This window comes from Stenotrophomonas cyclobalanopsidis (assembly GCF_008710035.1).
Taxonomy (GTDB): Bacteria; Pseudomonadota; Gammaproteobacteria; order Xanthomonadales; family Xanthomonadaceae; genus Stenotrophomonas; species Stenotrophomonas cyclobalanopsidis.
Genome location: NZ_VYKI01000011.1, coordinates 91,574 through 141,923 on the forward strand (window position 1 = coordinate 91,574; position 50,350 = coordinate 141,923).

Here is a 50,350-nt window from a genome sequence, read left to right on the forward strand (position 1 = left end):
GTGGCCACGCACAGGCGCACCGGTGCGTCGGCCAGCCGGCCCGGCAGGGTGTCTTCCACGCAGGCCGGCGCGGCCTGCGCCGTCCCCGCAGCGAGCAGCATGGCCGGCAGCAGCCACGCGGGGCTGATCCTCCGGCCAGGGCGGCTCATGCCTGCGGCGTCGGTTCTTCCGGGCGCGCCGCTTCGGGGCTGACGCGCTCGATGGTGTGGCGCAGTTCGCGGCCGAGGATGAACTTGGCGTCCTTGGCCCAGCTGTCCAGGCGGTCGTCGAACAGCAGCTTGCTGTTCTCGTCCGGCCACACCAGGCGCAGCTCGCGCAGCTTCTGGATGAAGCCACGGAACAGCGACTTGTCGAAGAATTCCGGCGCGGCCGGCGCGTACAGCAGGCTGAGGCGCTGCGCGGCCTGCTGGCACAGGCTTTCCAGCTCGGCGGTACCGAGCGTGCCTGGGCCGTTCTTCACCAGCACCGAAATGGCGATGTAGTAACGCTCGAACGCCTGCTGCAGCGAATGACCGATGGCACGCAGGCGGAACACCTCGTCGGTCTGCCCGGTGTTGCGGGTCAGCATGCCGCCGTCATCGTCGGCGACCTGCTGCAGCAGGCCTTCGCGGATGAACACGTCGATGGTCTGCTCGATGCGATGGGCGAACTCGTCCTCGCTCCACGGCAGGAACAGCTCGGCCTGCAGGAACGGGTACACGGTGCGGCCCAGGCGGACCAGGCCGGTGCGGCTCATGCGGCGGTTGTTCTGGAAGCAGCAGGCCACCCACGACGAGGCGGTGAACAGGTGCACCACGTTGTTGCGGAAGTAGCTGAGCAGCACCGCGGTATCGCCACTGACGCTGAGCACATCGCCCAGCGGATGCTTGATGCGGGTGAGGACGTTGATTTCCTCGGCGTGGGCGATGATCCGCTCCGGCGAGTGCGGGGTCACCGTCACCCGGCCCGAGTACGGCATCTCTTCCAGCAGGGTCTTGCACAGCTCGATCTGCGCGATCAGGTCGGCCTCGCCCATCGCGTGCTTGGGCGTGGACAGCAGCGCCAGCGCCAGCAGGTTGATCGGGTTGACGTCGGCGGCACCGTTGATGCGCACCTGGATGCGGTCGGCCAAGGTATCGACGGTGGTCGACAGCCACGACGGCTTCTCGTCCTCCGGCACCGCCTCGCCCTTCCACTCCGGCGCCTTCTCGGCCAGCACGTCGTTCAGGGCGATCGGTTCACCGAAGTTCACCACCACCTGGCCGTAGTTCTGCTTGAGCACCTTGGGGATGCCCCACAACAGCGACCAGATCGATTCCTTCTCCTTCGGCCGCCCGGACAGTTCGTCCAGGTAGCTGCCGCCTTCCATCAGCTTCTCATAGCCGATGTAGATGGGCTGGAACAGCACCGGCTTGCGCGGCTGGCGCAGGAACGCGCGCAGGGTCATCGAGATCATGCCGCCCTTGGGCTGCAGCAGGCGCCCGGTGCGCGAACGGCCACCCTCGACGAAGTACTCGATGGAATAGCCACCGGCGACCAGCTGCGCGACGTATTCGCTGAGCACGGCCGAATACAGCGCGTTGCCACGGATCGAGCGGCGGATGAAGAACGCACCGCCCTTGCGCAGCAGGGTACCGACCACCGGCAGGTTCAGGTTGATGCCGGCCACGATGTGCGGCGGCACGATGCCACGGTCGTACAGCAGGTAGGACAGCAGCAGGTAATCCATGTGGCTGCGGTGGCTGGGCACGTAGACCACTTCGTGGCCCGGCGCGGCAGCCTTGAACTTGTCCAGGTGGTGCACCAGCACGCCGGCGTAGATGCGGTTCCACACATGGCTGAGCATGAAGCTGGCCGAACGCACCACCGGGCTGGAATAGTCCGCGGCGATTTCCCAGGCGTAGGCGTGCGCCTTCTTCCAGGCATCGGCCGGCTTGGAGTTGTCGCGCTTGGCCTGGGCGGCGATCGCTTCGCGCACCGGCTCGGCGGCCAGCACCTGGTCCACCAGCAGGCGGCGGGTGGACAGGTCGGGGCCGATGACCGATTCACGGATGCGGCGGAAATGGGTACGCAGCACGCGCTGCAGCTTGCGCACGGTGCGCTCGGGCTCCAGGCCCTCGTCCACGGTGCTGCGCAGCGAGATCGGCGGGGCGAAGCGCACGATGGTGCTGCGGCCGTTCAGCAGCAGGCCCAGCAGGCGGCGGAAGCGGCCGACCAGCGCCCAGTTTTCCGAGAACAGCACGGCGAACCAGCCGCTCTGCTTGTCCGGCGCGCGGCCGACGAAGATCGACACCGGCACCAGGTGCACGTCCAGATCGTCGCGCACGCGGTGCGCCTGCAGGACCTTGGCCAGCGAATCGGAATGGGTCTTGGCGCCGCGCTGCTCGGGAATGAGCGAATTGCTGGAGCTGCGCCGCGACAGGGCCAGGTAGGCGCGCTTGCGGCCCGTCGGGTCACCGGCCAGCGGTACCAGCGGCGACGGCAGGCCGGCCTGGCGGCAGGCCTTGTCCAGGATCAGCGCGTTGGACAGGCCGTAGTCTTCCAGCACATACACGACCGGGCGGCCGTCGTTGTACTGGCCCGGGTCCTCCGGCTCGATCTTCAGCGCCAGCCACGGCTCGACCAGACGGCCCAGCAGGCGCGCCCAGAAGGGGCGGCGACCAGCGGGACGGGCGTGCGCGGGCGGCGGCACCGGATTGGGGCCGGTGCCGGTCGAGGGAGACGCCGCGGCCGGATCGGCGGGCGTCTGCTGGGGTTCTTCGCCGGGGAACGGCAGCGGGTTCTGTTTCGACATCGGCGCCATTATGGCTTAGGCGGCGTGGTTGCCGCTTCCCCGCCGGTGGCGGGGGCCTCTGCGGGCTCCGGCGCGGCGGCCGCGCGGGCCGCATCGGCCTTGCGCAGCAGGACATCGGTATCGGCCAGGGTGCGGGTCAGGTACCAATGCCCTTCGCGCCGGCTCAGCGGCAACTGCAGCTGCAGGGTGCGCCCGGCCAGTTCGTATTCCATGCGGACCAGGGCATTGTCGCCTTCCACCGAAAGCAGCTCCCCGCGCAGGCTGCGCAGGGCGTCGTCCACGCCCAGCCCGTAGCTGGCCAGGACGGCCTTGACGGTGTGCAGGAACGGCGCCAGCTGCTGCAGGCTGCCTTCCATGCCGGCTGCACGCAGGCCGTCCTCGTTGTCGAAGCCGACCTTGGCGGCGGCCTCGACCAGCGCGGCGATGCTGCTGCGGGCGCGCGCCCGGTCGCTGATCGGCGCGCCCTGCGCCCAGCCGGCAAGGGTTTGCACCAGGGCGATGTAATGCGTCTGCTGGCTGGGGGTGTAGCCCTTCTGGTGGCGCAGGTACTGCACGCCGAAGTTGCCCATCGACTGCGCCGCCTGGCGCACCGCGCTGGCCTGGCCGGCCAGCTGGCGGTCGAAGCTGCGCTGCAGCTGGGCGGCGGCCTGCGGCTCGCGCAGGGCAGCCAGCATCGGCAGCATCTGGTCACCCAGCGGCAGTTCGCCCAGCGGCCACTGGCTGCGGCCGTCGGTCCAGGCCTGCTGCAGCCGCTGGTACTGGCCCGGCGGCACCGACAGGCGCGCGTAGCCGACCAGGTCATCCTCGACCAGGCGCTGGGCCATGGCCTGCACCGCCGCCACCGGCTCAGCCGCCGGCTTGGCCGGGTCGCTGCCGGATTGACGGCACGCGGCCATCGCCAGAAGCACCATGGCTGCCAGCCCCCATCCACGCGCAGACCTTCGTCGCACTGCCACGCTCATGCAATCGGACTCCCCGTACCGGCCCGCATCTTGCGGCCTGCAAGGTGACAGCGGCAAGCCGTGCGGTCACGGTTTGCGTTCTGCGGCGATAAAAAAAGAGCCCGGATCACACGGATCGCAGGCTCTTCAAACCGGCGCGAGGCCGGTGGACAGTTGTGGCACATCTCCGGCCCAGGGACCGGATGGCGGCGATGCTACGCCGCCTCTGAAGTTAAGGCAATACGTCATGTAACATGATTTAACTATTTGATTTTATTGAATCAATCCTTCTGCCAGACCGCTTCAATGAAATCTACGGCATGTTTTTCGGCGATTCGGGCATAAACGCCGGGGTAGCCGGCCCGTGCGCAGCCCTCACCCCAGCTGACGATGCCGAACTGGGTCCAGCCGTCGCGCAGCTTGAGCATCAGCGGGCCGCCGGAATCGCCCTGGCAGCTGTCGACGCCCTCACGCCCGGCGCAGATGACCTTGCCGCGCGCGAGTTCACCGGCGTAGGCCTGCTGGCACTCGGCAAACGGCACGAACGGCACCTGCACCGTCTGCAACTGGGTCGGCAGCTCGCTGGCGCCCTCCTCGGTGGTGCCCCAGCCGATCACGGTGAGGTCGCGGCCCGGCTTGAGGTAGCTGGCGTCCGGGCGCAGGCGCAAGGTCACCGGCTGCGCGTCGGCCAGCGGGGCGTCCAGCTGGATCAGCGCCAGATCGTGTTCCAGCGAATTGCCGCTGTTGAAGGCCGGATGCGCGTGGATGGCCTTGACGTTGGAGGCGCGTGGCGAGGCATCGGTGGACAGCGCGGTGAGGTTGCCGACGATGGCCAGGCCGGCGGGCGAATCGCCCTGCACGCAGTGCGCGGCGGTCAGCACCCACGACGGCGAGATGAGGGTGCCACCGCAGAAGTGGCGGTCGTGATCGGAGTCGCCCGTCGACAGCCCCTGCAGGCTGACCATGAACGGGTACTGCCCCGGCTGGGCGTCCTCGCCGCCGATGATGCGCGGCGTTTCGCGCGGTTGCGGTGCGGCGAAGGCGGGTGCTGCGAACGCCAGCAACAGGCCGGCAAGAACTGCAGAGGTGCTGCGATACATATCCGTGTACTCCCTCTTAGATGATTGGAACCGGCGCAGCCGTGAGCGGCGCCGGTGCATCGATTGGGAGGCAGGGACATCCGGATCCAGTGCGACCGCGCGCACGGTTCTTCGCTGCGGGGTCGACTGCGACAGCGCTGGAGCCACAAATGCGAACGCCATCCCGCATGGGGCGGGATGGCGTTCGGTATTGCGGTGTGACCGGCAGCGCCGGCAGGCTCAGCGTGCAGCCAGAGCCGACGCGATTTCCTGCTGGATCGCCCGCGCGGCCGCCTGCGGATCGGCAGCCAGGCGGATCGGACGGCCGACCACGATGGCATCGGCGCCATCGGCGAAGGCCTGGGCCACGCCGACGGTACGCTTCTGGTCATCGCCGACCGGGCCGCCCGGACGGATGCCCGGGCAAACGATGGAGAACCCGGCGCCGGTGGCGGCACGGATCGGGCCGGCTTCCTGCCCGGAGGCGATCACGCCATCAATGCCAGCCGCCTGGGCGGCCAGTGCGCGCTCGACCACCACGTCCACCGGCTCACGGTCGATGCCCATCTGCGCCAAATCCGGGCGCCCCATCGAGGTCAGCACGGTCACCGCCAGCAGGCGCATGTCGCTGCTGTTGGCGGCCGCACAGGCCTCCATCATCGCCGGGTGCCAGCCATGGATGGTGGCGTAGCTCACCGGCCACTGCGACAGGCGCTTGATCACCGCCGCGGCGGTGGCCGGGATGTCGAAGAACTTCAGGTCGACGAACACGCGCTTGTCGCGGCGGGCCAGCTCGTCCAGCACCTGGAAATACTCGCCGGAGGCGAGCAGTTCCATGCCGATCTTGTAGAACGCCACGCTGTCGCCCAGGCGATCGACCCACTCCAGCGCCTGCACGCGGTCAGGCACGTCCAGGGCGAAGATCAGCCGTTCGTCATCGCGCAGCGGCAGCGGTGCGCGGCTCACGGTGCATAATCCAGCGCAGCGCGCTTGGCGTCGTGGCGGGCCTGGCGCGACTGGGTGTAGTCGTTGTTGAACTGGGCCGGCTCGAAACCGCCGTAGGTCGGGTTCGGCAGCATCCACCAGCGCTCGCCGAACCAGTCGTGGTACTGCTGCAGCAGCGCATCGCGGCCTTCGTTGGTGTTGGCGGTCACTTCCACGAAGTCACCCATCTGGTCACCGAACTGCATCAGCACGCGGTACTTCTGCCCGGCCAGGCGGCGGCGGCAGTTCTTCTCGCTGCCGGCCTGCTCGCAGCCTTCCACCACGGTACCCAAGCCGAGGAACACGCTGTCATCAGCCACCGGCAGGCCCTGTTCGCGCAGGTTGGCGAGGGTCGCGTCCTTCAAATGCACGGCGCGGTTGGAGATGTACAGCAGGGTCACGCCCTTGGCGTTGGCGGCCTTGGCGAAATCAACCACGCCGGGGATGGCCTTGGCCTTCTTTTCGGCCACCCACTGGTCCCAGCTCAGCTCGTCGTATTCCTTGCCGTCGCGCACCAGGCGCGCCTGGTAGGGCGAGTTGTCCAGCACGGTCTCATCCACGTCCAGCACCACGGCCGGCTTCAGGCCCTTGGCCGCATTGCCACGTTCTTCGGGCACCAGCGCGTCCCAGTGGGCTTCCTTCAGCGCGGCGTCCAAGTGGTCGGCGGCGGCGCGGTAGGTCTGTTCGGTGATTGCCCTGTACTCCTGCGCGCGCTGCATCCACAGCACGGCATTGAGGTTGTCGTTGGCCGTGGTATCGAGCGCATCGCCGGCCTTGGCGGTAGCGACCGGGGCCTCGGGGGCGGAAGTCTCGGCGGCAGGCGCATCGACGCGCTTGCAGGCGGACAGGCCGATCGCCGCAGTGGCGAGCAGGGTCAGGGACAGGGAAACGGGACGACGCATCAGGATTCACCGGCAATCAGATATACCCGGCCATTTTACCGGCAAAGATGACCGTGGCACGGCTATGCTTCGGGGTTGACCCGTTGCCTTGCGGAGGCCGCCATGACCGATCCCGTCCAGACCCCCGACGTCCCCCTGCTCGATGCCGTCCAGGCCCGCCTGCTGGGCTGCCTGGTGGAGAAGGAGGCGACCACCCCGGACACCTACCCGCTGACGGTCAATGCCGCGCAGTCGGCGGCCAACCAGAAGACCGCCCGCGAGCCGGTGATGAACGTCGATGCCGGCAGCGTGCAGCACGCCCTGCGCCAGCTGGAGACGCTGGGCCTGGCCCGCCAGCACTTCTCCTCGCGCGCCGACCGCTATGAGCACCGCCTGCAGGGCGCGCTGGACCTGACCCGGCAGCAGACCGTGCTGCTGGCGATGCTGCTGCTGCGCGGCCCGCAGACCCTGGGCGAGCTGGTCACCCGCAGCGAGCGCCTGTACCGCTTCACCGATATGGACGAAGCCCGCCACGCCATAGATCGCCTGCAGCAGCGCGCCCTGCTGGTGGTGCTGCCGCGCGCCAGCGGCCAGCGCGAGGACCGCTACATGCACCTGCTGTGCGGTGAAGTGGACGGTGCGGCGCTGGCCGCGAAGTACGCCAGCAGCGGCGGTGGCAGCAGCGAGGCGGCCGACCCCGGCCTGGCCGAGCGCGTGGCCCAGCTGGAAGCGGCGGTGGCCGAACTGCAGGCCCAGCTGGCCGAACTGCGCGGCTGACGGGCATCCGCCGGGCATGGCCCGGCGCTACCGGATACCGTGCGCAGGGTAGCGCCGGGCCATGCCCGGCGAGCGCAGCGGCGTTGAACCGTACCATGGGGTCGGAGCCCGCCTTGCGGGATCCGACGCCGCCCAGCACGTCAGACCGCGGTCGCCCCCGGCGTAGCGTACAACCGGCTCGCGCTGTCCACGTTCGGCAACTGGATCACGCCGCGTTCGTGCATGCCCAGCCCCAGCAGGATGCGCCCGGAGGCCACGTTGTCCAGATCGGTGATGCCGTACAGATCCTCGATGCCCAGCTCCGCACGTGCATGCGCGAACACCGCCCGTGCCGCCTCGCTGGCGTAGCCCTGCCCCGCGAATTCCGACAGCACCGCATAGCCGATGTCCGGCCCCGGCAGGCCATCACGCCGCACCAGGCCGGCGTTGCCCAGCCACGCGCCATCGGCCAGCCGCTCGATCGCGTACATGCCGAAGCCGTTCAACGCATAACTGTGCAGCACCCGCAGCGCGATGTACTCGCGCGCCTGTTCCTCGCTGCGCACGTTGCGGTCACCGATGAAACGCATGAAGCCCGGATCGTTGAGCAGTGCCAGCATCGGCGCAGCATCCCGGTCGGGTTCTAGGCGGCGCAGCCGCAGGCGTTCGCTTTCGATGGGTTGCATGCGCGGATCTCCGCTGGGATAGGCCGATTGTAGAGCCGAGACCATGCTCGGCTGATCCGTCGATGCGCAAGCCGAGCATGGGCTCGGCTCTACAGCTGCGCTCCGCTCAATCAAACAGCGCTTCAATGGCGGCCAAGCCCGCGCTAGCGCGCTCCTTCTTCCGCGCCGCATCCGCCACCGGGTCCGCACCATCGCGCTGGATCTCCTCGGCCGGAATCTCCTCGAAGAACCGGCTCGGCTTCAACCGCACATGCTCGCCGAACTTGCGGGTCAGCTTGCTGTAGCTCATCCACAGCTGGATCTTCGCGCGGGTGATGCCCACGTACAGCAGGCGCCGCTCTTCCTGCAGGTTGCCTTCGTCCAGGCTGACCTGGTGCGGCAGCACGCCGTCCTCGCAGCCGACGATGAACACATAGGGGAATTCCAGGCCCTTGGACGCGTGCATGGTCATCATGCGTACCTGGTTGCCGCCCTCGTCCTTGTCGCTGCGCGAGAGCAGCGCCAGCTGGCCGGCCAGGTCGGCCGCGGTGGCACCGCGCGGGCCGCCCTCGAACCACTGCGCCAGTTCCTCGATGTTGTTCGCCCGGCGCTGGTAGCTGGCCTCTTCCTTGGCCTGCTGGCGCAGCTCGCTGAGCAGGCCCGACTCCTTGGCGACCTTGCGGATCATGTCGCCGGAGCTGATCTGCCGGGTCTGCGCGCGCAGGTCACGCAGGATGTCGGTGAAGCGCGCCAGGCTGTTGGCCGCCCGCGGCGGCAGCTGCTGCAGCGCGCCGATCGACTCGGCGGCATGCGCCATCGGGATGTCCTTTTCCTGCGCCAGCTCGGCCAGCTTGGCCAGCGTGCCGGCGCCCACATCGCGCTTGGGCGACTGCACCGCGCGCATGAACGCGGTGTCATCGTCCGGGTTCACCAGCAGCCGCAGCCAGGCCAGCGTGTCCTTCACTTCCTGGCGTTCCAGGAACATGGTGCCGCCGGTCAGGTGGTAGGGAATGCGCAGCAGCTGCATCGCCTTTTCCAGCGGCCGCGACTGGAAGTTGCCGCGGAACAGGATGCAGAAATCGCTCCACGGCACGTTGCGCGACTGCGCCACGAAGGCGATCTCGGCGGCGACCTTCTCTGCTTCGTGCTCGCTGTTGCGGCATTCCCACACGCGGATGCGCTCGCCGTCGGCCTGGTCGCTCCACAGCTTCTTCAGGTGTTCGTGCGGGTTGTTGGCGATGAGCGCATTGGCCGCGCGCAGCACGCGGTTGGAGCAGCGGTAGTTCTGCTCCAGCTTGATGATTTCCAGCGCGGGATAATCGCGCCCCATCTGCTGCAGGTTTTCCGGGTTGGCGCCACGCCAGGCGTAGATCGACTGGTCATCGTCGCCCACGCAGGTAAAGTTGCCCTTGTCGCCGGCCAGTTGCTTGAGCAGCCGGTACTGCGCGTCGTTGGTGTCCTGGCATTCGTCCACCAGCAGGTAGCCGATGCGTTCGCGCCAGGCCACGGCGATGTCCGGGTTCTCTTCCAGCACCTGCACCGGCAGGCGGATCAGGTCGTCGAAGTCCACTGCATTGAACGCGGTCAGGCGCAGCTGGTAGCGCTCGTAGACGCTGGCCGCCTCCTTCTCGCGGTTGCTGCGCGCGGCGGCCATCGCCTGCTCGGGCGACAGGCCGGCGTTCTTCGCGCGCGACACCAGGTTCTTCATGTCCTCGATGTCATCGGGCTTGGCGCCGGACATCAGGTCCTTGATCTGCGCAGCGGCATCATCGGCATCGAAGATCGAGAAGCCGCGCTTCAGGCCAACGGCGGCGTGTTCGATCTGCAGGAACTTCAGGCCGAGGGCGTGGAAGGTGCAGATGGTCACCTCGTCGGCATCCTGCTCGCGCAAGCGCTTGGCCACGCGCTCGCGCATTTCCTTGGCCGACTTGTTGGTGAAGGTGATCGCCGCGATGCGGCGCGCGGGATAGCGCCCGCAGCCGATCAGGTGGGCGATCTTTTCGACGATCACACGCGTCTTGCCACTGCCCGCACCGGCGAGCACCAGCAGGGGGCCCTCGATGTGCAGGACGGCGGCGGCTTGGGGAGGATTGAGACCGTGCATTGGAGGGGGATTGTAGCGGGCCCGGGTGACGGCCACAGCCGCCGGTCGGTGGGGATGCTGAACGGCTTCGGCGTGCCGGGGCAGCGGCGTACAATCGGCCGATGGCCAAGCTCTATTTCTACTATTCGGCGATGAACGCCGGCAAGACCACCACCCTGCTGCAGAGCGCGCACAACTACCGCGAGCGCGGCATGCGGGTGGCGATCCTGACCCCGCGCCTGGACGACCGTGCCGGTGCCGGCGTGGTCGCTTCGCGCATCGGCCTGCGCGCCGAGGGCATGGCCTTCGACCGCGACAGCGACCTGCAGCGCTGGGTGGCGCAGGACCTGGCCGACAATGGCCCGATGGGCTGCGTGCTGGTGGACGAGGCGCAGTTCCTGACCCGCGCACAGGTCTGGCAGCTGAGCGAGGTGGTCGACCAGCTGCGCATTCCGGTGCTGTGCTACGGCCTGCGCACCGATTTCCGCGGCGAGCTGTTCGAGGGCAGCCAGTACCTGCTGGCCTGGGCCGATGAGATGCAGGAGATCAAGACGATCTGCCACAGCGGCAAGAAGGCGACGATGACGGTGCGCGTCGATGAGCACGGCCACGCGGTGCAGGACGGCCCGCAGGTGGAGATCGGCGGCAACGAACGCTACGTGTCGGTGAGCCGTGCCGAGTTCAAGAAGATCACCCGTGGTGAAGGGCGGATCGACCCGGCGCAGGCGCCCCTGCCTCTGTAAACGGTGGTTCTTTTGCAGGGCTTGCAGCCCTGCACCTGCTCAATGCAACGGCAACAGCCAGAGCCAGAGCCAGAGCGGGCATTCCGTGGGATGGCGGGGCACTGTGGGTGTGCGGGGACGGCGCAAGTACATCCATGTAGCCTTGGTCGCCGCATCCATGCGGCTCACACCCCGCACACCCACAGTGCCCCGCCTTCGACAGGTTCACGCGGCTGTTGGTAGGTGTCGACCTTGATCGACACATCTGTCAGATATCGAACGAATTCATCCACGTATGGCGTGGATCTACTGTGTCGAACCCACCAGAGCAGAACGCCGTTCCGACAGATCACGGGAAACTGTCGAAGGCGGGGTGGGTCCGGTTGAGGGGGCGTGAGCCGCATGGATGCGGCGACCGAGCTTACATGGACGTACTTGCAGCGTCCCCCTCAACCGGACCCACCCCGCCATCCCGCGGAATGCCCGCTTTTGACGTTGCCGTTGCCGTTGCCGTTGCCGTTGATTCGGCGGGCGCAGGGCTGCAAGCCCTGCAATAATCCCCCCCCTCAGTAAAGCGTGCGCTCTGGCGCGCCGGCCGGCGGCGGGGTGTACTGGTACAGCCAGGTCTCGGTGAGCGGCTTGCCACCACTGCGCAGGTACAGGCGGATGTCGATCTGCTCGGTACTGCCCTCCGGCGGTACCAGGTCGAACATCGCGCGGTAGCCCTTGATCTCGCGCAGCGGCCGCGCCGACACGATCTCCACCCGGCCGCAGCTGGCTTCCACCACCGCCTCCACCTCGCCCTTGTCGATCAGGCTGGCCAGCTCACCGCCTTCGAAGTCCACCGCGAAGCGCCAGCTGAAGTACTCGCGCTTCTTGCCCACCACGCCGCCCAGGCCGGTGTGGGTGGCCACGCAGTGCGCCAGCGGCGTGCGTGCCGGCGGCTCGGCGCCCCAGAACAGGCGGTAGCCGACCAGCAGTTCCTGGCCCGGCTGCGGCTTTTCCTTCGGGTTCCAGAACGCCACGATGTTGTCGAAGGTCTCGTCCACGGTGGGAATCTCCACCAGCTGCACCGAGCCATCGCCCCACTCGCCCTTCGGTTCCACCCACAGGCACGGACGCTTCTCGTAGAACACGCCGTCATCCTGGTAATGGTCGAAGTTGCGGTCGCGCTGCAGCAGGCCGAAGCCGCGCGGGTTGTGATCGACGAACATGTTGAAGCGCAGGTTGCGCGGGTTCACCAGCGGACGCCAGATCCATTCGCCGGCGCCGGTCCACATCGACAGGCCATCGGTGTCGTGGATTTCCGGGCGCCAGTCCCAGCCCATGCGGCGGTCGTTCTCGCCCACCTGGTACATGCTGGTGCACGGGGCGATGCCCAGGCGTTCGATGGCCTTGCGCGGGTACAGCGCGCTGTCGATGTCCATCAGCAGCACGTCGCCATTGGTGATGGCGAAGCGGTAGGCGCCAGCCACGCTGGGCGAATCGAGCAGGCCGTAGACCACGATCGTGTCCGAGTCGGCCGAAGGCTGCTCCAGGTAGTAGGCGATGAAGTCGGGGAATTCCTCCGGCTTGCCCATGCCGGTATCGATGGCCAGCGCACGCGCGGACTGGCCGTACTGGCCTTCCTTGCCGACGGCGCGGAAGTAGCTGGCACCGAGGAAGGCAGCAAAGTCGCGGTCGGTGTCCTTGCGGGTGTTCAGGCGGAAACCGGCGAAGCCCAGGTCCGCCGGCAGCTCGCCGTTTTTCAGGCCGCTCTTGCCGTAGTTGAACGCTGCACCGTCGTAGGCCAGTTCCTGCGCCTTGCCATCGACCACGTCGAACATCCGCACCGGCGAATGGAAGTACAGGCCCAGATGGAAGAACTTCGCCTGGAACTTGCCGGGCTGGTCGGCCCACAGGGCATGGTCCTGGCGGTAGCCAATCGACTGGTACTGGTCCCAGTCCAGGGCTTCCAGCGGCTTGGGCAGCACCCGCTTGTGGCTCTGGTAGGGCGCCTGCGCCAGCGCGCGGGCCTGGCCCTTCAGGGTGGCGAAATCGAACGGCTGCGGCTGGTCGAGCCGGCGCAGGCCGAGCTGTCCACTCTTGCCGGCCGCGCAGGCCGGCAGGGTCGGCAGGCCGAAGGCGGCCAGGGCCAGGGAGGCATTGCGGAGGAAGTCGCGTCGTTGCATGCAGGCGCGGAAGCAAGGGGAAGGTCGGCCATCATAGGCAGACAAACGTTAACGGGCAGCGGAGGGCTGTACGGCTGGTTCAGCCTGCGCCAGCGCGGCCAGCCGCGCATCCAGCTCACGCAGGGCCGGGGCCTGTGCCCCGCGCTGGACCAGCAACAGCTGGCGTGCTTCGGCCAGCGCCGCATGTGCCGCGGCCGGCTGCCCGGCCTGCTGCAGCGCGCCTGCCTGCGCCAGCAGCGCCTGCGGCAGCAGGGCCATATGGTCGGGCTGGCGCCAGATCGCCACCGCCCGCGCGTAGTGCCTGGCCGCCAGGTCAGCATCGCCGTGATCGCTGGCCCACTGCCCCAGCGCGAACTCACCCTGGCCTACCTCGCGGTGGGCCGGGCCCAGCGCGGCCAGCAGCTGTGCCTGTACCTGCTGCAGTTCCTGTCCGGCGTGCTGGCCCTGCCCGCGCTGCAGGGCCAGCATGGCGCGCGCGCGGCGCACCACCAGCGCCTCGGGATGGCGCGGGCCCCAGGCATCCTGTGCCGCCTGCCAGGCCAGCTCCAGTTCGGTGGCGGCCGCCTCGGTCTGGCCCTGCCGTGCCAGCACCTCGCCCAGCTGGCGGTGCAGGCCGATCACCTGCGGGCTGCGGCCATCGGCCGGCTGGTCCAGCAGCGCCAGTGCCTGCTGGTAACCGGCCATCGCGGCAGCCAGGCGCCCGGCGCCGGCATCCAGCCCGGCGAGGTCGGCCAGCGACTCGGCGCGGCCAAAGCGCTGGACGATGCCCCGGTGGCGCAGGGCGAGCGCTTGTTCGAACGAGGCACGCGCGGCGTCCGCGTTGCCCAGCTGCGCCTGGCAGCGGCCCAGCTGGCTGTGGAACTCAGCCACCGTCGCCGGCAGTGCATCGGCCTCGCGGGCTGCCAACGGCTGCAACGGCTGCAGGTGCGCCAGGCAATCGCGGTCACGGCCCAGCATGCGCAGCGCGCGACCACGCTGGGTCACCGCTTCCAGCTGCAGGGCGGGCGGCACGTCGTCCACCTGCTGCAGCAGCCGGCGCTGCTGGTCCAGGGTCTGCAGGGCCAGCTGGTAATCGCCCAGGCCGATCCGCAGGCGGCCGATCACGCCTTCCAGCTCGGCCAACGCCAGCGGCTGGTCGGCCAGTTCGGCCTCGCCACGCTGCTGTCCGGTGGCCAGCAGCTGCGGCACGTCGAAATGGCCATGGCGTTCGCTGGCGGCCTTGTCGAACAGGCTGACAGTGAAATCCTGCATGGCCTGCGCGCGGGCCATTTCCACCTGCGCGTGGCGTGCCTGCCACAGCGCGATGGAGGTGGTGCCGAGCAGGACCAGCACTGCCACCGAGGCCAGCGCCACGCCCCAGCGATGGCGGCCGATGTACTTGTTCACGCGGTAGCCCACGCCGGGCGGCCGGGCCTGGATCGGCCGGCCCTGCAGGTAGCGCTGCAGGTCGCCGGCCAGCGCCTCCGCCGAGGCATAGCGCTGCGCGGGATCCTTCTGCAGGGCCTTTTCCAGCAGCACGTCGAGGTCACCGCGCAGCTGCCGGGCCTGACGCTGCAGCCCGCGCCGCGGGGCACCGGGCTGGTCGGCCAGACGCAGCAGCAGCGACGATGCGCGCGGTACCTGCACGTCGAGGATCGAGCGCTCCCATTCGGCATCACTGTGCCGGCGCAGGCGGTAGGGCTTGTGCCCGGTCACCACTTCAAACAGCACCACGCCCAGCGAATAGACATCGGTGAGGGTGGTGACCGCCTCGCCGCGTACCTGCTCCGGCGCAGCGTAGTGCAGGGTGAAAGCACGTACCTCGGTGGGCGGATGGGTGGCATCGGCGGCGTCGTGGTCGAGCAGCGCGGCGATGCCGAAATCCAGCAGCTTCACCGTGCCGTCGGCGCGGACCAGGATGTTGGAAGGCTTGAGGTCGCGGTGCACCACCAGGTTGGCGTGGGCATGGCTGACCACCGCGCAGACCTGCAGCATCAGCTGCAGGCGCGTTTCCAGCGATGGTTCCAGGCGTCGGCAGTAATCGCTGATCGGCTCGCCTTCCACGTAGTCCAGGGCCAGGTAGGGCTGGCCATGCTGGTCCACGCCGGCATCCAGCAGCTGGGCCAGGTGGGGGTGCTGCAACCGGGCGAGGATCTGCCGTTCGCGGCCGAAGCGCTGGCGCAGCCCGGGGTCGGCCACACCGCTGCGCAGCAGCTTCAGCGCCACCTGGCGCTGGTACAGGCCATCACAGCGCTCGGCCAGCCAGACCTCGCCCATGCCGCCCTCGCCCAGCGGGCTCAGCAGGCGGTAGGGGCCCACCTGGCTGCCCGCGCGCCCGGGTGGCGCCGCGGTCCACAGCGGCTGGGCCATGAACTCCTGGCTGTCGGCCTCCTGCAGCAGCAGGTGTTCCAGGTCGCGGCCCAGGGTCGGGTCGTGCTCGGCCAGGCGCTGCAGGCGCAGCTGCCGCACCTCCGGGGCCAGCTCCAGCAGCTGATCCAGCCAGGACGAAAGCAGCTGCCAGCGCGCGGCATCCATGGTCGGCCTGCGTGCCTCAGTCGCCGCGCATCGCCGCCAGCAGGAACAGCCGTGCCTTCTGCCAGTCGCGGCGGATGCTGCGCTCCGAGCGCTGGCTGAGTTCGGCGATCTCCTGTTCGGACAGGCCGGCGAAGTAGCGCAGCTCGACCACCCGCGCCAGGTGCGCATCGACCGCCTGCAGGCGCTCCAGGGCCACGTCCAGGGCCAGCAGGTCCTCGTCCAGGCGCACGCCGCTGCTGCTGTTCTCGGGAATCTCGGCCACCCGTTTCAGGTCGCCGCCGCGCTTGCGCGCCAGCCGGTTGCGCGCGTAGTCGACCACCACGCTGCGCATGGCCGAGGCGGCATAGGCGAAGAAATGCGCGCGATCCTCGAAGCGCGCCGCGCCGCGGCTGCCGAGCAGTTTCAGGTAGGACTCGTGCACCAGCGAGGTGGCGTCCAGGGTGCGTCCCTGCTGGCCGGCCAGCTGGCGCCGGGCCATGCCGTGCAGCTCCTGGTACAGCGTGGTCAACACGCGGTCCAGCGCCGTGCGGTCACCGCCGCGCGCGGCATCCAGCCAGACGGTGATATCCGCTCCTTCGTCCATCGCAACGTCCCCCCGCAGCGGATGCTGAGCGGACTATAGCGCTGCCGGTATGCGCTGCATGAAGAGATTCAGCGCTGGCAGCGGCTGCACCACACGCTGGCGCGCTGGCCGATCATCGCGTGCTTGAGCGGGCGACCGCACTGCGGGCACGGCAGGCCGTCGCGGCCATAGACCAGCAGCTCCTGCTCGAAGTAGCCCGGGGCGCCATCGGGGCTGATGAAGTCGCGCAGGGTGGTGCCGCCGCGGGTGATGGCGTAGCCGAGAGTGTCCTTCACCTCGCGGGCCAGGCGCCGGTAGCGTTCGCGCGACACCTTGCCGGCCTCGCGCAGCGGGCTGATGCCGGCCTTGAACAGGCTTTCGGCGGCGTAGATGTTGCCCACCCCGACCACCACCGCCTGGTCCATCAGGAAGGTCTTCACCGGGGCGCTGCGGCCCCGGCTGCGCCCGAACAGGTAATCGCCGTCGAAGGCCTCGTCCAGCGGCTCCGGGCCCAGCCCCTGCAGCAGCGGGTGTACCTCGCCGGCCGGCTGCCAGAGCAGGCTGCCAAAGCGGCGCGGGTCGTTGAAACGCAGCAGGCGGCCGTTGTCCAGGCTGATGTCCACGTGGTCGTGCGTGCGCAGCGGGGTGTCACCCGGCAGCACGCGCAGGCTGCCGGACATGCCCAAATGCAGCACGGCGCTGCCCACGGCGGTATCCAGCAACAGGTACTTGGCCCGCCGGTGCACCGCATCGATGCGCTGCCCTGGCAGCAGATCGGCCACTTCCGGTGGAATCGGCCAGCGCAGGTCGGCGCGGCGCAGGATCACGCCATGGACGCGGCGGCCTTCCAGATGCGGCGCCAGGCCGCGGCGGGTGGTTTCTACTTCGGGCAGTTCAGGCATGGGCTGATTCTACGCCCGCACGACACGCGATCCGTCACCAACCGGTAGCGCGGCGGCGCAGAAAGTTCACGTGCATCCAGGTAGCCATCGCCGTTGGCATCCTGCATGTGGAAGCGCTGCACGATCACCTGGCGCTGCTGTTCGCGGGTGATCGGCCTGCCCTTGCCACCGGGCAGTTCGTCGGCGGTCAGCACGCGGTCGCCGTTGCGGTCCATGTGGTCGAAGGCATATAGCATCCACTGCACGTACTCGGCTTCGCTGACCTTGCCATCGCCATCGGCGTCCATGCGCTGCAGGTAGGTGGCGGTGTCGGTGACCTGTGCGGAGGCGGCCAGCGGCAGCAGGCACAGCAGCGGAACCAGCAGCTGCCTCATGCGCCCACCAGAGTGTAGCCCTTCAACCGCGCGGCGTAGGCCTGCAGGGCGGCAATGCCGCTTTCCTCGGCCTCGTGGCACCACGCCTGCAGGTGGCGCAGGCGCTCGGCGGCATCATGGCCGCGGGCTTCCAGCAGCGCGGCCAGGCGCGCGCGATACTCGACGAGGGTGCGGATGCGCGGGCGCTGCGCGACCCATTCGCTGAGCTGGGCACGGCTGTCCGGCTGCAGCCAGCGACCATCGTTGACCAGGCCCCGGCGCAGGCGGCGCGGCAGCAGGCGGCGCAGCTTTGCACCGGCCTGGGTGGCTTCTTCGCGCAGGGCCGGTATGAACACGTTGCGCTGGTAATCGGTCATTGCCTGGAAGCGGTGCGACAGCAGCGCCTTCAGGGTCTCGGCATCGGGCACGGCGATGTTCGGGCGCACGTCCATGGCCGGCGCCACCCGCAGCACCTTGGCCAGGCGCAGCGCCTGCAGCAGGCGGATCGCGCTCCAGCCGATGTCGAACTCCCAGCGGCGCATCGCAAAGCGCGCCGAACTGGGGAAGGCATGGTGGTTGTTGTGCAGTTCCTCGCCACCGATCCAGAACGCCCACGGCGTCAGATTGGTGGAGGTATCGGCCGACTCGTAGTTGCGGTAGCCCCACCAGTGGCCCAGGCCGTTGACCACGCCCGCCGCCCAGAACGGAATCCAGGCCATCTGGATCGCCCACAGGGCCACCCCGGGCAGGCCGAACAGCGCGCTGTTGATGACCAGCAGCAGCACCGGGCCGAGGGTGGCGCGCGGGGTGTACAGGTGGCGCTCGATGGCATCGTCCGGCGTGCCGCGGCCGTACTGTTCGATGTCCGCACGCATGCCGCGGGCTTCGCGGTACAGCTCCACGCCATGCCAGAACACCTTGCCGATGCCGCGGGTGACCGGGCTGTGCGGGTCGTCCCCGGTTTCCACCTTGGCGTGGTGCTTGCGGTGGATGGCCACCCACTCGCGGGTGATCATCGAGGTGGTCAGCCACAGCCAGAAGCGGAACACATGCGCGACCGCCGGATGGAAATCGACCCCGCGATGGGCCTGGCTGCGGTGCAGGTACAAGGTGACCGAGAAGATGGTGAGCTGGGTGAACACCAGCAGCACCGCCAGCATGGCCCAGCCGCCCAGGCCGAGCACGCCACCGGTAAGCAGGGAGATCAGGGCATCGGGCATGGCGGCACTCCAGATCAACGCGGGGATGGCAGACATGATGGGCGCTTAAGTTGCAAACTGCACCCTCGCGGCGGTGTTCGTGCACCGTCATGAAGTGCCACCGTTCACAGTTGGGGACCTGAGTTGTCGAGCCTTGATCCGCGCGCCCATGCCGTTACCGCTGCCCCGTCCTCCGGGGTGCTGCCCCCGCTGATCGAACTGGACCACGCCAGCGTGGTCCGCGGACAGGTGAAGGTCCTGCACGGGCTCAGCCTGCGCATCGCCCAGGGCCAGCACACCGCGCTGCTGGGCCCGAACGGCTGCGGCAAATCGACCTTCATCAAGCTGATCACCCGCGAGCTGTACCCGCTGGCCCAGGCCGACGGCCGGGTCGCGGTGAAGGTGCTGGGGCAGAACCGCTGGCAGGTCGATCGCCTGCGCTCGCAGCTGGGCATCGTCACCGGCGACCTCAGCAGCAACCTGTCCGACATGCCGGGCCTGACCGTGGAACAAGCGGTGCTGTCCGGCTTCTTCGCCAGCTACGTGGTGCCGGCGTTCCGCGAGGTGACGGCGGACATGCGGGCGCGGGTGGGCGAGACGCTGGCGATGACCGGCGCGCTGGCCCTGCGCGAGCGTGCGTATGCCGAGCTGTCGGCCGGCGAGACCCGCCGCGTGCTGATCGCCCGCGCCCTGGTCAACCGGCCGCAGGCGTTGCTGCTGGACGAGCCGTCCACCGGCCTGGACCTGGTGGCGCGGCAGCAGCTGGTGGCGACCATGCGCGTGCTGGCCCAGCAGGGCATCACCCTGGTGCTGGTCACCCACCATATTGAGGAAGTGATTCCCGAGATCGAGCGCGTGGTGCTGCTGCGCGATGGCCGCGTGCTGGCCGATGGCACCCGCGAAGAACTGCTGCGCGACGAGCCGCTGTCGGCGGTGTTTGGTGGTGCGATCAGCGTGGTGGAACAGAATGGGGTCTTGACCGCGTACGCGGGGTAATCCGTCGGACCTGAGGGACGACGGGACGACGGGACGACGGTAGAGTCGACTGTTAGTCGACTATCGCGCGCAGCGCGGGATTTTCGCGGTCCGAACGGAGAGCAGTCGACTAACAGTCGACTAACAGTCGACTCTACCCCCGTCGCAGTCCCATCCCGTCGCGGTTCCATACCCGTCACCGTGCAGGTGCAGCGGGCCGGGTAATCCGGCCCGCCACGTTCCAGTCAGAACCGCAGCGCCAGCGCGCGCGATTCGATCGGCGCCATCCGGCTCTGGTCCTGCAGCTGCAGGTCACGCAGCTCATACGGTGCGCCGAAGCCGGCCGGCAGTGCGGCCTGGTCGAACGGCAGCACCAGTACGCCACGGCCGGCACCTTCGAACCACGCCGCCGCATGCGCCTGTGCCACCGGCTTCAACTGGCCGTCGGTGCCGGTGGCGTACAGCGTGCCGCGCGCTTCGTAACGACCCGCGGCGGCCACCTGCAGCGGGAGGCTCACCTGGCGGCTGGCCGCGTCGGGCGTGGCCTGGCCGCTGAAGCGCGCGGTCGGCTGCGCCACCGCGAAGGCCACCTTGCCATCGCGCAGCACGCCGTCGGCCTGGGCAAACACCTGCAGTTCCCACAGGCCCTGCACCGTGCTGGCGTCGGCCGGAATGCGCACCTGCGCGCTCAGGCTGCCATCGGTGGTGCGCAGCAGGCGTTGCGGCCAACTGCGGCCATCCGGTGCCACCAACAGGGCTTCACCGCCCAGGCCGCCGCGGCGCGTGGCCAGCTTCGCGGTGCTGGCGCCATCCTCCAGCAGGCGTGCCTGCAGCTGCACGCTGCCGCCGGCCAGCACCTGCGCCTGGCTGGCCTGCACTTCCAGCCGCACCGGGCTGTTGGGTTCCAGCACCTGCACCACGTAGCGGCCCTGCGCCTGCGCGCTCTGCAGCCGGTAGGCGCCCACTGCGCTGCTGGCACCGGTGCGCAGCATGCTGCTGCCATCGTTCACCGCCATGCCCGCAGCCTGCAGCTGCCGCGCATCGACGCTGCGCGCTACGCTGGTGCGGCCGGCCGCATCGCGCACCTGCAGGGCGTCGGCGGGCAGCGCGCGGGCACCGGCACCCGGACTGACCTGGATCACCGCATCCGGCGCAGTCAGCGGCAGGTCCAGGCCGCGTTGCAGTTCGACGGCGTCGACCTGCTGCCAGTAGCTGCGGCTGACCACTGCGTAGGCGCCCGCTGCCTGCAGCGGCTGCGCCGGGTCGAGCGGCCAAGCGAAGGCCAGCGGCACGCGTTCGCTGTCATCGGCCGGCAGCGGCGCGGCCACCAGTGACGCGGGCACCTGGTCACCGGCAGCGGCGGCACGCAGCGCCTGCGCGGCATGCACCGGCGCGACGGCAAGTGCGGCCAGTACAGCCGCAGCCAGCAGGGTGGAATGGATCTTCATGGTCATCTCCCTCACTGGGTCAGGTCGTTGCGCAGGATCGTGCCGAGGCCGAAGCACTCGCGGCGGCTCTGGTTGTGGCTCAGCGGCTCGGCGCCCTGGGTGCGCGCCTTGTCGGTGAACCACAGGCTGCCCGCCGCCTTCTGGCTGCTGCATTCCAGGAAACCGTCCGAGCAGGACGACAGCCAGTTCTGGGTGAACTCCAGGCCGACGTTGGCCGCATACCCGCCGCAGTAGCTGTTGCTGTCCCACACGGCCGATTCGACATCGCTGCCGACCACCGCGCGGAAGGGCTTGGGCAATGCCGGGCGGCCGGCGGTGCCGTACAGGTTCTGCGCGTTGTAGGTGGCCATGTGGCCGACCTGCTGCATGCGCACGGCATCGTTCTTGTAGCCCAGCAGCCAGCCCAGCGAGGTCTCGAAGCTGTTGCCGTTGAGCACCGCGTCGGCCAGCGGCGTGCCCGCCGAGGACGGCGCCAGCGCGGTGACCTTGCGCACCGTGCTGATGATCTTCGGATAGCGGCTGTCGTAGGTGGGGTTGGACAGGATCCAGCGCACCACGTTGCCGCCGTTGGAATGGGTAATGACCACCAGCTGGGTGATGCCGCGGCTGTCGATGAAGCGGGTCAGCTGGTTGGCCAGGCAGCCGGCAGCTTCCGGCTTCCACATGTACTGGGTGAAATCGCAGTTGATGACCACGTAGTTGCTGCTGTTCGGCAGGCCCTGGCGCACGGTGTCGATGATCGCCGGCTGCCAGTAGTCCTGGGTGGCATCGGTCTGTGCGCCGGTGCCGTGCACGAAGGCCACGCCGTAGACATCGGCGGCCTGCGCCGGGGTGCAGGCCAGGCCCAGCAGCAGGGCCAGGGCGGTACTTCCTGTTGCGGTGCTGCGCATCGCATCTCTCCCTCGTCAGCGGATCCCCCCGGCCCGGCTGTGGGCTGATGCTGGCGGCGATCGCGCGTGAAAGTCCGTGCGCTGCGCCCTTATTCGGAAGATTGGCGAAGATGGATGATGTTGTTGCAGGATAGTGAGTACCCAGCGCCACCATGCCGGGTCTGGCCGTATGATCGATGGACGCTGCGGGCGGCAGGAGGTGCTGCGATCATGGCCGCTGTGTTTCCCGTCTCGAGCCTGCCCATGTCTTTGTCTGCCCTTCCCGCCCGCCCGCTGCTCGGCCTGGCCATCGCCCTGTCGCTGGCCGGTTGCGCGTCCACCACCACCGCACCCACCGCGGTGGAAGCCAACGTCACCACCAAGGCGGTGGGCTACCTGGACAAGGCCGCCGTGCCGGCCAGCATCGCCCTGGTACCGGCGCCGCCGGCAGCCGGTTCGGCCGGTTTCGCGCTGGATGAGCAGGTCAGCCGCGAAGCCCGCGCCCTGCGTGGCACGCCGCGCTTCAGCCAGGCGACCCGCGACGCCGAGCTCGGCTTCCCCGAGGGGGCCAACCAGTTCTCCTGCGCCGCCGACATCGACGTGGACGCGGTGAAGACCCCCGCCCTGTACCGCCTGCTGGAGCGCAGCCGCATCGATGCCAGCGCAGCCACCAAGGTTGCCAAGAACCAGTACCAGCGTCCGCGCCCCTTCATGGTCAACGGCGAGCCGACCTGCACGCCCGACGATGAAGCCGGCCTGCGAAAGAACGGCTCCTATCCGTCGGGCCACACCTCCATCGGCTGGGCCTGGGCGCTGATTCTCTCGGAGATCGCGCCGGACCGCGCCGACGCCATCCAGGCGCGTGGCCGCAACTACGGCGAGAGCCGCCTGGTGTGCAACGTGCACTGGCAGAGCGACATCCTCGAAGGCCGTTTCATGGGCGCCGCCGCCGTAGCGCGCCTGCATGACAACGCCGCGTTCAACAAGGATCTGCTGGCGGCACGCAAGGAGATCGCCGACGCTCGCAAGGCCGGCCTGCATTCCAGCCGCGACTGCGCGGCCGAGGAAGCGGTGCTGAAGGTGCGGCCGGAAAGCGCGCTGTAAGGCATCGCCGTTGCGCTCGCCGTTTCGCGGCGCTACTGACTGCGCCGCGGAACGGCCGCATCGGCGATGGCCTTTGTCAGCGTCGCCTTGTTGCCACCGCGCGGCCAACCCACCACCCGCGCGGCGACCCTGCCGTCGCGCAGGATGTAGAACGTGGGTGTTCCCCAGTAGCCGACGTCGGGAAAACCGGACTGACGGGCCACAATGTGGATCGGCAGATCAGGATGACGCTCGTCCCAGTCCGTGAAGATGCGCGGATTGAGCGTTCCATCCTGCGGCGACATCCACAGGGCGCGCGGACCGGAAAGCATCCGCAGCAACTCGGGGTCTGTGCGCGCAGCTTCTGCAGCTGCCCGCGTGAAGCCGCAGGCAGGATGCGCGATAACGATGATGTCCAGCGACGCCAGGTCGGCCTGAGCCGGGCTGAAGCTCTCGCCATCGGGACCAGGTGTCCAGTACTCAAGCGGCTTGATGGCATCCGGGAATCGCGGCACGGGACGGCCATTGAACGCCGCCAGCCACGGCGATGCAGGCGTCAACGCAAGGGCATCACGGCTCAGCATGGCAATGGCCGCTCCGGCGCGTGCATCGGCAGGATGCAGCTCACCTCGTCTGCGCAGCTCGGCGCCCAGGCGCAGTGCAATGGCCGAGTAGCGTGGCTGTTTGCTTGCCACAGCTGCGGTGTGGGTCGCCCTCAGCAGGACCCGCAGGTCAGATGCAGCCAGCGAGGACAGCGTATCGGTGTGAGGCAGGACACTTGTATCGAACACACGATCAACCTGCGCCCCGCGCTCGCGCCAGTCATGCTCCGGCCCCGAGAGTCTTTCCCACGTTCGCTGCACGATGGCGTGGCCCTGCTCCAGGGATTCGCCGGCTGCACAGGGAAAGGCCAGGATCACCGCCAGCATGGTGGCGACGGGAAGAAACCCACGCATGACGGTGCGTTGGAGCCGCAGGGCCATGATCAGCAGTTGGACGTGCATATGTGAGCCGTCGATTCCTCGCAGGTCGCGTGCGAGATGCACTTGTAGCCGGGATAGTCCGCCTCGTTGCAGTGTTCTCCCACACCACAACGCAGGCTGCGCGCAGAACCCAGGATCTGCAGAACCTGCTGGTCTTCCTCCGAATTGACCCTGACATCAGGCATGACGGCTACCAGATGCTGGAAGCCAAATGGTTTGAGAACACGCTGGATGTCCGCAGCGCCCAGTTCCCGGACGAGATCAGAGTAATCAAATGATGCCAGCCCCCTCGCGTTGAACTGCAGCGCTCCGACAAAGCGTGTACGGGCTGAGGGACTGAGCTTGTAGAGTGGGAAGGCGTCAGTCCCCTCCATCGTTCTGGCGTACGCATCAAATGATCGGCGATCAGTGATCGGCGCCGTTCGTCTGTCCAGTTCCAAGCGCTGTCCCTCAAGGGTTGCCTGGGCTGTCAGCGCTGCGGGGGATGCGTTGACACGCGCCTGCAGTGAGGCAAGCAGAAAGGTCGCTGCGACAACGGTCTTCCATGTCCTGGACATCATTGCACTACCTCCTCATCCCGGGAGATTCCGGCGCTCCAGTACTACACCGTTTCTGGCGAGCTGCTGCCGGTTCGCCGTGTTTTTCGTTGAATTCCTATATCCGGGTTGCGCATGCCAAGAAACGCAGGTTCGTTCACGTCACAGAGAGACGAACTTCGGAAATAGAAACGGCGCGGTTGCCCGCGCCGTTCCGGGTGACAGCTACCACATCAACGGTATCAGAACTTCAGAGCCGAGCCATGCTCGGCTAACAGCAGTCGAGCATGGCTCGACTCTACAAAAGCAGAAGGGCCGGCATTGCGCCGGCCCTTCATTGCATCACGCCATCAACCGCATCAGAACTTCGCGGTGAACTCGACGCCGAACGTGCGCGGCTCGTTGAGGAAGCCGGTCAGGTTGTTGAAGTCGATCGCACCGACCACGCGGGTCTGGTTGGTCAGGTTGCGGCCGAACACAGCCACGTCGTACTGGCCGTAACCCCAGTTGTAGCCCACGCGCAGGCCACCTTCCAGCGAGCTGCGGCTGCGGAACTCCGGCGACTCGTACAGGAAGAAGTTCACCGGACCCTTGTAGGCCCAATCGGTGTAGACGTAGACCTCGCTGGCATCGTTCACCGGGAAGCCGGCACGCAGGGTAAGGTTGTGGATCCACTTCGGCGCCTGCGGCAGCGGGTTGCCGTTGACCAGCGCGTAGGTGCCACCGTTGATGATGGTGGTCGGGTCGGTGATGGTGCAGCCACCGCCACAGATCGCCACGGCCAGATCCTTGTCCTTGATCTCAGTGTCGTTGTAGCTGCTGCCCAGGGTCATCAGCACGTGGTCGGTCAGGTACGCCTCGAAGTCCAGCTCGAAGCCCTGGCCGATGGTCTTGTCGGCGTTGAGCAGGGTGGCGGTGTTGTTGCTGCCACCCACGGCGATCAGCTGCTGGCCATCGACGTTGTAGCGGAACACGTTGAAGCCCAAGCGTGCGCGACGGTCGAACAGATCGGCCTTGATGCCGGCTTCATACGAGATCACCTTCTCCGAATCGGCCTGGGTGACGCCGCCGAAGGCCAGGCGACCCTGGATCGACGGTGCACGGAAGCCCTTGGCCACGCGCGCATAGGCGTTGATGTTGTCGGTGATCTGGTAGACGCCGCTCAGGTCCCAGCTGACGTCGTCGACATCGCTGTTGGCCAGATACGGGCCGCTGACCGGCGTGCCGCCCGGCACGGCCTGCAGCACGCTGGCGGTGAAGTCCTTCTTGTCCTGGGTGTAACGCACGCCGGCACGCAGCTTGAAGCGGTCGGTCACGTCCAGGTCGCCCGAGGCGAACGCGGCCCAGGCCTTGTTGCGCTGGCTCTGCACGGCGTGGCCGGTCTGCGGGTTGCCCGGGGTCAGCGAGTCGTAGTTGAAGCTGTCGATGGTGACGTCTTCATCGAAGTAGAAGACGCCGGCCTGCCAGTCGAATCGGCCCCACTCGTTGGATTCGACGCGGAATTCCTGCGTCCACTGACGGTGGTGCGGCAGGCCGTCGGCCGATTCGGACGGGAACGGAATCAGGCCGGGGCCGGAGTTGCCGGCACCCAGGAACGCCGCGCCGTAGCCACCATCGACGTCGCCGTGGTTCAGCGATTCGGCGGTTTCATAGCCGGTGATCGAGTGCAGGGTTACGCGGCCCAGGTCCCACTTGAGGCGTGCGCTGCCGCCCCAGGTTTCTAGGTTGGAGAAGTTCAGGCCATCGGTGGAGACCTTGTCGCGGTCGAAGTTCTCGACCAGCGCGTTGCTGCCCTTCTGGATGATGTTGGCGCGGAACAGGCGCGCGGTGCCGTTGAGCTTGCGCTTGTGCAGGTTGAACAGCGCTTCGACGTCGTCACCTTCGTACAGGAACTGCACGCGGCCGGCGCCCTCGTCATAGCCTTCAAAGCCCGAGCTCGGCGCGTTGGCGACGGTGTTGTCGACGTAGTTCTCGCGGCGCTGGTACAGCGCCGACACGCGCGCCGACCAGCGGCTGGTCAGCGGGCCGCCGTAGGCGCCCTGCACGTTCCAGGTGTCATAGCTGCCGTAGGAGACCTTCACGTAGCCGTCGGCGTCCTGCGACGGGCGCGCCGAATCGAACTTCACCACGCCGGCCGGGGTGTTGCGGCCGAACAGCGTGCCCTGCGGGCCACGCAGCACTTCCACACCGGCCAGGTCGAACAGCGGGAAGCCCTTCAGCAGCGGGCTTTCCTGCACCACGTCGTCGTACACCAGCGACACCGGCTGCGATGCGTTGAGATCGAAGTCGGTGTTGCCCAGGCCGCGGATGTAGAAGCGCGGGAAGGCGCGGCCGTACGACGATTCGATGTTCAGGCTCGGCACGCGCGCGGACAGGAAACGGATGTCGTCGCCGGCGGAGCCGAGCACATCCAGCTTCTCGCCCTGGATCGCGGTGATCGCGACCGGCACGTCCTTGGCGTTCTCGACGCGGCGCTGCGCGGTGACCTGGAGGGCATCGAGGGCAACCGGATCCTTGGCAGCAGGGGTTTCCTGGGCGGCTGCCACCAGCGGCAGCAGGGCGGAAAGAGCGGCAACGAGGGGACGCGCGACCGGAGTGCGGCCACGGAATGTGCGGGTCGGAGACATGGCGGTAGGCTGTGTTTGGAGGGGTGGTGAAACGGCGCTACCAGATAATTGTTGCAATACAGCACCTGCGTCGCAAATACCGATCGTTCATGGCCCCTCACCGGCAGGCCCGCGGCGGACCGCTAGACTCGGTGTTTCCCCCTGCCAGAGAGCTGCTGCGATGACCCAGTGGTACTTCCATGCTGCCGGCCAGGCCGAGCGGATCGGCCCGCTCGACGAGGACGCTGCGCGCCGTTTTGCGCAGGCCAACCCGCACGCGCTGGCCTGGCGCCAGGGCATGGAAGGGTGGACACCCGTGTCCGACATCAGCGTCCTGCAGGGGTCTGCAGCAGCGGCAGCGCCTGCTGCACCCGTCCCTGCGCCGCCGGTCCTGCCCGCTGCCGCACCGGCCGCAACCGAGACGGTCAGCAGCAGCGGCGGCCACGGCGATCCGATCGATTTCCGCATCGTCGGCCATGAAATGCAGTTCGTGGAGATCGGCCTGGACCCGGGTGAAAGCGCGATCGCCGAAGCCGGCGCGCTGATGTTCAAGGAATCCACGGTGCAGATGGACACGGTGTTCGGCGACGGCTCGCAGGCCAGCAGCGGCTTCATGGGCAAGGTGATGGCCGCCGGCCGCCGCGTGGTGACCGGCGAAAGCCTGTTCGCCACCGTCTACACCCAGACCGGCACCGGCCGCGGCAAGGTCGCCTTCGCCGCGCCCTACCCCGGCACGGTGCTGCCGATGAAGCTGGACCAGCACGGCGGACGCCTGATCTGCCAGAAGGACAGCTTCCTGGCCGGCGCGCGCGGCGTGCGCATCGGCGTGCAGTTCCAGCGCAGGATCATGACCGGCCTGTTCGGCGGCGAAGGCTTCGTCATGCAGAAGCTGGAGGGCGACGGCTGGGTCTTCATCCATGCCGGCGGTTGCGTGATCGAGCGCGAGCTGGCCGCCGGCGAGCGCCTGGATGTGGATACCGGCTGCGTGGTGGCCTACCACCCGACGGTGGAGATGGACGTGCGCCGGGTCAGCGGCATCAAGAGCATGCTGTTCGGTGGTGAGGGCGTGTTCCTGGCCACCCTGACCGGGCCGGGCAAGGTCTGGCTGCAGTCGCTGCCGTTCTCGCGCCTGGCCGGGCGCATGTGGATGGCCGCGCCGCAGGGGGGCGGCAAGCGCCGCGGCGAAAGCGGGTTCCTGGGCGGCGACAACCGGTTCTGACGCTGCACGGCAGCGCCGGGCCATGCCCGGCGAGCACAGCGGCACCTGAACCATCCGCCGGGCATGGACCGGCGCTACCCATGGATTTTGCATCCTTCGGTATGCTGGCGCCCTTTCCTGAATCCGGCGCCCCGAGCGCATTGCCGATGAGCCTGTTCCGCCCCCGCGTGCTGCTGTCCGTCGCCCTGCTCGGCCTGCTGGCCGGTTGCGGTGGCGAAGAGGTCCGCCCCACTCCGCCGCCGCAGCCGACCTTGGTGCCACAGGCCAAGCCGATCAGGATCGGCATCGCCCTCGGCGGTGGTGCGGCCAAGGGATTTGCCCACATCGGCGTGATCAAGATGCTGGAAGCCAATGGCTTCGAACCGGTGGTGGTGTCGGGCACCAGCGCCGGCAGCGTGGTCGGCGCGCTGTATGCCAGCGGCATGGACGCGTTCCAGATGCAGAGCAAGGCCGTGGCACTGGATGAAGCCAGCATCCGCGACGTGCGCCTGTTCTCCGGCGGCCTGGTGCAGGGCCAGAAGCTGCAGGACTACGTCAACGAACAGGTGGCCAACCGCCCGGCCGAGAAGCTGAAGAAGCCGTTCGCCGCCGTGGCCACCCAGCTGGAAACCGGCGAGCGCGCGATCTTCGTGCGCGGCAACGTCGGCCAGGCCGTGCGCGCCTCCAGCAGCATCCCCGGCGTGTTCGAGCCGGTGAAGATCGGTGGCCGCAACTACATCGACGGCGGCGTGGTCAGCCCGGTGCCGGTCGATGCCGCGCGCCAGCTGGGCGCCGAGTTCGTCATCGCCGTGGACATCTCCAGCAAGGCCAGCGGCAAGGCACCGACCGGCATGCTGGGCATCGTCAACCAGTCGATCTCGATCATGGGCCAGCGCCTGGGCGAACAGGAACTGGCACGCGCCGACATCGTCATCCGGCCGAAGGTGCTGGACATCGGCGCCGCCGATTTCAGCCAGCGCGGCACCGCGATTCTCGAGGGCGAGAAGGCTGCGATGGCGGCAATGCCGCAGATCCGCGCGAAGATCCAGCAGATGCAGAAGGCACGTGCCGCTGCACTGGCACCGGCTGCACCGGTGGTGCCGAAGTGCGATGAGCCCTCGCGCTTGGGCAGGCTGATGGGCCGCAAGGAAAAGTGCTGAGTGTTCCGGCGCGCCGCTGCTGAGCGGCGCGTGATCTTTTTCTAGCGCGCGGGCCGGTAGCCACTGGCCTGCTGCCGTTCGCGCCGGCGGGCCTGGCGCGCCAGTTCCTGCAGCGCCGCAGTGTGCTGCAGCTGTTCCATGCCATGTGCCGGCACGTGCAGCTGACGGCGTGCACGGGTCAGCGCCAGGTACACCGCGCGCACCGGGTTGTGCCAGATGCGCGCGCCCTGCCCCGCACTGAAGCACCCAGGCGACAGCGAGACCACGTCGAACTGCAGGTTCTTCGCGTGTTCGGCCAGGCACAGCACCACGCGCCCATCGGCGGGTGTGTCCTGGTCATCCAGTGCCTGCAGCAGTGACTGCACGCGGTCGGCCGAGGCGAACAGCTCCAGCAGAGCACCCTGCCCCTGCCCGGCCTGCGTGGACAGGAAATGCTCCTGCGCCTGGTTCGACCCGCTGTCGCGACGGCGCCATGCATCCAGCGGCCCTTGCAACGCGCTGCGCAGCGCGCGCAGCGACGCCGGGTGCAGGTAGGGCCGCAACCCGTTCGCGTGCAGCTGTGCGGCATCCAGCGCCAGATCGGCGACGTTGCCGTGGATGCGCAGGCCTTCGCGTGGCACCTGCGACCAGTCGCGGTAATGCAGCACGCCGGTGGCGCGGTCGGCGGCACCGACGAAAGGACCGCTGTCCTGGCCCAGGCCGTCCAGCGCCAGCGCCTGGTTGACCAGGCCATCCACCTGATTGCCCTGGCGCACCGACTGGTGCATTTCCAGCACCTTCGATGCGGTCCAGCGCGGCACGGTGCCGGACAGGCACTGGTGCGGATCACCGAGGCTGACCACACCCGGGGCGTGGCCGGCCAGCAACTGCTTCCACGACGGGCTCAGGTCGTGCGCTTCGTCCACCAGCAGCATGCCCATGTCCTGCGGCGGGGTGACGCCGCGCAGCGCCAGCCATTTGCCGATGTGCGCGGGGCTGAGGCTCAGCAGCGTGCTCCGCTGCAGCTCGGCATCGAACATGCTGCGCCAGACGTGCTCGGCCGCCGCCAGGTAGGGCGCCACGTCGAGCATCGCGGCCGGCACCGACCGGTCGAAATGCTGGAAGGCCATGCGCGGTGCGGACGAGGCGCACCAGCGGTTGATGGCCTCGAACGCGGTCAGCAGCACCTGCTCCGGGCTGCGCCCGCCGATACCCTGCAGGCCGATGCGGCCGGCGATCTCGCGTGGGGTGCGGGTGCTGCGCCGGTAGCTGGCGACGAAGCCGCCTGTCTGGCCACTGCGCGCGGCGTGCTGGGCCACGCGGTTGGCGAATTCGATCTGGGTCAGCAGGCGCACGGCCGTGCTGGCCGGCACGCGGGCGCGGAATGCTTCGACCTGGCCGCGCGACGGCGCGATGTAGGTATAGCGGCCCGGCCGCGCATCCATCAGCGCCAGCACCAGGTGGCCCTTGCCGGTACCGGCGTAGCCATCGAGGTCGATCAGCTCATCCGGGTTGGCCGCGATCGCGCGCAGCACGCGGGCCTGCTCGGACGTGTACAGGCCATGGTGTTCGACTGCACGCGCGTCGCTGGCAACGGCCTCGTCCTGGTCGTCGTCCTCGTCGTCGCTGGCGAAGGCGGCCGGGAAACGGATCTCATGCTCGGCCAGGGTTTCCTGGCAGGCCTGCTGCAGGGCCAGGCCGGGGTACCCGCTGGGCGACTGCACGATGAAGTCATGCAGGATCTCCGCCGGGGCCAGCAGCACGCCGTGGGCGGCCAGCTCGGCCAGCCAGGCATCGAGTTCCGGCTGGCCACCACCGCCGGCGCCGGCGAGCTGCTCGGCCGCGCCGTCATGGCTGGCAAACAGCGCACAGGCCTCGTGCAGCAGGCGCTCGATCTCGGCCGGCGTATGCAGGCGCGCGCGGCACAGCTGCGCGGCCATCAGCCCGGCCTGTTCCAGCGCGGTCTGCGGCGGCGTGCCATGGGCGATGTAGCGCGCCAGCGACTTGCGCTGCAGCGGCAGGAAGGTGGTGGTAAGCACCGGGTGCTGGAGTTCGGACATGCCTGGAACCGGAAAGGAACGCTGCGGCGCGCGCAGGGCGGTGATGCTCGGCTACCCGCCCGGCGCCGTCAAATGGCGGCGGCCGGTCTACTCCAGCTGCGACAGCGGCAGCGCCTGGAAGCCCTTCACCGTGCGCAGCACGAAGCTGGAATTGGCGTCGGCCACGCCACCGGCGTTGAGCAGCCTGTCCAGCAGGAAGCGCGAGAAGTGCTCCAGGTCGCGCACGTAGACGTGCAGCAGGTAATCCATGTCGCCAGTCAGGGCGTGGCAGGCCACCACCTCATCCCAGCCCTGCACGCTGTCCACGAAGTGGCCGATGGCGGCCTGGTCGTGCTTTTCCAGCTGCACACGGACGAAGGCCTGCAGGCCCAGGCGCAGCTGGCGCGGTTCCAGGCGCGCGCCGTAGCCGACGATCACCCCTTCGCTTTCCAGCCGCTGCAGGCGCCGCAGGCAGGCCGACGGCGACAGGTTCACCCGCGTCGCCAACTCCGCGTTGGTGGCGCGACCATCACGCTGGATCTCGGCCAACAGGCGTATATCCGTGCGATCGAACTGGACTTCTCCGGCCATTGCTGCCCCGCAACACGGTGAGTACGCAAGGATATTGCGCCACGAGGCCTGTTACGCGCAACTTTTGCAACCCTGTTGCGCGCACCCTGCCCTAGCATCACCGGTATCCCTTCAAGGAGTGCCCCATGGACCTCGCCCAGCCCCGCCGCGTCGAACACCAGCAGACCGACAAGGGCTACGTGCCGGTGTACACCACCGCGCTCGTCGAGCAGCCATGGGAGACCTATACCGCCGACGACCACGCCACCTGGAGCACGCTGTACCAGCGCCAGCGCGAACTGCTGGTCGGCCGCGCCTGCCAGGAGTTCCTCGACGCGCAGGACGAAATGGGCATGAACGCGCACATGATCCCGCGCTTCGACCAGCTCAACGAAGTGCTGGGCGCGGCCACCGGCTGGACCCTGGTGGGCGTGGAAGGCCTGCTGCCGGAACTGGATTTCTTCGACCACCTGGCCAACCGCCGCTTCCCGGTGACCTGGTGGATCCGCCGCCCGGACCAGATCGACTACATCGCCGAACCGGACCTGTTCCACGACCTGTTCGGCCATGTGCCGCTGCTGATGAACCCGGTGTTCGCCGACTTCATGGAGGCCTACGGCCGCGGCGGCGTCAAGGCCCACGCGATCGGCCCGGACGCGCTGCAGAACCTGACCCGCCTGTACTGGTACACGGTGGAGTTCGGCCTGATCGACACGCCCGACGGCCTGCGCATCTACGGTGCCGGCATCGTGTCCTCGAAGGGCGAATCGCTGTACTCCCTGGAATCGGCCGCGCCCAACCGCATCGGCTTCGACCTGCAGCGGATCATGCGCACGAAGTACCGCATCGACACCTTCCAGAAGACCTACTTCGTCACCGACAGCTTCGAGCAGCTGATGCAGGCGACCTCGCCGGACTTCACCCCGATCTACGCCGCACTGGCCGACCAGGCGCACCTGCCGGCCGGTGACGTGCAGGCCGATGACCGCGTGTTCCAGGCGGGTACGGGTGAGGGGTGGGCGGACGGCGGAGACGTGTGAGGCCACCATCTGGCCGTTGGGGTCAGATCCCTTTCGCACGAAAGGGCTCTGACCCCGAAGACTGACCCCGAAGACTGCGGGTCAGCGCGGTCGGTCGTGAAGCGGAGTGGGCAGTTGATTGAGCCGTTGCAGCACCGCGTGCGCGTGATAGGTGCGTCCCCAACGACGATCATTGCCCGGTACGAGGATTCCCTCTGCCTCAAGCGCATAGATGCCCGTCAGGGCTGATCGGTCAGACACCTCAAGCAGCGCAGCCACCTGGCCTGCCGTCACCACCGGGTGGCCGACCAGCAGGGGCGGAAGCCTGCGCGCCACCGAATCGCGACGATAGCCTTGAAGTTCAGTCTCCCACGCTGCAGTGAGCCGTGACATGTCATCGGCGATGGAAATCGCATCGTGCGCAGACTCCACCACGGCCTGGCACAGCATATCCATCCATGGCCCCCACTCACCGCGAAGCTGGACCTGGTTGAGCGCGTCGTAGTAGGCGCTTTTGTTGCGCAACAAGGCGCCTGACAGATAGAGCGGCGGATGCTGTTCTGCGGCGAGGATCAACGGCAGCAGCAGCCTTCCCGTGCGCCCATTGCCGTCCTTGTAGGGATGGATGGTTTCAAACTGGGCGTGGGCGATCGCGAGCTGCGCGATGATGTTGAGTTCGAACTGCTCTTCCTCGGCGGGCTCGTACTTCAACATCGCCTGCTCGAGTTCCCGCATTGCCGGTTCAATGCGATCCGGCGGGGAAGGCACGAAACGGGCGTCTTCCAGTCGTCCGCCCAGAGGGCCGATGATGGCCTGCTCCTGGCGGTACCGGCCTTTGGGAAAGTCGTCCGGGGCGTCCTGCATCAACACCGCGTGGAGCTGATTCACCAGGGCGAGATCGAGCGCCTCGCGACCGCTTGAACGCACCGCATCAAGGCCCCGTTGCAGTGCCTGCACGTAACGCTCGGTCACCACTACATCGGCAGGCAGACCGTCCAAGCCGAGCGTGGCCTCAAACACCAGCAGCTCGTCCAGGTTGGTCTGGGTCCCCTCGATCTGGGAGCTCTGGACGGCTTCGCGTCGCGCGAGCGTCCGGGTCACCATGTCAGGGGCTGGCCATTGCCGCATCGCCTGATCCAGACGGTCCAGCGATGCATTTGCAGCGATGAGGCGCTGCCGCGAGCCCGCATGCCCTTCCGGCAGCCGACGGGGCGTCGGAGGAGGCGTCATGGCCAGCAGATTGGGCCGACCTTCCACGGGAACGAGGTACGCCTGCAAGGGCCCTGCAATGTCTGCGCGACGCATCGGAAATCTCCGCTGGGACCACCCCTATCCTTCAAAAGCCTCCCACGCTTTTGAAGTTTATGCAACTAAACTTCAAAAGTATTAGGGTGTTTTGAAGTTTCCGGGTACGCCGACGGCGCCGCTATCCTGCACGGCATGACTGATGCATTTGCTTCGCTGCGCGTAACCGACGTCGCCTTCAACGACGACTTCATCCTGCTGAGCCTGGCCGATGGCCGCCGCACCCGCCAGCCACTGCGCTGGGCGCCCGCGCTGTTCGAAGCCACGGCCGAACAGCGCGCGCATTGGGTCGCCACCGCCGATGGCCTGGGCGTGAACTGGCCCGCACTGCTGCCGCCGCGTGAGGCGGGCGTGGTCGATATCCCCAGCCAGGTGTGGGACGACCGCTACGAGGCGGCGCTGGCGCGCCTGAAGGCGGCCGCATGGGCGCTGGATGCGCTGTCCGACGAAGACCAGCAGCTGGTGGCGCTGTGGCGCATGGAAGCGGACATCAACAACGGCGGCTTCATGCAGTTCCTGTGCAACTGGGGCGATCCCACCTGCCAACTGGCGCTGCGTGCGCTGCAGGCGATGGGCGCGGTGCAGACCCACGCGATCCTGGCCGGCATGCGCGGGCTGCTGCACCGGCTGGAGGACGACCCGGCGATCACGCAGCTGCACGACCTGTACGGCGCGATGACCGAGGAGGAGCAGGCCGCCCTGCACGCCTTCGACGAAGCCTATTTCGAGCGGCCGGAAGACCTGGCGCGGTTGGGGCTGAAGCACTTCGGCCCGGAGCCGTTGTAAGGCCAAGCCGAGCATGGGCTCGGCTCTACAGTTCAGCGCTGCCCGTGTAGAGCCGAGCCCATGCTCGGCTGCGTTTCGATCATCGCGGGTACGCCAGCAGCACCACCAGATCCTCCTCACCCACCTGCTGCAGCGCATGCGTGCTGCCCGTGCGGGTCAGCAGCGCGTGGCCCGCGCGCACGTCGTGCTGCTTGCCATCCAGCACATAGCTGCCCTGCCCGCTCACGATGTAATAGATCTCGTCCTTGTGCTGCGGGTGCAGGCCGATGCCGGCGCCCTTGTGCAGCACGCGCTTGCGCAGCACGAACGGCAGGTCCGTTGCGTCGGCAAAGAAAGGGTACGCGGTGGTCGGCCCCGCGCCACCGTGCGGGCCCGGCTGTACGCGTGCAATCGCCTCTTCGTGCAGCACCTGCGAGGGGCGTGCTGCATCGGTGCCCTGCCCTGCACCCATAACGTCGCAGTCGATGTCGCGCACCAGCGCCGGTTGCAGCGCCGGCAGCAGCGGCACGGCCTCGCGCAGCACCAGGCAGGCCACCGCATTGGCACCGGCCACGCTGAAATGAGTGCCGTCGGCCTTGCTCTGCTCGGGCACGAACAGGAAATACGGGCGCGCGCCCTGCTCGCCAAGCGCACGTATCCAGCGCGTGCTGCGGTCATTGAGCTCGATCAGCGCGACGTGTTCGCGCGCCGCCAGCTGCTGCATCGCCAGCGTGTAGCGCGCGTGCGTATCCAGCAGCGATCCGAAGTCGTACAGCAGCCGCGCCACCGGCGTGACCAGCACCGGCGTGGCGCCCTTGTCACGCGCCACCTGCACATAGCGCATCAGCAGGCGCGGATAGTCGGTGTCCGGGTCGGTGTAACGCGTGCGGTCTTCGAACTTCGCATCGTTGTGGCCGAGCTGGATCAGCAGCACGTCGCCGCGGCGCAGCTCGCTGGCGATCGCCTCCAGGCGCCCTTCGTCGATGAAGCTGCGCGTGCTGCGCCCGCCCTTGGCATGGTTGTGTACTTCGAAACGTGCCGGGTCCAGGTAGCTCTGCAGCGCCTGGCCCCAGCCCGCCTGTGGCGCACGCTCGGGCCCATACTCGGCCGCGGTGGAGTCGCCGGCGATGAACAGCCGCACCGGCGCCGCCTGCGCGGTGGTGCACGACAGCAGCAACAGCAGCAACAGCCTTCGCATCGCGGCACTCCTGTAGAGCCGAGCCATGCTCGGCTGTTTTTCGATCAGAGCGCGACAGCCGAGCATGGGCTCGGCTCTACAGAACGGCGTGCGTCAGCGCGCCAACCAGCCACCATCGACCGGCAGCACGGCACCGTTGATGTAATCCGACGCCGACGACGCCAGGAACACCGCCGCACCGGCCAGGTCTTCCGGGTTGCCCCAGCGGCCTGCCGGAATGCGCTCGAGAATCGCCTTGTTGCGGTCCGCATCGGCACGCAGGGCGGCCGTGTTGTCGGTGGCCATGTAGCCCGGCGCGATGGCGTTGATGTTCACGCCCTTGCCTGCCCATTCGTTGGCCAGCAGGCGGGTGATGCCAGCGATGCCGCTCTTGCTGGCGGTGTACGACGGCACGCGGACGCCGCCCTGGAACGACAGCATCGACGCGATGTTGATGATCTTGCCGTGGCCCTGTTCGATGAAGTGGCGGCCGGCGGCCTGCGAGATGAAGAACGCAGACTTGATGTTGACGTTCATCACGTCGTCCCAGTCCTGCTCGCTGAAGTCCACCGCATCGGCGCGGCGGATCAGGCCGGCGTTGTTGACCAGGATGTCCAGCCCGCCCAAGCCTTCGATGGTTTCGCGCACCACGCGCGCCACCGGCTCGATGCTGATCAGGTTGGCTTCGATGGCCAGGCAGCGGCGGCCCAGCGCGGTGATCTTTTCGATGGTTTCGGTGGGCGGGGCGATGCCGGCCACGGCGACGTCGGCGCCAGCGGCGGCCAGTGCCACGGCGATGCCCTGGCCCAGGCCGGTATTGCCACCGGTTACCAGAGCGACCTTGCCTTCCAGGCTGAAGGGATTAGCCATTGCGTTTGCGTTCCTTGGTAGAGGCGAGCGGGGGGTGCGGCGACGGCCGCCGGTGCGCGGTGCGCGGCGGCCGGGCAGGGCTTACTTGAGCTGGCAGATGTCCAGCACGTGCATGTCGGTGTAATCCAGGTTCTCGCCACCCATCGCCCAGATGAAGGCGTAGTTGCTGGTGCCGGCGCCCATGTGGATCGACCACGGCGGCGACACCACCGCTTCGTTGTTCTGCATGACGATGTGGCGCTGCGCGTCCGGTTCGCCCATGAAGTGGTAGACGCGGTCGTTGGCGCCCAGGTCGAAGTAGAAGTAGACCTCGCTGCGGCGGTCGTGCAGGTGCGGCGGCATGGTGTTCCAGACGCTGCCCGGCTTGAGCACGGTCAGGCCCAGCAGCAGCTGCGAGGACTGGCAGGTGGCCGGCACGATGTACTGGTAGATGGTGCGCTCGTTGCTGGTTTCCAGCGCGCCGCGATCCAGCGCCACCGCATCCTTGATCGACAGCTGCTTGGTTTCGAAGCGTGCATGGGCCGGGGTCGAGGCCAGGTAGAACTGCGCCGGGTTGGCAGCGTCCTGCGAGGCGAACACGACGTCCTTGCTGCCCATGGCCACGTACAGGCCGTCCTTCGGCCCCAGCGTGTAGACGGTGCCGTCGACGGTGACGGTACCGGTGCCGCTGCCGACGTTGATCACGCCCAGCTCGCGGCGCTCCAGGAACGGGTGGCCGGCGGCCGAGGCCGGTTCGGTCTGCGCCGGCAGGGCCAGCGGGGCATCGACCGGGGCGGCGCCGCCGAGCACGAAGCGCTCGTAGTGGGTGTACTTCAGGGTCACCTGGCCGGCATTGAACAGGCCGTCGAGCAGGTACAGCTCGCGCAGCTGGTCGTTGCTGGCGCCCTTGATGGCGTCGGGATGGGTGGCGTAGTGGGTCTTGCAGTACATGGCTTCTCCAGAGCAGGGGGCGGGCCGAAGGGTTCGGCCCCGGCGCGGTTCACGGTCGATTCTAGCGGCGGTTGGTAACCGGTGTCATTTTGCGTCGCACGATAGGGGGGAGTGAAGCGTCACGACCAACGGTCGTGACCTACCGGATTGAGGCCGAAGGCCTCAATCCTCTGGCGGCTGGCAGGAGTCGCGGACGATCAGGTGCGGGCGCACGCTGGCGATCTGCAGCGCGGCTTGGCTGTCGGGCTGGATCAGCATCGCCGCGGCGGTGCGGCCGGTGTCGCGGGTATGGCGGCGCACCGAGGTCAGCGACGGCCACAGGCGCGAGGCCAGCGGGCTGTCGTCGTAGCCGACGATGGACAGCTGGCGCGGGATGTTGATGCCCGCACGCAGCGCCACCTTGTAGATGCCGGCGGCCATTTCATCGTTGCCGGTGAAGATGGCGGTCGGCCGGCGCTTGCCCAGCAGCAGCTTCTCGGCGGCGGCAACGCCCGATTCGAAGGTGTAGCCGGCCTCGATGATGCGGTCCTTCGGCAGCTCGATGCCGCGCTGGGCCAGCGCGTCGATGAAGCCGGCGGTGCGCTCGTGCGCGGAACGGTAGGCGCTGGGGCCGGTCACCAGGGCGATCTCGCGGTGGCCCAGCGAAAGCAGGTAATCGGCCGCTTCGGCCGCACCGTCGCGGTCGTGGGTGACCACCATCTGCGAGGTTTCATCCAGCGGCAGCGCGGCCACGCGGGTGAAGCGGCAGCCGATCTCATCCAGCATGTCGGCCAGCGCCTGGTCCTCGGAGGCACGCGGTACCAGGATCACCCCGTGCAGCTTCTGCTGCTGCACGAAGCGGCGCACGCCGTCGATGTAGCCCGGGCTGCGGCTGTCGCAGGGGTGCACGACCAGTTCGAAGCTGGAACCGCGCAGCGCGTCCAGTGCGCCGTACTGCATGTCCACGATGTACTGGGCGGTCGGGTTGTCGTAGACCATGCCGATCAGGAAGGAGCGGCGGAAGGCCAGGCCACGGGCCAGCGGATCAGGCGTGTAGCCGACCTCGCGCATCAGCGCCTCGACCTTGTCGCGCGTGTCCTTGCGCACCAGGGGCGAGTTGTTGATGATCCGTGAAACCGTTTTCTTCGATACTCCCGACAGTCGCGCGATGTCGTTGATCGTGGCGGCCTTGCCCTTCGCCAATGCCGGCGTGGCGGCATCGTTCTTGTTGCGCACTGACATGTAGTGAACCCGGTAAGTCTGGGGATTCCAGCGCGCGCTCAGTCCAGCGCGCGATAGCGGAAGCTGCGGAAGGTTACCGCACCGTCGCCAGCCGCATACAGCGCCGGTTTCAGTGCCAGGAACTTGCCAGCCACATTGTGATGGTAACCGGACACTTCCATCTGAACCGGGTACTTCTCCCAGCGCTGGCCATCGGTGCTGGAGTGGATCGTCACGATGTGGCGGTTGTTGGTCACCCGCAGCCACAGCTTGCCGCCCTTTGCACTGGCCGCCAAGCGGGTAGGGCGCTCCTCGCCGTAGCGGTGCATGATGAACGTCTCGCCGTTGCTGCCCACGCCCACGTACAGGCGGTCGCTGTAGAACAGCAGGGCGCCGCCCACCGCGCCCGGGGCAATATCCATCTCCACCTCGAACTGGTAGGCCTTGTCGCCGGCGATGGCGGTCAGCGGCGAACTGTCGCGCGGGGTCTCGCCCTTGCCCTGCAGCACCAGCCCCTGGCCGCTGAAGCCCAGCCGCCGGTACTCGTCCTGGGCCGGGTTGAAGAACGACCACTGCGGGCCGAGCGTCTTGCCGCGGAAGTCATCGGACAGAGCCATGCCATGCGCGCCCACCGATTCACCGGACGGCTTGTGCAGCGGCTGGCCGAGGTCGCCGCCCTTGGCCACGAACCAGCCATCGGCGGTCCACTCGATCGGCTCCAGCAGGGCCTGCCGGCCCAGCGTCCAGTACCCGTTCTCGTAGCCGTGGTACATCATCCACCAGCGCCCGTCGGTGCCTTCGATCACCGTGGCATGGCCGCGCGACCACCACGGCTCGGCGGCCGACTGGGTGCGCATGATCGGGTTGTTGGGCGCGTTCACCCACGGCCCATGGATCGAGCGCGAGCGCGCGGTGATCACCATGTGCCCGGTCGGCGGGCCGGCGGTGCCGCCCACGGCGGTGGTCATGTAGTACCAGCCATCGCGGAAGTGGATCTTCGGGCCTTCCTGCGCATAAGCCTCCACATCCCAGCTCTGCGGGTACTTCCAGCCGTCGTAGACGTGCTTCGGCGTGCCGACCACGCTCAGGCCGTCGTCGGCCAGCTGCACGTAGTCGCCACCGCTGAGGAACAGGTAGCGCTTGCCATCCTCGCCCACGGCGTGGCCGGGGTCGATGTAGCCGCCCAGGCCGATGTCGACCGGCTCGCTCCACGGCCCCTTGATGCTGTCGGCCCAGACCACGAAGTTGCTGCGGCTGTCGCCGGTGCGGGCGGGGAAATAGATGTAGTAGCGGCCCTTGTGCTTGACGATGTCCGGCGCCCAGATCGCGCCCACGTTCTTCGTGATCGCATGGCCCAGCGGCTGCCAGTTCACCAGGTCGCGCGAATGCCAGATCGGCAGACCGGGGTAGGCGTCGAACGAGGACAGGGTGAGGTAGTAGTCCTCGCCGTCCTTCAGCACCGACGGATCGGGGCGGTCACCGGCGAACACCGGGTTGAGGAAGGTGCCATCGCCCAGGTCGGCCTGGCGCTGGTTCTCGATGCCTCGCTTCCACGACGTGGCCGGTGCCTGCGCCTGCGCGACGACGGGCACGGCCAGCAGCAGGGTGGCGGCAAGCAGGGACTTCAGAGCGGTGCGCGACAGCATCGGGTTCCTCCGAGGTGCGGGTGCAGTGACAAAGTCAGGCGGCAGGGCGGCCAATGCGCGCACGCCAGGCCGGCGCGTCGTGATCGAGCAGGGCCTGCGGCCAAGTGCCGTACCAGTGGTAGCCGGTGCGCCGCTCGCGGCCGACCTGTTCGTAGTTCTGCAGGCGCTCGCCCTGGCGGTTGGCCAGCACCACGCTGTTGTCGGCGAGGTCGTGGAAACGGCCCCACAGCAGCGGCGCAGCCGGGTCGGCCAGCAGGCGGCGATCAACGGTGCTGCGGTGATGGGCGAACTGTTCGGCCGGTGCGTCGACGGTCTGCAGGCGCAGGCCGCGCAACGCGTTGGCCTGGAACCACGCCAGCGCACCCTCGATGGCCTGCACCGTCTGCGGCGACGGATCGGGGATGGACATCAGGTAACGCACCACGCCCACGCTTTCGTCGGTCACCAGCGCGGCCAGCTCGAATTTTCGTCCGGGTGCCGGCTGCAGCGTGGTGGCATCGTACTGGCCGGCCCAGAGCGTCGGCTGGCCGTGCTGGCGTACCTGCAGGCGCAGCAGGCACTCATCGCCGCGCTGCACCGCCGTGGCCACCCGCGCGCGGCGCGCGGCATCGACGAAGGCGAAGCGCGGTGCGTCCTGCACCTGGCGCAGGGTGGCCAGCACGCCGCTGGTGACGTCGTCGGCGAAGGTGATGCGGTCGTGGTAATCGGTGCGCGCCGGCACCGAATGTGGCCAGCCGCCACAACTGCGGATCTGCTGGTCGAGGATGAAGTCCAACCCGCGCAGCGCGGCATCGCGATAGCGGCGGTCGTTGCTGCGGGCGAAGGCTTCTGCCAGGTAGTCGACCTGGGTATAGGTGGTGCGGTTGTCGAAGCTGCCGCCGGGCTCATCCTGGGCCGCGCGGGCGGCCTCGCGGGCGGCGGCGTCCAGCACCCGCAGCGGGTCCTGGTTGACCGGCCAGCCGCCGGAGCGGCGTTGCAGCACCAGCAGGTTGTCGGCGATCTGCCGGTACTGCTGTGGGTCCAGCCGTGCGTAAGCGGCCGCATGGCCGCTGCGCCAGTGGTTCACCCCGTCGTTGAAGCGGCCCACCGGGATGGCAGGCGTCGCCGCCGGCGGCGCGGCATGGGCCGCCGTGGCGGCCATGCCCACACCCAGCAGCAACGGCAGCGCGCGACGCCGGATCATGCGCGCAGCGCGGCCGGCAGCCACAGCGACAGCTGCGGGAAGAAGGTGACGATCAGCAGCACCGCCAGCGCGGCGAACCAGAACGGCCAGATGGTGCGCATGCTCTGGCCGACGGTGATCTTGCCGATCGACGTACCGATGAACAGCACCGAGCCCACCGGCGGCGTCACCAGGCCGAGGCCGCCGGTCAGCACCAGCACCAGGCCGAAGTGGATCGGATCGATGCCATAGGCCTTGGCCACCGGCAGGAAGATCGGCGTGCAGATCAGGATCATCGGCGCCAGGTCCATGAAGGTGCCCAGCAGCAGCAGCATCACCACGATCATCAGCAGCACCATGAACTGGCTGTGCGCGAACGACTGCAGGAAGTCCACCGCAGCGGTCGGCACCTGCAGGTAGGCGAGCAGCCAGCCGAACACCGCGGCGGTGGCGATGACGAACAGGATTACGCCGGTGCTGCGCGCGGCATGGATGACCGTGTCGAAGAATTCGCGCCAGCGCAGCTGGCGATACAGCACGGTGGTCACCAGCAGGGCGTAGACCACGGCGATGGCCGCGCTCTCCACGGCGGTGAAGATGCCGGCACGGATACCGATGAAGATCAGCGCCACCAGGCCCAGGCCGGGCAGGGCGGAGATCACGCGCAGCAGCACCGCGCGCCAGCCCGGGAAGATTTCCACGCCATAGCCGCGGCGGCGTGCCACGGCGTAGCCGGTCAGCATCAGGGCGACGGTCATCAGCAGTGCCGGCACGATGCCTGCGGCGAACAGATCGGCGATGGACAGGCCACCACCGGCCGCGGCGGAGAACAGGATCAGGTTGTGCGAGGGCGGCACCAGCAGCGCCACCAGCGCGGCGGTGATGCTGACGTTCACCGCGAAATCGCGGTCATAGCCGCGCTTGACCATCTGCGGGATCATCGTGCCGCCGACCGCCGAGACATCGGCGATGGCCGAGCCGGACACGCCGCCGAAGAACAGCGACGACAGGATCGACACCTGGCCCAGGCCACCGCGCATGCGGCCGACCAGCGAGGACGCCAGTGCGATCAGGCGCTCGGAGATGCCACCGCGCATCATGATTTCGCCGGCGAAGATGAACAATGGAATGGCGATCAGCGAGGCCGAGCCGGTGCCGGCCGAGATCTGCTGCACCAGCACGATGCTGGGGATGTCCAGGTAGAGCAGGGTGGCCAGTGCGGCCGCGGCCAGTGCGTAGGCCACCGGCACGCCGAGCAGCAGCAGCACGGCGAATACAGCGAAAAGGATGGTGATGCCCATGGGTCAACGATCTCCTTCAGCGTCGTCACTGCCAGCGTCGCTGGCCTGCAGCGCTTTCCACGCACGGTTGAGTGCGAACAGCACCATCAGCGCCCCCCCCACCGCCAGCGGCAGGTAGTTGATGCTCTGCGGCAGGTTGGCACCGGCAGTCTTGATGTCCATCCCGTCCAGCAGCAGGTCGGCCGACCAGAAGGCGATGAAGCCGCCCAGCACCGCCACCACTAGCTGCACCAGCACGTCCACCGCGCGGCGCAGGCCGGGGCCCATGTAGGCGTGCAGCAGGAAGAAGCCGAAGTGGCGGTTGGTGTGCACGCCACAGGCCGCGCCCAGGCTCATCGCCGTGGCCAGCAGCAGCAGGGTGACCGGCTCGGTCCAGCTGGGCGAATCGTTGATGACGTAGCGGGCGAACACCTGCCAGCCCTGCACCACCACCAGCCCAAGGAGGGCGGTCACGGCGCAGTAGATGGCGATGTCGGCAATGCGGTCCAGCAGGCGCTGTCCGGGCCCGGCGGCGGGCGGCAAGGTCTCGGTCATGGCAGGTTCCTCAGGCAGCGCGGATGCGGTCGACCAGCGCGGCGATGTCCGGCTGTTGCAGGTACTCCTTCAGCAGCGGCTGGGCCGCAGCGCGGAAGGCGGGCATGTCCACTTCGTTGGCTTTCACCCCGAAGTCGAGCACCGCGCGGCGCGCAATGCTTTCCGATGCATCCCACTGCTCGCGCATCACGCCCACCGAAGCACGCGCGGTGTGCAGCAGCAGCTGGCGGTCATCGGGGCTCAGCCGCTCGAAGCTGGCGCGCGACATCAGCAGCACGTCCGGCGCGTAGGAGTGATCGCTCTGCGACCAGTAGTGCGCGGCCTCGAAATGACGGCTGGAGTGGAAGCTGCGCATGTTGTTCTCGGCACCGTCGATCATGTGCGTTTCCATGCCCGAGAACGTATCGCCCAGCGACATCGGCGTGGGGTTGGCACCGAGCAGGCGCATCAGCTGGATGAAGATGTCCGAGGAGGCCACGCGCAGCTTCAGCCCATGCAGGTCCTTCGGCGAAACGATCGGATGCTTGGTGTTGTAGAAGCAGCGCGCGCCGGAATCGTAGATCGCCAGGCCGACCAGGTCGCGGCTTTCGAAGCCGCGCAGCACGGCCTCGGCCACGCCATCGTCCAGTGCGGCACGCTGGTGCGCCACCGACTTGAACACGTAGGGCAGGCACAGCGCCTGGGTCAGCGGGAAGGCGTTGTTCAGCGCACCGGCGTAGACGCGGGTGATGTCGATGGCACCGAAGCGGGCCATGTCGATCGCTTCCGACTCGCGGCCGAGCTGGCCCGAGTGATACTGGCGCAGCCGCAGGCGGCCATTGGTCTCGCGTTCCAGCGTCTGCCCGATCCACTTCACCGCGGTGACGGTGGGGTAGTCGGCCACGTGCACGTCGGTGGCGGTCAGCAGGGTGCCGCCGTCAACGCCAGCGGCCGGCCCGCGGCCACAGGCCGCGAGCATCGGCGTGGCCAGGGCGGCAGCACCACCGGCCAGGAAGTTACGTCGTGTGATCATCTGCGCCCTCCCGCGCGTGTTCACCAGGGCAGGCCGGCGGTCATCCCGCAGGCACGGCCCGGCAGGCAATGTCGCCGAAGCCGGCGAAACGCACCAGCGCGGTCTGCCCGGCGGTGATGTCATGGATGCCGGTCGCGTTGCCGGTGGCGATCAGGTCGCCCTTGCGCAGCGGCCGGCCACGCAGCGCCGAACGGGACAGCGCGAACGCATAGGCGGCGCGCAGGCCACCCGGCAGGCGCGTCGCGCCACCGGTGCCGACCACTTCGCCTTCGATCAGCGTCTCGGCACGCAGCGAGGTTTCATCGCGCGCAGTCCAGTCGACGATCTCCGGCCCCAGCACCAGGCCGTTGTTGTTGCCGAAGTCGGACACCACCACGCGCGGGCCGAGTTCGTTGATGGTGGCCAGCGGGCTGCTGGCCACTTCCACGCCGATGTACAGGCGCGCGGGCAGGGCCTCGGCCTGTTCCGGCGACCAGTGCAGTTGTCCGGCCGGAGCGTCCTCCAACAGCTCCAGCACGTACTCCGCTTCGACCGCGGCAAAGCCGCCGACGAACACCGGAATGTCCGTTGTTCCACCGGTAGCATTTTTCAGCTGACGAGAGAAAACCGGGCCCAGCAGGCGGTCATCCGCGGAGACATCACGGCGCTCGGCGGCGATGTAGCCCACTTTCCAGCCGACCACGCGGTCATCCCAGTCGGCGATGGCCAGATCCTGCACCTGGTAGGCACCCACCAGGGTGTCCGGGATGGTGCCCGGGAATGCGGCCAATGACTGCCCGGCGCGGCGGGCGGTGGTGAACGCCTGGGCGATCGCGGCCGCATCGTCCGGCGGCGGCGTCTGCCCATGTGTGCCGTGTTCGTTGCTCAAGAACGGTCTCCCTGTATTTGTTGCACTGCCCATCGACAGCGTCTGCAGGAGGTGTATATGGTAAACCGGTGTCATCGTGCAAGCCGCAGCGCATCACGTGCTACCACCGGATGCACCACGCACCCTGTCCCCGTCCTGCCGGAGCCGTTGCCTGCCATGCGTCTGCGTCCTGTCGTGCTGTTGTTGTGCGGGCTGTTGCTGGCCCTGCCGTTGACCTCCACCGCCGCGCCGCCGCGCGACAACGAACGCCCCGGCCAGGAGCTGGCGGGCGAGCGGATCGCCCTGTGGCCCGACGGCCAGGTCCCCGGCGAGCAGGGCCCGGCGCGGCCGGCGCGGGTGGTCGAGCGCAGCAGCGACCCGGCCCACCCCGACCGCTACGTCGACCAGGTCGATGCGCCCTACCTGCTGGTGCATGCACCGGCACGGCCGAACGGGCGCGCGTTGCTGGTCATCCCCGGCGGCGGCTACCAGCGCGTGGTGATCGACAAGGAAGACAGTGCGCTCGTGCCGGAATGGATGGACCGCGCCGGCTACACCCTCTTCGTGCTGCGCTACCGCCTGCCGCAGCCCGGCCGCGACCGCCAGGCCGCGCTGGCCGATGCGCAGCGCGCGCTGCGGGTGGTGCGCGAGCAGGCCGCGCGGCGCGGTCTGGATGCCGGCAGCGTCTCGGTGATGGGTTTTTCCGCCGGCGGCCACGTCGCTGCGCGGCTGGCCACCGGCTTCGATGCCGCGGCGTACCCGGCACGCGATGCCATCGACCAGCTGAGCGCGCGCCCGGCGCGGGCGGTGCTGGTCTATGCGGTCATCGACATGGGCGCGCATGCGCACAGCGGTTCGCGCGGTCGCCTGCTCGGCGAGCACCCCGATGCGGTGCTGGCCGCGCAGTACTCGATGCAGCAGCAGGTGCGCGCGGACATGCCCCCGACCCTGCTGATCCACGCCAACGACGACCGCGTGGTGAGCGTGCACAACAGTGAATTGATGGCTGCGGCATTGTCCACGGCCGGGGTCGAGCACGAGCTGCACCTGTTCGCCCACGGTGGGCATGGTTTCGGGATGCGCGTGCCGGCGGGGTCGACGCTGGCGGTGTGGCCGCTGCTGGCGGAGGCGTGGCTGGCGGGCGCTGAGATGGGGTCAGAGCCCCTCTCCTCTGGCGAGGGGATCCAACCCCGGGGTGGCCGATGAACACCGGGCCGAACGATCTGCAGCGACGCCGTTTCCTGCGTGACAGCGCGCGCTGGGCGCTGGCCACGGCCACCGTGGCGGCACTGCCAGCCGCGCTGGCGGCGCCCGGCCCGCGCGATGACACCCAGGTGCTGGCACGGGTGCGTGGCGGGCGGGTGCGCGGCCAGCGCGAACAGGGCGTGCTGGTGTTCCGCGGCCTGCGCTACGGCGCGGACACGGCCGCCTACCGCTTCCAGCCACCCCGGCCCGAAGCGGCCTGGCGCGGCATCGCCGACGCGCTGGAGTACGGCGCGGCGGCAGCGCAGGGGGGCGCGGAAGGCCCCGGCAGCGAGGACTGCCTGTTCCTCAATGTGTGGACGCCGGCGCTGGATGCGCGCGCGCGGCGGCCGGTGCTGGTCTACATCCACGGCGGCGGCTTCAACAACGGCTCCGGCAGCGACCCGCTGTACGACGGCAGCGCGCTGTGCCGCCGTGGTGACGTGGTGGTGGTCACCCTCAACCATCGCCTGAACACCTTTGGTTACCTGTACCTGGGCGCGTTGGGCGATCCGCGTTACGCCGCGTCCGGCAATGCCGGCCAGCTGGACCTGGTGCAGGCGCTGCGGTGGGTGCGCGAGCACGCCACGACGTTTGGCGGCGATCCGGGCAACATCACCGTGTTCGGCCAGTCCGGCGGCGGCGCCAAGATCGCCACGCTGATGGCGATGCCGACCGCGCGCGGCCTGTTCCAGCGGGCGTGGACCATGAGCGGCCAGCAGGTCACCGCCGCCGGCCCACGCGCGGCCGCACAGCGCGCGGCGGTGGCGATGGAGGCGGTGCACGCTTCGGACCTGGCCGCGCTGCTGCGCCTGCCAGCGGCCGACCTGCTGGCAGCCACCCGCGCCCGCGATCCGTCGCGGGTGGAAGACACGGCGCTGTACTTCGGGCCGGTGCTGGACGAGGTGGTGCTGCCGGTGCATCCGTTCTGGCCACAGGCACCGGCACAGTCGGCCTCCATCCCGATGGTGATCGGCAACACCCACGATGAAACCCGCGCCTTTCTCGGCAACGACCCGGGCAACTTCGCGCTGGACTGGAACACCCTGCCAGCGCAGCTGGAAAAACAGCAGTTCGTCGATCTGCTGCCGTCGGTGGTGATCGAGCACTACCGCCGCCTGTATCCGCACTACACGGCGTCGGAGGTGTTCTTCGCCGCCACCACCGCCGGGCGCTCCTGGCGTGGCGCGGTGGAGGAGCTGGAAGCGCGTGCGCGGCAGCCGGCCACGGCGGCACCAACCTGGTCCTACCAGCTCGACTGGCCCTCGCCGGTGGAAGAAGGGCGCCTGCGCGCCTTCCACACCCTGGACATTCCGCTGGTGTTCGACAACGCCGGCCTGCCCACGGCGCGCACCGGCGGTGGCGAAGACGCACGTGCACTGGCGGCGACCATGAGCGACGCGCTGATCGCCTTCGCCCGCCACGGCGACCCCAACCACGCCGGGCTGGCGGACTGGGCGCCGTACACCCTGCCGCAGCGGCGCACGATGCTGTTCGACGTGCGCAGCCGCGGCGCCGATGACCCGCGCGGTGGCGAGCGCGAGCTCTACCAGCGCGTCCCCTTCCTGCAACGAGGCACCGCCTGAGATGCGCCTGCTGCCTGTCCTGCTGGCCCTGGCCGTGGCCGGCGCGGCCCACGCCGCCGTCGACCCGTCGATCAGCGACCGCCCCGCGCCCACACCGATCCGCGCCAGCAAGATCGTGCTGGTCGGCGATTCGACCACCGCCGTGCAGGGCGGCTGGGGCCCGGCCTTCTGCGCCGACCACATGACCTCGTTCGCTGCCTGCCTGAACCTGGCGCGCGGTGGCCGCAGCACCTACAACTATCGCGCCGAGGGTTCGTGGGCGCTGGTCGAGGCGGAGATACGCACGCCGGGCTATGCCGCCACCTGGGTGCTGATCCAGTTCGGCCACAACGACCAGCCGGGCAAGCCGGGGCGCTCGACCGACCTGCAGCATGAGTTTCCCGACAACCTGCGCCGCTACGTGCAGCAGGTGCGCGCGGCCGGCGCCAAACCGGTGCTGCTGACCCCGCTGAGCCGACGCCAGTTCGCCGATGGCGTGCTGGTGGACGACCTGGCACCGTGGGCCGACAGCGTGCGGGCGGTGGCGCGCGAACTGCAGGTGCCGCTGGTCGATCTGCATGGCCGCAGCCGCGCGCTGGTGCAGGCGCTGGGACCGGTGGCGGCGATGCGGCTTGCGCAGGCACCCGCCACGCAGGCGCAGGTGGCCAGCGCCCTGGGCGGCACCACGGTTGGCGCCAGCCCTGCCCTGGCCGGCGCACCGGCGGCGGTGCAGAACGCCGCGCTGGAACCGATGGGGCAGGCCAAGCAGGCCTTCGATTACACCCATCTGGGCGACAAGGGCGCCCGGGTGTTCGCCACCCTGGTGGCCACGGAACTGGCGCGCGAGGTACCGGAGCTGCGCGCAGTGCTGCTGCCATGATGGCAGAAATGTCGCTAAAATGAGGCCAATTGCGCCGAATGTTGCCGAAATTCGCACCATCTAGAAACAATGAAGATCTGAAAACATTCTGTTAACCCGGCTCGCCTAGACTGGCCGACATGGGAGCGACGTTCACACCACTGCCGTTCACCGGCCGCGATCACCTGCTGGCGGCCATCGACGGCGCGGTCTGCCTGGCGGATCCGGCGCTGATCACCCACGCCCTGCAGAAGGTGCTGCGCGAGGCCATCATCGATCCGCTCATCGAACTGCCGCCGAGCGTGCGCCGCCCGGTGGACGGCCACTACGCACGCCGTGAACTGCACCGCAGCCCGACCCTGGGCTACAGCGTCATCGCCATGTGCTGGGGCCCGGGGCAGGGCACGCCGCTGCACGACCACGACGCGATGTGGTGCGTGGAAGGCGTCTGGCAGGGCGAATTGATCGTCACCCCCTATGCGCTGCTGGAACGGCAGGGCGACCGCCACCGCTTCGCCGCGCAGGAAGCCCTGTACGGCTACTGCGGCAGCGCCGGCAGCCTGATTCCGCCGCACGAGTACCACACGCTGCGCAACGCCAGCGATACCGACGTGGCAGTGTCGGTGCATGTGTACCAGGGCGTGATGGAACGCAGCGCCGTGTTCGATCCGCTCGACGATGGCTGGTACCAGCACCGGGTGAAGATGATGGAGACTGACACGGCCTGACCGCGTCCCGCCCCAGATAGCGCCGGGCCATGCCCGGCGGCTCCGCCTCCCATCAACGCGGCACGACGGCCACCTTGTTCAACCGTCTGGGCGCTGCGCTGCCTCGTATAGTCGAGCTTGCTCGACTGCTGTTGGTGCCATGCGAAGAGCAGTCGAG

Annotated in this window: 43 protein-coding genes and 1 pseudogene (1 of these 44 only partly in view); 12 read left to right on the plus strand and 32 right to left on the minus strand. The window is 68.5% G+C overall.

All coding sequences use genetic code 11. The annotated features are described in order from the left end of the window. The 6 genes from FJU31_RS10555 to FJU31_RS10580 all read right to left on the minus strand — a co-directional run. On the minus strand, window positions 1–149 hold the 5' end (the start) of the coding sequence (locus tag FJU31_RS10555) for a hypothetical protein (RefSeq protein ID WP_150454706.1). Its footprint begins 217 nt before the window's first position; the window shows 149 of its 366 coding nt (coding positions 1–149); it begins with the start codon at window positions 147–149; its stop codon lies beyond the left edge, outside the window. Then, complete coding sequence (plsB, locus tag FJU31_RS10560; RefSeq protein ID WP_150454707.1) at window positions 146–2,782, minus strand: glycerol-3-phosphate 1-O-acyltransferase PlsB; 2,637 nt, start codon at window positions 2,780–2,782, stop codon at window positions 146–148. The genes FJU31_RS10555 and plsB overlap by 4 nt, the downstream gene beginning before the upstream one ends. Further along, window positions 2,782–3,735, minus strand: a complete 954-nt coding sequence (locus FJU31_RS10565) for a hypothetical protein (RefSeq protein ID WP_150454708.1) — start codon at window positions 3,733–3,735, stop codon at window positions 2,782–2,784. Before FJU31_RS10565 ends, plsB begins: the two co-directional genes overlap by 1 nt. A 260-nt stretch (window positions 3,736–3,995) precedes the next feature. Further along, a complete protein-coding gene (locus FJU31_RS10570; protein WP_150454709.1) occupies window positions 3,996–4,814 on the minus strand; it encodes a serine protease in 819 nt (272 codons plus the stop codon). Between the two features lie 219 nt (window positions 4,815–5,033). Further along, window positions 5,034–5,759: an orotidine-5'-phosphate decarboxylase gene (pyrF, locus tag FJU31_RS10575; protein ID WP_071228639.1), complete on the minus strand. Its 726-nt coding sequence runs from the start codon at window positions 5,757–5,759 to the stop codon at window positions 5,034–5,036. After that, window positions 5,756–6,679 carry a 5'-nucleotidase, lipoprotein e(P4) family gene (locus tag FJU31_RS10580; RefSeq protein WP_150454710.1) on the minus strand — a complete coding sequence of 308 codons (924 nt, stop codon included), beginning with the start codon at window positions 6,677–6,679 and terminating at the stop codon, window positions 5,756–5,758. Before FJU31_RS10580 ends, pyrF begins: the two co-directional genes overlap by 4 nt. Before the next feature lie 102 nt (window positions 6,680–6,781). Between FJU31_RS10580 and FJU31_RS10585 the strand changes: the two genes are divergently transcribed. Next, a complete protein-coding gene (locus FJU31_RS10585) occupies window positions 6,782–7,435 on the plus strand; it encodes a YceH family protein (RefSeq protein ID WP_150454711.1) in 654 nt (217 codons plus the stop codon). 140 nt (window positions 7,436–7,575) lie between these two features. Here the strand turns inward: FJU31_RS10585 and FJU31_RS10590 are convergent, their stop codons facing one another. Both FJU31_RS10590 and FJU31_RS10595 read right to left on the minus strand, forming a co-directional pair. Further along, a complete protein-coding gene (locus FJU31_RS10590; protein ID WP_150454712.1) occupies window positions 7,576–8,100 on the minus strand; it encodes a GNAT family N-acetyltransferase in 525 nt (174 codons plus the stop codon). A 106-nt stretch (window positions 8,101–8,206) separates the two neighbouring features. Beyond that, the gene (locus FJU31_RS10595) at window positions 8,207–10,183 is read right to left on the minus strand and encodes a UvrD-helicase domain-containing protein (RefSeq protein ID WP_150454713.1); all 1,977 of its coding nucleotides are present in this window, start codon (window positions 10,181–10,183) and stop codon (window positions 8,207–8,209) included. A 101-nt stretch (window positions 10,184–10,284) separates the two neighbouring features. On the opposite strand from FJU31_RS10595, the gene FJU31_RS10600 reads away from it, so the two are divergent. Further along, window positions 10,285–10,905, plus strand: a complete 621-nt coding sequence (locus FJU31_RS10600; RefSeq protein WP_116864814.1) for a thymidine kinase — start codon at window positions 10,285–10,287, stop codon at window positions 10,903–10,905. 545 nt (window positions 10,906–11,450) lie between these two features. Here the strand turns inward: FJU31_RS10600 and FJU31_RS10610 are convergent. The 6 genes and pseudogenes from FJU31_RS10610 to FJU31_RS10635 form a co-directional block, all read right to left on the minus strand. Continuing rightward, entirely contained in the window at window positions 11,451–13,055 is a 1,605-nt protein-coding gene (locus FJU31_RS10610; protein ID WP_150454714.1) for an OpgD/OpgG family glucan biosynthesis protein, read from the minus strand. A gap of 48 nt (window positions 13,056–13,103) precedes the next feature. Further along, the gene (locus FJU31_RS10615) at window positions 13,104–15,569 is read right to left on the minus strand and encodes a serine/threonine-protein kinase (RefSeq protein WP_150454715.1); all 2,466 of its coding nucleotides are present in this window, start codon (window positions 15,567–15,569) and stop codon (window positions 13,104–13,106) included. A gap of 16 nt (window positions 15,570–15,585) precedes the next feature. Then, window positions 15,586–16,152 (minus strand): ECF-type sigma factor, encoded by a 567-nt coding sequence (locus FJU31_RS10620; protein WP_150454716.1) that lies wholly within the window; start codon window positions 16,150–16,152, stop codon window positions 15,586–15,588. 68 nt (window positions 16,153–16,220) lie between these two features. After that, window positions 16,221–17,033, minus strand: coding sequence for a bifunctional DNA-formamidopyrimidine glycosylase/DNA-(apurinic or apyrimidinic site) lyase (mutM, locus tag FJU31_RS10625; RefSeq protein ID WP_150454717.1), 813 nt, complete (start codon window positions 17,031–17,033; stop codon window positions 16,221–16,223). A 47-nt stretch (window positions 17,034–17,080) separates the two neighbouring features. Further along, a pseudogene (locus FJU31_RS10630) lies at window positions 17,081–17,407 on the minus strand (EF-hand domain-containing protein); the annotation flags it as partial. Beyond that, a complete protein-coding gene (locus FJU31_RS10635) occupies window positions 17,404–18,606 on the minus strand; it encodes a DesA family fatty acid desaturase (RefSeq protein ID WP_150454744.1) in 1,203 nt (400 codons plus the stop codon). The pseudogene FJU31_RS10630 and the gene FJU31_RS10635, both read right to left, overlap by 4 nt. Window positions 18,607–18,795: 189 nt before the next feature. Between FJU31_RS10635 and FJU31_RS10640 the strand changes: the two genes are divergently transcribed. Further along, on the plus strand, window positions 18,796–19,581 hold the full coding sequence (locus tag FJU31_RS10640; protein ID WP_108770568.1) for an ABC transporter ATP-binding protein: 786 nt from the start codon (window positions 18,796–18,798) through the stop codon (window positions 19,579–19,581). Between the two features lie 224 nt (window positions 19,582–19,805). Here FJU31_RS10640 and FJU31_RS10645 read toward each other — a convergent pair whose 3' ends face one another. Then, window positions 19,806–21,008: a DUF4785 domain-containing protein gene (locus FJU31_RS10645; RefSeq protein WP_150454719.1), complete on the minus strand. Its 1,203-nt coding sequence runs from the start codon at window positions 21,006–21,008 to the stop codon at window positions 19,806–19,808. A gap of 11 nt (window positions 21,009–21,019) precedes the next feature. Continuing rightward, the gene (locus tag FJU31_RS10650; RefSeq protein WP_150454720.1) at window positions 21,020–21,898 is read right to left on the minus strand and encodes an esterase/lipase family protein; all 879 of its coding nucleotides are present in this window, start codon (window positions 21,896–21,898) and stop codon (window positions 21,020–21,022) included. Window positions 21,899–22,141: 243 nt separating this feature from the next. Here FJU31_RS10650 and FJU31_RS10655 point away from each other — a divergent pair, with 243 nt between their 5' ends. Continuing rightward, window positions 22,142–22,981 (plus strand): acid phosphatase, encoded by an 840-nt coding sequence (locus FJU31_RS10655; protein WP_150454721.1) that lies wholly within the window; start codon window positions 22,142–22,144, stop codon window positions 22,979–22,981. A gap of 32 nt (window positions 22,982–23,013) precedes the next feature. Here the strand turns inward: FJU31_RS10655 and FJU31_RS10660 are convergent, their stop codons facing one another. The 3 genes from FJU31_RS10660 to FJU31_RS10670 form a co-directional block, all read right to left on the minus strand. Further along, complete coding sequence (locus tag FJU31_RS10660; protein ID WP_150454722.1) at window positions 23,014–23,964, minus strand: hypothetical protein; 951 nt, start codon at window positions 23,962–23,964, stop codon at window positions 23,014–23,016. Beyond that, on the minus strand, window positions 23,946–24,503 hold the full coding sequence (locus FJU31_RS10665; RefSeq protein WP_150454723.1) for a hypothetical protein: 558 nt from the start codon (window positions 24,501–24,503) through the stop codon (window positions 23,946–23,948). Before FJU31_RS10665 ends, FJU31_RS10660 begins: the two co-directional genes overlap by 19 nt. Before the next feature lie 335 nt (window positions 24,504–24,838). Further along, entirely contained in the window at window positions 24,839–27,106 is a 2,268-nt protein-coding gene (locus FJU31_RS10670; RefSeq protein ID WP_150454724.1) for a TonB-dependent receptor, read from the minus strand. A gap of 160 nt (window positions 27,107–27,266) precedes the next feature. Between FJU31_RS10670 and FJU31_RS10675 the strand changes: the two genes are divergently transcribed. Together FJU31_RS10675 and FJU31_RS10680 are read left to right on the plus strand one after the other, a co-directional pair. Beyond that, on the plus strand, window positions 27,267–28,304 hold the full coding sequence (locus FJU31_RS10675; RefSeq protein ID WP_150454725.1) for a TIGR00266 family protein: 1,038 nt from the start codon (window positions 27,267–27,269) through the stop codon (window positions 28,302–28,304). Between the two features lie 146 nt (window positions 28,305–28,450). After that, on the plus strand, window positions 28,451–29,443 hold the full coding sequence (locus FJU31_RS10680; protein WP_150454726.1) for a patatin-like phospholipase family protein: 993 nt from the start codon (window positions 28,451–28,453) through the stop codon (window positions 29,441–29,443). A gap of 41 nt (window positions 29,444–29,484) precedes the next feature. Here the strand turns inward: FJU31_RS10680 and FJU31_RS10685 are convergent, their stop codons facing one another. Then, entirely contained in the window at window positions 29,485–31,482 is a 1,998-nt protein-coding gene (locus FJU31_RS10685; protein ID WP_150454727.1) for a hypothetical protein, read from the minus strand. Between the two features lie 87 nt (window positions 31,483–31,569). Continuing rightward, window positions 31,570–32,052 carry an Lrp/AsnC family transcriptional regulator gene (locus tag FJU31_RS10690; RefSeq protein ID WP_079224542.1) on the minus strand — a complete coding sequence of 161 codons (483 nt, stop codon included), beginning with the start codon at window positions 32,050–32,052 and terminating at the stop codon, window positions 31,570–31,572. 125 nt (window positions 32,053–32,177) lie between these two features. Here FJU31_RS10690 and phhA point away from each other — a divergent pair, with 125 nt between their 5' ends. After that, window positions 32,178–33,071, plus strand: coding sequence for a phenylalanine 4-monooxygenase (gene phhA / locus FJU31_RS10695; RefSeq protein WP_150454728.1), 894 nt, complete (start codon window positions 32,178–32,180; stop codon window positions 33,069–33,071). 81 nt (window positions 33,072–33,152) lie between these two features. Here the strand turns inward: phhA and FJU31_RS10700 are convergent, their stop codons facing one another. Continuing rightward, the gene (locus FJU31_RS10700; protein WP_150454729.1) at window positions 33,153–34,355 is read right to left on the minus strand and encodes a Fic family protein; all 1,203 of its coding nucleotides are present in this window, start codon (window positions 34,353–34,355) and stop codon (window positions 33,153–33,155) included. Between the two features lie 135 nt (window positions 34,356–34,490). Between FJU31_RS10700 and FJU31_RS10705 the strand changes: the two genes are divergently transcribed. Then, complete coding sequence (locus tag FJU31_RS10705) at window positions 34,491–35,141, plus strand: DMP19 family protein (RefSeq protein WP_150454730.1); 651 nt, start codon at window positions 34,491–34,493, stop codon at window positions 35,139–35,141. 79 nt (window positions 35,142–35,220) lie between these two features. Here the strand turns inward: FJU31_RS10705 and FJU31_RS10710 are convergent, their stop codons facing one another. From FJU31_RS10710 to FJU31_RS10755, 10 genes are all read right to left on the minus strand, one after another. After that, a complete protein-coding gene (locus tag FJU31_RS10710; RefSeq protein WP_150454731.1) occupies window positions 35,221–36,318 on the minus strand; it encodes a GDSL-type esterase/lipase family protein in 1,098 nt (365 codons plus the stop codon). 93 nt (window positions 36,319–36,411) lie between these two features. After that, complete coding sequence (gene kduD, locus FJU31_RS10715; protein ID WP_108745609.1) at window positions 36,412–37,167, minus strand: 2-dehydro-3-deoxy-D-gluconate 5-dehydrogenase KduD; 756 nt, start codon at window positions 37,165–37,167, stop codon at window positions 36,412–36,414. Window positions 37,168–37,248: 81 nt separating this feature from the next. Continuing rightward, window positions 37,249–38,097, minus strand: coding sequence for a 5-dehydro-4-deoxy-D-glucuronate isomerase (gene kduI / locus FJU31_RS10720; protein ID WP_108767197.1), 849 nt, complete (start codon window positions 38,095–38,097; stop codon window positions 37,249–37,251). A gap of 162 nt (window positions 38,098–38,259) precedes the next feature. Further along, complete coding sequence (locus tag FJU31_RS10725) at window positions 38,260–39,318, minus strand: LacI family DNA-binding transcriptional regulator (protein WP_108767196.1); 1,059 nt, start codon at window positions 39,316–39,318, stop codon at window positions 38,260–38,262. Window positions 39,319–39,356: 38 nt separating this feature from the next. Next, window positions 39,357–40,943 (minus strand): family 43 glycosylhydrolase, encoded by a 1,587-nt coding sequence (locus FJU31_RS10730; RefSeq protein WP_223176409.1) that lies wholly within the window; start codon window positions 40,941–40,943, stop codon window positions 39,357–39,359. Window positions 40,944–40,977: 34 nt separating this feature from the next. Beyond that, window positions 40,978–42,126 (minus strand): pectate lyase, encoded by a 1,149-nt coding sequence (gene pelA, locus FJU31_RS10735; RefSeq protein ID WP_246161293.1) that lies wholly within the window; start codon window positions 42,124–42,126, stop codon window positions 40,978–40,980. Further along, complete coding sequence (locus FJU31_RS10740) at window positions 42,123–43,406, minus strand: TRAP transporter large permease (protein WP_150454733.1); 1,284 nt, start codon at window positions 43,404–43,406, stop codon at window positions 42,123–42,125. The genes pelA and FJU31_RS10740 overlap by 4 nt, the downstream gene beginning before the upstream one ends. 3 nt (window positions 43,407–43,409) lie before the next feature. Further along, the gene (locus FJU31_RS10745; RefSeq protein WP_150454734.1) at window positions 43,410–43,940 is read right to left on the minus strand and encodes a TRAP transporter small permease; all 531 of its coding nucleotides are present in this window, start codon (window positions 43,938–43,940) and stop codon (window positions 43,410–43,412) included. Window positions 43,941–43,950: 10 nt separating this feature from the next. Beyond that, complete coding sequence (locus FJU31_RS10750; RefSeq protein WP_150454735.1) at window positions 43,951–44,952, minus strand: TRAP transporter substrate-binding protein; 1,002 nt, start codon at window positions 44,950–44,952, stop codon at window positions 43,951–43,953. A gap of 40 nt (window positions 44,953–44,992) precedes the next feature. Beyond that, entirely contained in the window at window positions 44,993–45,820 is an 828-nt protein-coding gene (locus FJU31_RS10755; RefSeq protein WP_150454736.1) for a 2-keto-4-pentenoate hydratase, read from the minus strand. A gap of 156 nt (window positions 45,821–45,976) precedes the next feature. On the opposite strand from FJU31_RS10755, the gene FJU31_RS10760 reads away from it, so the two are divergent. The 4 genes from FJU31_RS10760 to FJU31_RS10775 all read left to right on the plus strand — a co-directional run bounded on the left by FJU31_RS10760 (window position 45,977) and on the right by FJU31_RS10775 (window position 50,193). Next, window positions 45,977–47,005 carry an alpha/beta hydrolase gene (locus tag FJU31_RS10760; protein ID WP_425473683.1) on the plus strand — a complete coding sequence of 343 codons (1,029 nt, stop codon included), beginning with the start codon at window positions 45,977–45,979 and terminating at the stop codon, window positions 47,003–47,005. Then, window positions 47,002–48,627 carry a carboxylesterase/lipase family protein gene (locus tag FJU31_RS10765; RefSeq protein ID WP_150454737.1) on the plus strand — a complete coding sequence of 542 codons (1,626 nt, stop codon included), beginning with the start codon at window positions 47,002–47,004 and terminating at the stop codon, window positions 48,625–48,627. The genes FJU31_RS10760 and FJU31_RS10765 overlap by 4 nt, the downstream gene beginning before the upstream one ends. A gap of 1 nt (window position 48,628) precedes the next feature. After that, window positions 48,629–49,486: a rhamnogalacturonan acetylesterase gene (locus FJU31_RS10770; protein WP_150454738.1), complete on the plus strand. Its 858-nt coding sequence runs from the start codon at window positions 48,629–48,631 to the stop codon at window positions 49,484–49,486. Between the two features lie 119 nt (window positions 49,487–49,605). Next, window positions 49,606–50,193: a cysteine dioxygenase family protein gene (locus FJU31_RS10775; RefSeq protein ID WP_150454739.1), complete on the plus strand. Its 588-nt coding sequence runs from the start codon at window positions 49,606–49,608 to the stop codon at window positions 50,191–50,193. Window positions 50,194–50,350 lie beyond the last annotated feature (157 nt).

What these genes read in the sequence shown, in the direction of transcription:
- FJU31_RS10680 (WP_150454726.1), top strand. Translation starts at nt 28,451, where the DNA reads ATGAGCCTGTTCCGCCCCCGCGTGCTGCTGTCCGTCGCCCTGCTCGGC.
- FJU31_RS10580 (WP_150454710.1), bottom strand. Translation starts at nt 6,679, where the DNA reads ATGCGTCGTCCCGTTTCCCTGTCCCTGACCCTGCTCGCCACTGCGGCG.
- FJU31_RS10595 (WP_150454713.1), bottom strand. Translation starts at nt 10,183, where the DNA reads ATGCACGGTCTCAATCCTCCCCAAGCCGCCGCCGTCCTGCACATCGAG.
- FJU31_RS10590 (WP_150454712.1), bottom strand. Translation starts at nt 8,100, where the DNA reads ATGCAACCCATCGAAAGCGAACGCCTGCGGCTGCGCCGCCTAGAACCC.
- FJU31_RS10775 (WP_150454739.1), top strand. Translation starts at nt 49,606, where the DNA reads ATGGGAGCGACGTTCACACCACTGCCGTTCACCGGCCGCGATCACCTG.
- FJU31_RS10600 (WP_116864814.1), top strand. Translation starts at nt 10,285, where the DNA reads ATGGCCAAGCTCTATTTCTACTATTCGGCGATGAACGCCGGCAAGACC.
- FJU31_RS10750 (WP_150454735.1), bottom strand. Translation starts at nt 44,952, where the DNA reads ATGATCACACGACGTAACTTCCTGGCCGGTGGTGCTGCCGCCCTGGCC.
- FJU31_RS10615 (WP_150454715.1), bottom strand. Translation starts at nt 15,569, where the DNA reads ATGGATGCCGCGCGCTGGCAGCTGCTTTCGTCCTGGCTGGATCAGCTG.
- FJU31_RS10710 (WP_150454731.1), bottom strand. Translation starts at nt 36,318, where the DNA reads ATGCGAAGGCTGTTGCTGCTGTTGCTGCTGTCGTGCACCACCGCGCAG.
- FJU31_RS10705 (WP_150454730.1), top strand. Translation starts at nt 34,491, where the DNA reads ATGACTGATGCATTTGCTTCGCTGCGCGTAACCGACGTCGCCTTCAAC.
- FJU31_RS10610 (WP_150454714.1), bottom strand. Translation starts at nt 13,055, where the DNA reads ATGCAACGACGCGACTTCCTCCGCAATGCCTCCCTGGCCCTGGCCGCC.
- FJU31_RS10660 (WP_150454722.1), bottom strand. Translation starts at nt 23,964, where the DNA reads ATGCACGTCCAACTGCTGATCATGGCCCTGCGGCTCCAACGCACCGTC.
- kduI (WP_108767197.1), bottom strand. Translation starts at nt 38,097, where the DNA reads ATGTACTGCAAGACCCACTACGCCACCCATCCCGACGCCATCAAGGGC.
- FJU31_RS10730 (WP_223176409.1), bottom strand. Translation starts at nt 40,943, where the DNA reads ATGCTGTCGCGCACCGCTCTGAAGTCCCTGCTTGCCGCCACCCTGCTG.
- FJU31_RS10565 (WP_150454708.1), bottom strand. Translation starts at nt 3,735, where the DNA reads ATGAGCGTGGCAGTGCGACGAAGGTCTGCGCGTGGATGGGGGCTGGCA.
- FJU31_RS10760 (WP_425473683.1), top strand. Translation starts at nt 45,977, where the DNA reads ATGCGTCTGCGTCCTGTCGTGCTGTTGTTGTGCGGGCTGTTGCTGGCC.
- FJU31_RS10765 (WP_150454737.1), top strand. Translation starts at nt 47,002, where the DNA reads ATGAACACCGGGCCGAACGATCTGCAGCGACGCCGTTTCCTGCGTGAC.
- plsB (WP_150454707.1), bottom strand. Translation starts at nt 2,782, where the DNA reads ATGGCGCCGATGTCGAAACAGAACCCGCTGCCGTTCCCCGGCGAAGAA.
- phhA (WP_150454728.1), top strand. Translation starts at nt 32,178, where the DNA reads ATGGACCTCGCCCAGCCCCGCCGCGTCGAACACCAGCAGACCGACAAG.
- FJU31_RS10570 (WP_150454709.1), bottom strand. Translation starts at nt 4,814, where the DNA reads ATGTATCGCAGCACCTCTGCAGTTCTTGCCGGCCTGTTGCTGGCGTTC.
- mutM (WP_150454717.1), bottom strand. Translation starts at nt 17,033, where the DNA reads ATGCCTGAACTGCCCGAAGTAGAAACCACCCGCCGCGGCCTGGCGCCG.
- FJU31_RS10665 (WP_150454723.1), bottom strand. Translation starts at nt 24,503, where the DNA reads ATGATGTCCAGGACATGGAAGACCGTTGTCGCAGCGACCTTTCTGCTT.
- FJU31_RS10700 (WP_150454729.1), bottom strand. Translation starts at nt 34,355, where the DNA reads ATGCGTCGCGCAGACATTGCAGGGCCCTTGCAGGCGTACCTCGTTCCC.
- pelA (WP_246161293.1), bottom strand. Translation starts at nt 42,126, where the DNA reads ATGATCCGGCGTCGCGCGCTGCCGTTGCTGCTGGGTGTGGGCATGGCC.
- FJU31_RS10740 (WP_150454733.1), bottom strand. Translation starts at nt 43,406, where the DNA reads ATGGGCATCACCATCCTTTTCGCTGTATTCGCCGTGCTGCTGCTGCTC.
- FJU31_RS10745 (WP_150454734.1), bottom strand. Translation starts at nt 43,940, where the DNA reads ATGACCGAGACCTTGCCGCCCGCCGCCGGGCCCGGACAGCGCCTGCTG.
- FJU31_RS10770 (WP_150454738.1), top strand. Translation starts at nt 48,629, where the DNA reads ATGCGCCTGCTGCCTGTCCTGCTGGCCCTGGCCGTGGCCGGCGCGGCC.
- FJU31_RS10635 (WP_150454744.1), bottom strand. Translation starts at nt 18,606, where the DNA reads ATGCCCGATGCCCTGATCTCCCTGCTTACCGGTGGCGTGCTCGGCCTG.
- FJU31_RS10620 (WP_150454716.1), bottom strand. Translation starts at nt 16,152, where the DNA reads ATGGACGAAGGAGCGGATATCACCGTCTGGCTGGATGCCGCGCGCGGC.
- FJU31_RS10585 (WP_150454711.1), top strand. Translation starts at nt 6,782, where the DNA reads ATGACCGATCCCGTCCAGACCCCCGACGTCCCCCTGCTCGATGCCGTC.
- FJU31_RS10650 (WP_150454720.1), bottom strand. Translation starts at nt 21,898, where the DNA reads ATGCGCAGCACCGCAACAGGAAGTACCGCCCTGGCCCTGCTGCTGGGC.
- FJU31_RS10655 (WP_150454721.1), top strand. Translation starts at nt 22,142, where the DNA reads ATGTCTTTGTCTGCCCTTCCCGCCCGCCCGCTGCTCGGCCTGGCCATC.
- FJU31_RS10690 (WP_079224542.1), bottom strand. Translation starts at nt 32,052, where the DNA reads ATGGCCGGAGAAGTCCAGTTCGATCGCACGGATATACGCCTGTTGGCC.
- FJU31_RS10725 (WP_108767196.1), bottom strand. Translation starts at nt 39,318, where the DNA reads ATGTCAGTGCGCAACAAGAACGATGCCGCCACGCCGGCATTGGCGAAG.
- kduD (WP_108745609.1), bottom strand. Translation starts at nt 37,167, where the DNA reads ATGGCTAATCCCTTCAGCCTGGAAGGCAAGGTCGCTCTGGTAACCGGT.
- FJU31_RS10670 (WP_150454724.1), bottom strand. Translation starts at nt 27,106, where the DNA reads ATGTCTCCGACCCGCACATTCCGTGGCCGCACTCCGGTCGCGCGTCCC.
- FJU31_RS10645 (WP_150454719.1), bottom strand. Translation starts at nt 21,008, where the DNA reads ATGAAGATCCATTCCACCCTGCTGGCTGCGGCTGTACTGGCCGCACTT.
- FJU31_RS10685 (WP_150454727.1), bottom strand. Translation starts at nt 31,482, where the DNA reads ATGTCCGAACTCCAGCACCCGGTGCTTACCACCACCTTCCTGCCGCTG.
- FJU31_RS10675 (WP_150454725.1), top strand. Translation starts at nt 27,267, where the DNA reads ATGACCCAGTGGTACTTCCATGCTGCCGGCCAGGCCGAGCGGATCGGC.